Source organism: Enterobacter cloacae complex sp. P40C2 (assembly GCF_014930695.1).
GTDB lineage: Bacteria > Pseudomonadota > Gammaproteobacteria > Enterobacterales > Enterobacteriaceae > Enterobacter > Enterobacter pasteurii.
Window position 1 is genome coordinate 1 of the sequence record NZ_JADBRP010000012.1, and the last position, 57,671, is coordinate 57,671.

A 57,671-nucleotide genomic window follows, 5' to 3' on the forward strand; every position below is an offset into this window, starting at 1 on the left:
CCGAACTCAGAAGTGAAACGCCGTAGCGCCGATGGTAGTGTGGGGTCTCCCCATGTGAGAGTAGGGAACTGCCAGACATCAAACAAGTAGAAAGGCCATCCGAAAGGATGGCCTTTTTGCGTTATAGCTTCCGTTAATCAACCTCTTCTTCCTCTATTTACCCGCAATGTTAATACTGTGCGGGTGTATTAAAGCCTTTTAATCAGCCTGTATTGCAGAGATAAAATGCTGCACGTCAGCGCCCGGTGAACTGAATATCCAGGCGTGAGAATAAGGGAAGTGGCGGAAAATAATATAGGCTAAAGAATAGCGTTGATATCAGAAAAGCCCTGACGAAATACAGAAAACGAATACATCAGAAAAAATAAAAGCGCGGACGGTGCCGCGCTTTTAAAGGCTGATTTATTTGGTCAAAGCGACAATACCCAGCGTCAGACCTGCTATTGCAGCGGCGCCTCCGGCAATCGCACCTGCGGTTTCCCAGTTATCCTGGGTGGTGCCCTTCATACAGGTATTGGTGTGAACCAGTCGGCCCTGATCGTCGTATACCGGTACACATGGAGAGTCGTGCGCGCATCCAGCAAGTAGCGCAGCGAGAAGTGCAACGGAAATGAATCTTTTCATGATGTTACCTCAAAATAATCGCTTATTCGCTATAAAGCCGATGCGGCAATTAACGAACTGGTTGATATTTTACCACCGCAACAATCCCGTGCAGCACGGGGAATAATCTCAATTTGTGTGAATTGTAAAAATCATGGAGAAAAAAGAAGGATGGACATTATTAATGGAGGAAATGTGGAGAGGCGGTTTTTTTATTTCCAGAAAACAATGGAATAAAAAAGGCACCCGAGGTGCCTTTATCACTTCTTAATCCCTGTGCTTTGTAAACCGTCTTCGGACTACTACAAAGAAAACAGGAACGAAGAATATAGCCAGCAACGTTGCTGACAACATTCCTCCCATAACGCCCGTCCCGACGGCATTTTGTGCACCGCTACCTGCACCACTACTGATTACCAGCGGCATAACGCCAAGGATAAATGCGAGAGAAGTCATCAGGATAGGCCGCAGACGCATCCGCGAGGCTTCCAGAGTAGCTTCAATAATCCCTTTACCCTCTTTATCCATCAGATCTTTGGCGAACTCCACGATCAAAATGGCGTTCTTGGCGGATAAGCCAATTGTCGTGAGCAGCCCAACCTGGAAGTAAACGTCATTGTTAAGGCCGCGCATGGAGGCCGCCAGAAGCGCACCAATTACCCCCAGGGGCACAACCAGCATAACCGAGAATGGAATTGACCAGCTTTCATAGAGCGCTGCCAGACACAGGAACACCACAATCAGTGAAATGGCGTACAGTGCCGGAGCCTGATTACCGGAGAGACGTTCCTGGTATGACATCCCCGTCCAGTCGTAGCCGATGCCCGCAGGCAATTTCGACGCGAGGCTTTCCATCATTGCCATCGCCTCACCGGTACTTTTACCTGGCGCTGACTCACCGAGGATCTCCATAGATGGCATACCGTTGTAGCGCTCCAGACGCGGTGAACCGTAAATCCAGTGAGAGCTGCTGAAGGCGGAGAACGGCACCATTTCGCCGTTAGCGCTACGCACATACAGGCCGTTAATGTCTCCAGGCAACATGCGGAAGGGTGCATCAGCCTGAACGTAGACTTTTTTCACACGTCCGTGATCGATAAAGTCGTTTACATAGGTGCCACCCAGCGCGGTTGAAATCGTCTGATTGACGTCAGACACGCTCACCCCCAGCGCCTGTGCCTTCTCCTGGTCGACATCCAGCTTGAACTGTGGCGTATCTTCCAGGCCGTTAGGGCGAACGCGGACCAGTAATTCAGGATGTTCCCTCACCAGGCCAAGCAGCTGGTTACGCGCCTGCGTTAGCTGTGTATGCCCCAGGTTTGCCTGATCGATCAGTTCGAAATCGAAGCCAGTTGCGGTGCCCAGTTCAATAATAGCGGGCAGGTTAAACGGAAATACAAGGCCATCTTTAATCTGGCTAAACGCTTTCGTCGCGCGGCTGACGATGGCTCCAACGCCGTTTTCATGGCCCGGACGTTCTTCCCACGGCTTCAGACTGACAAACGCGATACCGGAGTTCTGGCCCTGACCGCTGAAGCTAAACCCGTTTACGGTAAAGACCGATTCGACGTTCGCTTTCTCTTTCGTCAGATAGTAGTCCTGAACCTGGTCGAGCACCTGCTGGGTACGCATCTGCGTCGCACCTGCCGGTAACTGAACCATCGTCATAAACACCCCCTGATCCTCTTCCGGCAGGAAGGAGGTAGGTAAGCGCAGGAACAGTACCGCCATGCCGCCGACTATGATGACGTACACCAGCAGATAGCGCCCGGTTTTACGTAATATGCCGCTCACGCTGTTGCTGTAGTGCTCCACGCTCTTATCAAAAAGCGCGTTAAACCAGCCGAAGAACCCACCTTTCTTTTCATGATGCTCGCTGGATATGGGTTTGAGCAGCGTTGCACAAAGGGCAGGGGTTAAAATCAATGCCACCAGTACCGACAAAGCCATTGCGGAGACGATAGTGAGTGAAAACTGGCGATAGATAGCCCCGGTTGAACCACCAAAAAACGCCATCGGTATAAACACCGCCGAAAGCACCATGGCTATGCCCACCAGAGCGCCCTGGATCTGCTCCATCGACTTCTGCGTCGCCTCTTTTGGCGGCAGCCCGTCTTCAACCATGACGCGCTCAACGTTCTCGACCACTACGATGGCATCATCGACCAGCAGGCCTATCGCCAGTACCATCCCGAACATCGTCAGCGTGTTAATGGAGAAGCCGAACGCAGCCAGTACCGCAAAAGTGCCAAGTAACACCACCGGCACGGCAATTGTCGGAATCAGGGTCGCCCGCAGATTTTGCAGGAACAGGTACATCACCAGGAACACGAGAACGATCGCTTCAAACAGCGTCTTCACCACTTCATGAATTGAAATCTTCACGAAGGGAGTAGTGTCGTATGGATAGACAACCTTCAGACCCTGAGGGAAGAAAGGCTGTAATTGCGCCAGTTTGCTCTTGATGGCGGCAGCGGTATCCAGCGCGTTTGCACCCGTTGCCAGCTTGATCCCCAGTCCCGTTGCGGCCTGACCGTTAATTTTGGTGACCATGTTGTAGTTTTCGCCACCCAGCTCGATGCGGGCCACATCTTTCAGGTGGACCATTGAGCCGTCCTGGTTCACCTTCAGCGTGACCCGGCCAAACTCTTCCGGCGATTTCAGGCGCGTTTGAGCAATAATTGAGGCGTTGAGTTGCTGTCCAGGTACAGACGGCGTTCCCCCCAGCTGGCCCGCAGCAATCTGATCGTTCTGCGTTTTCAGCTGGTTAATGATATCCAGCGGCGTCAGCTGGTATTTATTCATCGCGTTGCTGTCCAGCCAGATGCGCATTGCATACTGCGCACCGAAAAGCTGCACGTCGCCAACCCCGGAAGTACGGCTAATTGCATCTTTTACGTTAGAGGCAACATAGTCGGAGATATCGTCCTGAGTGAGGCTTTTATTATCCGAAACGAAACCAGCCACCAGCAGGAAGCTGCTGCTGGATTTTTCCACGCCGATCCCCTGTTGCTGCACTTCTTGCGGCAGAAGCGGCATGGCGAGCTGAAGCTTGTTCTGAACCTGCACCTGCGCAATATCAGGATCCGTACCCGATTCGAATGTCAGAGTAATGGTGACGTTACCGGCAGAGTCGCTGGTAGATGACATGTACATCAGATTATCGATGCCGTTCATGTTCTGTTCGATAACCTGCGTCACGGTGTCCTGAACCGTCTGGGCATCAGCGCCAGGATAGGTGGCCGTCACGGCAACTGCCGGGGGGGCAATAGTGGGATATTGCGCGACAGGCAGCTGTAAGATGGCCAGCCCGCCCGCAATCATCAGAATGATGGCGAGTACCCAGGCGAAAACAGGCCGTTGAATAAAGAAAGTAGCCATGTCGTTATCCCTTAACTGGCCGGTGTGGCGGCGGTATCAGGAATAGCCACAACGGTGACGCCCGGGCGAACTTTTTGCAGGCCGCTGGTAATGACGCGGTCGCCGTTTTTCAGCCCCTCCGTCACCAGCCAGCGATCGCCAATGGCCTGCGGTGCAACAACAGTGCGAGACTCCACCTGGTTTTTATCGTTTACCACAAGGACGGTTGCATCTCCGCGCGGTGTACGGGTTACGCCCTGCTGCGGAACAAGAATGGCGTTCGGCTGCGTACCTTCATCAATGCGCGCACGGACAAACATACCCGGTAACAGCATATGCTGCGGGTTCGGAAAGATGGCGCGAAGGGTAATGGAGCCGGTGCTTTCATCTACCGTGACATCCGAGAACTGTAGGGTTCCTTTCAGCGGATAAGGCTGGCCGTTTTCCATCAGCAACTCGACGCTGCTGGCGTCCCCCTTTTGCAGGCTTGTCTGCTTCAGACGCATAAAATCGCTGCTGGATTGCGTCACATCGACATAAATGGGATCGAGCTGCTGAACCGTTGCCAGCGCCGTTGACTGGCCGTTAGTAACCAGCGCCCCTTCGGTGACGCTGGATTTGCCAATACGTCCGTTGATTGGCGAGGAGACTTTCGTATAGGCAAGGTTGATCCGCGCGCTTTCAACGCCAGCCTTTGCGGCAACGACGCTCGCATCCGCCTGCCGGGCGGTTGCTACCGCCCGATCGTATTCCTGCTTGCTCACGTACTGCGTACCGACCAGCGGGACGTAGCGTTTTACCGTCAGATGGGCAATGTTTGCCGCCGCCTGCGCTTTTACCAGCTCACCTTTTGCGCTGTCATAGGCTGCCTGATAGGTAGCAGGATCGATTTGATAAAGGGATTCACCCGCTTTGACATCGCTGCCTTCGGTAAAATTACGGTGCAGAATGATACCACTAACCTGAGGACGAACCTCCGCAACGCGAAACGCGTCCGTTCTGCCCGGCAATTCGGTGGTTACCGCCAGTGGCGCGCTTTTAACAATATGAACACTGACCTGAGGAGCCTGGCGATGCTGCTGTGGATTTTCTTGTCCATCGCACCCGGCGAGCAGCGCGGCGCAGACAATTAAACCGGATAAGGGTAAGCGGCTGAAATAATTCGTCATTACTGTTCCTTAAACCACCCTTAAGCCGATACTGGCCGTGAATCGGTAAAAGGGCGTGAGGCAAAAATAAAATGTAGTGGCGTATAATAATGAGGGTAATTAATGTTTTTTAATTTATACGTGCTGAGAAAGGCATCGAAAAGTACGCGCGGCATCTGTTTGCGTGCATTCAACGCTATATTTCTGCCAGGATAGCCGTCAAAATTATTTTTGCTGGCTACATTTATATGCCTTATGAATTTAATGCGTTCAATTCATTTGCCAGAATTATAAATTAAAGAGACTGACCTTTTTTGTGCAAACTCGATACGGACGATGGTGAATACTTTAGCTTATACGGTCCATTTATTTTGGTTTGATGATGTATTAACCGCATGAGTAATGAGTAGCAGAGTATGGCGCGTAAAAAGAAAGAAGAGGCTCAAAAGACCCGTCAACAGCTGATTGAAGCCGCTATCGGGCTGTTTGCGGCGCGCGGCGTGGCTAACACTACGCTGACGGACATTGCCGATGCTGCGCGCCTGACTCGTGGGGCGGTTTACTGGCATTTTTCCAGTAAATCAGAAATATTTAACGCAATCTGGGAGCAACAGTTACCGCTGCGCGAGGTTATTCGCGACAGGCTGTTACTGTCGGAAGGGGACGATCCGCTGTTAAAGCTGCGTGAACAGTTCATCGTTACGCTACAATATATTGCGCGGGAGCCTCGACAGTGCGCTCTTTTACAAATCCTGTATCATAAGTGTGAATTTCATGGCGATATGATTTCAGAATATGAAATACGCAGGCGCATTGGGATAAACGACGATTTTCTTCGTACGAGGCTGGAGCAATGCATTGCGGGGAACGCAATCTCCTCAGAGATAAATATCGATCTCACGCTGATTGTTTTTCACGGCTTTTTTAGTGGGATAATCAAAAACTGGTTAATGAACAGCAACAGTTTTAATCTGTACAAACAGGCGCCGGCGCTGGTGGATCATATTCTGGCGACGCTGCATATTACGCGGGTGCCGCCGATGCGTTACGATACAGCCTCATGACGGCATCCGGGGTGGCGACATGTCGCCATGCCGGCACTGTTCCTCAATGGCTTGCGCGGTAATCGGTTTACCCAGCAGATAACCCTGAAGCGTATTACACCCCAGCTGTGTCAGAAATTGCTGCTGCGCCTCGGTTTCAACCCCTTCCGCTACAACCTTCAGGTTAAGCGTTTTTGCCAGGGCGACAATCGCCGAGACAATCGTCGCATCTTCGCTCTCTCCACTTAACTCTTTGACGAAAGCGCGGTCGATTTTCAGCTCACAGGCGGGGAGACGCTTAAGATAGAGAAGGCTTGAGTAGCCCGTTCCAAAATCATCTATCGACGCTTTGACGCCGGCATCCGTCAGCGCCGTCAGGAGGCGAACGCTTTCGTCCGGATTGCTCATCGCGGTGGTCTCGGTCACTTCCAGAATGAGCATGTCGGGCGGAACCTTATGGCGCGCCAGACAGTCGAGGACCGTTTTCACCAGCGACGGCTGTTCGAACTGCAGCGTTGAAAGATTCACCGCCATTGACCAGTCCGTATGACCCTGAAGATGCCATTCACGCAGCTGGCGGCAGGCCTCGTCGATAACCCAGTTGCCCATCGGAATAATTAGCCCGGTTTTTTCCGCCAACGGCAGAAACAGGTCGGGAGACAGTAAGCCCTGTTTTGGGTGCTGCCAGCGTAACAAGGCTTCAAATCCGAGAACCGGCCCGGCAGGAGCGTGGAATTTTGGCTGATAGAGCAGACGCAACTCGTTACGGGCGATGGCCTGCCACAGGTCATTCATCAGCTGAAGATGCGTCTGCGCCAGCGTATTCATCGACGGCTGGAAAAAGTGATAGCCGTTGCGGCCCATATGCTTCGTGTGATACATCGCAGCATCGGCGTTAAACATCAGTTCACGATCGGTTTTGCCATCGTGCGGATAAAGCACGATGCCAATGCTCAGCGTGACCATCAGTTCGTAAGGATCGAGATGGAACGGGCTGTCGATGACGCGCACCAGCGAATTGGCCAGCGAGGCCGCATCGTCCGGGCTGCTGGTTTCGGCCAGCAGAACGAATTCATCCCCGCCAATACGCGCCAGCGTGTACTGGCCCTTTAGCTGCAAAAGCAGACGCTGCGTCACCGCGACCAGAAGCTTGTCGCCGACGTCATGACCGTAGGCATCGTTAACGTTTTTAAAGCCATCCAGATCCATAAACATCAGCGCGAAATGGTTTCCCTCACGATCGGCCTTGCTGATGGCCTGATCGAGCCGATCCTCCAGCAGGACTCGATTGGGCAAGCGCGTCAGCGTGTCATGTAACGCCAGCTGCGCGAGTTCACGGTTAGCTTCTGCCAGTGAAGAGGCCAGCAGCGAAGTACGAGCCTGAAGGCGGGCATCGAACATCGACACCAGTAAAGCGATCCCCAGAATCGCGAGCGCGACCACGCTCACCAGTACCGCCAGCCAGCTACCGTTAATGCCGTGATGGTGAACCACCGTTGACATCGGAAATTGTGCGGCCTTCATGCCGGCATAATGCATACCGGCGATGGCGATCCCCATGGCGATTGCCGCCCCCAGCCGCATCAATGCCATTCGCGCGGCTTCATGCCGTAAACGGAACGTCAGCCACAGTGCGGCCAGTGACGCCGCCAGGGCAATAACCACGGATATGGCTACCCATGTTTTATCCCAGATAATATCCGGCGTAACGTTCAGTGCCGCCATGCCGGTGTAGTGCATAGCGACAATACCCGTTCCCATCACGGCTGCGCCGGGAAGCAGCCGACGTAAACGCAGCTGCTCGCAGCTGACGAGCCACAGGGCGAACATTGACGAGCAGATGGCGATAACCATTGAGAACACGGTCAGGGCGACGCTGTAGCTCATGCTCATGGACAGGTCCATCGCCAGCATGCCGATGAAGTGCATTGCCCACACGCCAATACCCATCGAAACACCGCCACCCGCCAGCCAGACGCGTGCAGCCATTCCCCGGCTTCCGGCGACGCGCGCCGCCATATTCAGGGCGGTATAGGCAGCAAGTATGGCGACCACAAAGGAGATGGCTACAAGGATTTGGTTGTATTGGCTAACCAGCATGGTCTGTTCACTCGCTGAGGGACGTTAAGCATGAGCGGTCGGAAAGGGCACAGACATTATCATCGTCAGGAAATGACGAAAAGTGATTTAAACCACTGTTTTTATTGGGTGTAAACAGGTTTCTATCCCGGTAGAGAAATTATTCCAGCTCTGAGCAGTTCACCAGTTTGAGCGGATTCACGGAGTTCATATTGCGACATTTATCGGTTTCGGTGCTCATCAACTCAATCCACTGCATGAGCAGCGCATCGAAAATGAAAACAGAGACAGCAAAAACGACCAGCCACCAGTATTTACGAATCATGCGTCATTCCGGGAAAAGAGAGCTTTCAGGTGGTGGAAATATACACGAAAAGCGGACGTTGAAAAGTGGGGAAAGAGAAGGTTTACAAAGCGTTGACGCTTACGGATCCGGGCGATAAAAAAGGCGCTTCCCCATGCCGAGTAGCGCCTTTTTAAACAAGCAGTTAGCTAATCGAAATTAGTTCATGCCGTATTTTTTCAGTTTCTTACGCAGGGTACCACGGTTGATGCCCATCATCAGGGCAGCGCGGGTTTGATTACCACGGGTGTATTGCATCACCATGTCCAACAGTGGCTGTTCAACTTCAGCCAGTACCAGCTCATACAGGTCATTAACATCCTGACCGTTCAGTTGAGCAAAATAGTTCTTCAGTGCCTGTTTAACCGAGTCACGCAGGGGCTTTTGAGTTACCTGATCCTGAGAGTTAACGGTAGAAACGGTCAGTACGTCAGAATTTACGCGTTGTTCGAACATAGTTCTGTCAGCTCTTTATTTCATTACGCAAGATTTTCGAAGTATGCCTCCAACGCCTCCAGCTGTTCGCTGGCATCCTCAATGGCGTTGAATGTGCGCCGAAACTGGTCATCTGGAGCGTGCTCCTGGAGATACCAGGATACGTGTTTACGCGCAATTCGGTACCCTTTTGCCTGACCGTAGTGGTCGTGCAGTTCCCGAACATGCGAACAAAGCAAGCGCTTTACCTCTGCCAGAGGCAGCGGGGCAAGCAGCTCCCCAGTGTCCAGATAATGCTGGATTTCCCGAAAGATCCAGGGTCTTCCCTGAGCGGCACGTCCTATCATCAGAGCATCAGCTCCCGTATAGTCGAGCACAGCTCTGGCTTTAAGCGGGTCAGTAATGTCGCCATTCGCGATAATCGGAATGGAAACTTTCTGCTTAACTGCCCGAATGCTGTCGTATTCAGCTTCTCCGTTGAACAAACAGGCGCGAGTGCGTCCATGAATGGTCAGGGCCTGAATGCCACAGTCTTCGGCCAGTTGGGCAATCTCTACACAGTTACGGTGTTCCGGCGACCAACCCGTGCGAATCTTCAACGTAACAGGAACGTCCACTGCGCTGACAACCGCCGTCAGGATTGACTTCACCTGATCGGGGTATTGCAGAAGGGCTGAACCTGCAAGCTTGCGATTCACCTTTTTGGCCGGGCAACCCATATTGATATCAATAATCTGGGCGCCACTTTCCACGTTAATACGCGCGGCATCTGCCATCTCTTCAGGCACGCTTCCGGCAATTTGCACGGTGCGGATACCTGGCTCATCAACGTGCACCATCCGAAGGCGGGACTTATCGCTTTCCCAAACCTGCGGGTTAGACGACATCATCTCGGAAACGGTCAGACCTGCTCCCATCTCGTAACACAGCGTCCTGAACGGCCGGTCGGTAATACCTGCCATTGGGGCTGCAATCAGGCGATTTCTGAGCTGGTGGTGTCCGATGCGCATGAGTTAAGAAATGACCATACTGTGACTGCAAGGCGGCGTATATTACGCATTTTTTGCACGAGATGAAAGGCCAAACTTTGAACAATCCTCTGTTGTAGATCAAGGAATCGCCAGTCAAACTTTTCGGATAGGATTATTCGCTATTTAAATCATTGTGTTATGAATAAATGAATATTTTATAGGCGCTTACAATTTCCCGTAACTTCTCATCATTTCTGAATAAATGAACCTCTTGTCCGGGATAATCTGCTGCTATATGCAGCAGATTATGGTGCTTCTTTGCGATCTACGTCGCATTTCAGCACAGGATATCAGGGCGAAAAATCGACTTATTCAACAACCACCCGGCCATGAAGCGGCTGCACCGGTCGGCTGTTTTCATGATGCAGGGTATGGGTGAATTTTTGCAGCTGTTCGGCTGAAACGGTCAGCGGGTGTTTGAGCACCAGCCACGTAACCCCTTCTGAGCAGGGTGGCGTGGTCAGAGAGCCGCTGAAGCGCCAGTAGGTTTTATCCGCAGGGAGTAATTTATTCATATCAAGGTGTGGCTTAATCGTGACATTCTGGTCAGCCTGTCCCGGCATCACGCCCCAGAGCTTATCCAGCTCGGGATTTGCGGCACCCCGATCGAACATAACGGCAACGACCGCCAGTTCGCCGTTGGCATTTTTGTGCACCAGATGCATTTCCATTGCGTATTTTTTTCCGTGCACCGTGTTTTCGGATGGCGCGTGGAAATGAAACTGCTGTAACGTCCAGGTCTGCTTATCAAGCGTGATGCTATCCCGCGTGTCCGCCTTTTCACTTGCCTGGATAGTATGGCCGTTGTTCGTCAGGGTGATTGGGCCGTCGATGTAGCGCGTTTCCAGCGGAGCAATGTGGCCTTTTGTGGTGGTATCGATGTTTATGGGCGACTGGTACATTCCGCTTTTACACGTTCTGTACGCCTCGTCCAGCTCGCCCCAGTGCTCCGGTGCGGCTTCCCCCTGATAGCTCCAGTGTGATGCGTAAGCCGAAGCCGGGATCATGCTCAGCGCCAGCAGCGCTGCCTTGCCTGCAATGTGTTTCATCGTATTCTTCCTGTGAATTTTATTATTCAAATCGATGGATTCCGCCATGATTTGTAGGGGTATTTTATCGGGGAAGAGACGAGGGCGGGAGAAAAATCGTAGGGGAAAGGCGTGGTCAGAGGACCACGCCAGACGCTTATTTTTTACGACCGGTAATGCGGCACCACTCTTCTTTCTCGACCACCGGGTCGAGGGTAAAGCGATCCGCGTAGGCTTCGCAGACGCTTTCTGCCTGGCTGGCAAGGATACCGGAAAGCCCCAGCAGGCCGCCCTCAACCGGCAGTACGCTGATTAACGGCGCCAGCTCGCGTAGCGGGCCAGCAAGGATGTTGGCGACCACCACATCGGCTTTCATGGCTTCTGGCTGCGCGTCGGGGAGGTACAGCTCAAGGCGATCGGAAACGCCGTTACGTTCGGCGTTATCGCGGCTGGCCTGAATGGCCTGCGGATCGATGTCGATCCCGATGGCTTTTGCGGCTCCCAGCTTCAGCGCCGCGATAGCGAGGATCCCGGATCCGCAACCGAAGTCGATCACGGTTTTGCCTTCCAGATCCAGGCCATCCAGCCATTGCAGGCACAGGGACGTGGTCGGGTGAGTACCGGTTCCGAACGCCAGACCCGGATCCAGCATCACGTTGACTGCGTTTTCATCGGGAACGTCGCGCCAGCTTGGGCAGATCCACAGGCGCTTGCCAAACTGCATCGGATGGAAGTTATCCATCCACTCGCGCTCCCAGTCTTTGTCTTCGAGCTGTTCGATTTTATGCGCGAAGCCTGCGCCCAGCAGCGGATGGTTTTCCAGTATCGCCACCACCTCTTTCATGTCGGTTTCTGCATCAAACAGGCCGATAACGTCGGTATCGCCCCACAGGCGTGTTTCACCCGGCAGCGGCTCAAAGACCGGCGTGTCATGCGTGTCCTGGAAGGTGATAGAGACCGAACCGGCCTCCATCAGCGCATCACTCAGTTCTTCGGCGTTGGCGCCGGTTGTGTTCAGTTTTAATTGGATCCACGGCATGGCAAAACTCTTTATTTATCAGTAGAAATCAGGACAGTTTGCGGAAGCGGGCGACCGAAACGGTTTCCCACCACAAACGCCAGTAAACTTAACAGTAACGAAGGCACAATGGGATGGAAGCCCAGGTACTGCACGTTAAGCGTGGCGAGAACGGCATACAGAACGCCCCCGACGATCATGCCGCTCAACGCGCCCGCGGCATTCGCTCGCTCCCAGTACAGGCCCAGCACCAGCGGCCACAGGAATACGGCTTCCAGCCCGCCAAAGGCGAGCAGGTTCAGCCAGATGATCATCTCCGGTGGACGCCACGCGGCGAGCAGCAGCAGCGCCCCGAGCGCCAGCGTAATGACGGCCGACATCCGCTTCAGACGTCGCTCATTCTCGACCTGCTCAGGGCGCAGGTTAAGATAGAGATCTTTAATGATCGTAGCGGAACTTTGCAGCAGCTGAGCGTTGATTGTCGACATAATAGCGGCCATCGGCGCGGCCAGGAAAATCCCGGCGGCAAACGGCGGAAGCACTTTCACCATCAGCGTCGGAATGACCAGATCCGGTACGGTAAGGTCAGGGATCACCGCTCGCCCCAGCGCGCCCGCCAGGTGCATGCCAAACATCAGGATCGCCACCACAATCGTTCCGATAATAATCCCCCGGTGCACGGCTTTGCTGTCTTTATAAGAGATGCAGCGCACGGCGGTGTGCGGCAGGCCAATAACCCCAAAGCACACCAGCACCCAGAACGAGGTCATAAAGGTTGGGGAGAGGATATCATCCGCCCCCTGCGGCGAGACCAGTTTCGGGTCGATCGCTTCCAGGGTTTCAACCGCATGGCTCAGGCCACCTGCGGCATGAACGATGCCCACCAGCAGAACGATGGTGCCAATGAGCATGACCATTCCCTGCATAGTGTCGTTCAGAACGCTGGCGCGGAACCCGCCAAACGCGGTATACAACGCGATGCTGACGCCGAAGATAATCAGGCCCGTCTCGTAGGGGATCCCGGCCGCCGTCTCCAGCAGACGCGCGCCGCCGATAAACTGCACCGTCATTGCCCCAATAAAAGCCACCAGCAGGCTCAGGCTTGCCAGCCATACCAGCAAGCGGCTCTGATAGCGGGCAAACAGCATATCGTTCAGCGTCACGGCATTGTAGCGGCGCGCCAGAATGGCAAACTTTTTACCCAGTATGCCAAGAGAGAGCCAGATGGCGGGAAGCTGGATCATTGCCAGCAGTACCCAGCCCAGACCGTACTTATAGGCGGCTCCGGGGCCACCGATAAACGAGCTGGCGCTGATGTAGGTGGCGGTTAGCGTCATGGCCAGCACCACGCCACCCATCGAGCGGCTGCCGAGAAAATACTCGTTCAGGAAGGTGCCGGTCGAGCGTTTACGCATCGCATAAACCGACAGGCCAAACACCAGGAACAGGTAAGTGATAAGGGGCAGAATGACTTCAAGCTGCATCATCGTCCTCCAGTGAAATATCGCGATAGATGAATTTCACCATCGCCCAGCACAGCACGATAAACACCAGCGGCAGCAGCAGGCAGGCCATTTCGAACCAGTGCGGGAGGCCGGTTATGCCGATAGCGGAATCAGGTAAGTAAGCAGTTACTAACCATGCAGCAAGATAGAGAAGGGTCAGCCACAGCGCCCAGCGCGCTTCTTTATGGGCCTGAACAAAACGTTTGTCCATTTTTTGTCCCTTGTGGATGAAGAAAGCGGGGATTGTACATGATGGGGCCTGGCGATCCCCAGAAATAAAAAAGGCCGGATTATCCGGCCTTTTAGCAACACAGGTCTCTTACTTCTCGTTCAGACCCAGTTTTTTCTCCAGGTAGTGGATGTTAGTCCCACCATTCTGGAAGTGCTCGTCGCTCATAATGCGCATCTGAAGATCGACGTTGGTTTTAATACCGTCGATGATCAGCTCCTGCAGGGCGTTTTTCATGCGGGCGATTGCCACGTCACGGTTTTCGCCGTAGCAGATAAGCTTACCGATCATTGAGTCATAGTACGGCGGTACGGTGTAACCGGCGTAGATATGGGACTCCCAGCGCACGCCAAAGCCACCCGGCGCGTGGAAACGCGTGATTTTACCCGGGCTTGGCAGGAAGGTATTCGGATCTTCGGCGTTGATACGGCATTCAACCGCATGGCCTTTCACCACAACTTCTTCCTGTTTGATGGACAGAGGCTGGCCGGCCGCGATACGCAGCTGTTCTTTGATCAGGTCAACGCCGGTGATCATTTCGGTAACCGGGTGTTCAACCTGAATACGGGTGTTCATCTCAATGAAGTAGAACTCACCGTTTTCGAACAGGAACTCAAAGGTACCCGCCCCGCGATAGCCGATATCAACACACGCTTTGGCGCAACGCTCGCCGATGTAGCGACGCAGTTCCGGGGTAATGCCCGGCGCTGGCGCTTCTTCGACGACTTTCTGGTGACGGCGCTGCATGGAGCAGTCACGTTCTGCCAGATAGATCGCGTTACCCTGACCGTCAGCCAGCACCTGAATTTCGATGTGGCGTGGGTTTTCCAGGTATTTTTCCATGTACACCATGTCATTGCTGAAAGCCGCTTTCGCTTCCGCTTTGGTCATGGAGATGGACTGCGCCAGTTCAGCATCGCTGCGCACTACGCGCATACCGCGACCGCCGCCGCCGCCGGACGCTTTGATGATCACCGGATAGCCAATGCGTTTAGCATGGGCACGGTTAGCATCCATATCGTCGGTCAGAGGGCCGTCAGAACCTGGTACGGTTGGAACACCGGCTTTTTTCATTGCGGTGATTGCAGACACTTTGTCACCCATCAGGCGAATAGTGTCGGCTTTCGGGCCGATGAAGATAAAGCCAGAACGTTCAACCTGCTCGGCAAAGTTAGCGTTCTCTGAGAGGAAACCATAACCCGGGTGAATCGCGACCGCGCCAGTAATTTCGGCGGCGCTGATGATCGCCGGGATGTTCAGATAGCTTTTTACGGACGGAGCCGGGCCAATACAGACCGTCTCATCCGCCAGCAATACGTGTTTTAAATCGCGATCCGCGCTTGAGTGCACGGCCACGGTCTTGATGCCCAGTTCTTTACAGGCACGAAGAATACGCAGTGCAATCTCGCCACGGTTGGCGATAACAATTTTATCCAGCATGTTCGCCTCGTTACTCGATGACGACCAGCGGCTCGTCAAATTCTACCGGCTGACCACTTTCGACCAGGATCGCTTTCACAGTACCTGATTTGTCTGCTTCGATCTGGTTCATCATTTTCATGGCTTCAACGATGCACAGGGTATCGCCTACGTTGACTTTCTGACCCACTTCGATGAACGCTTTCGCGTCCGGGCTCGGGGTGCGGTAGAAAGTACCAACCATTGGGGAACGTACGATGTGACCACTGATTTCTGCTGCAGCCGCAGGTGCCGCTTCTGCTGCTGGTGCGACGGCTGCGGAGAGCGCAGGCTGTTGCACTGGCGCAGCATAGGCTTGCTGCATTACCGGGAAGCTAGCGGCTGGGGCTGCACGACTGATGCGTACAGACTCTTCGCCTTCAGAAATTTCCAGTTCGGAGATGCCTGATTCTTCAACCAGCTCGATCAGTTTTTTAATCTTACGAATATCCATGAGTGGGTTCCGTACTCTTGTTTAGTGTGATTGTGACAAGCGTTTTACCGCTGTCTGTAAAGCGTATGAATAGCCGTCTGCACCCAGCCCACAGATAACGCCAGCGGCGATATCCGACAGGTAAGAATGGTGGCGGAACGGCTCTCGGGCGTGCACGTTACTCAGGTGGATCTCGATAAACGGGATACTCACCGCGAGCAGTGCGTCGCGAATAGCTACACTGGTGTGCGTAAACGCGGCCGGATTGATCAGGATATAGTCCACAGTGTCTTTAGCCTGATGAATACGGTCGATGATTGCGTACTCCGCATTTGACTGAAAATGGTCCAAATCCACATTCAGCGATCCTGCTTCCGTATCCAGACGGTTAACAATTTCGCCTAATGTTAGCGTGCCATACTTCTCTGGCTCACGGGTGCCGAGCATGTTCAGGTTCGGTCCGTTCAAAACTAAGATTCGGAATTTCTCCGCCATTGTGTCGCTATCTCCTGCGATTCTCGGGTAAAAACCAAAATATACCTTCGAAACGCGAAAGTCACCTGATGACTTTCCTAAAATTCATTCAGGAAAACCAAAGTCGCACATTATAACGATTTCGTAGCATTTGGCAGCTAAATACTGGTCTTATCAGGGAAGATTATCAACCGCTATCCGAAAAAGATTCGCGGTTGATAAATAATCTGCGGGAAAACGCACAGTTTCGCGAACTATCGCAGCCACTGGCGGAACTTCTTGTAACGCCACGCTAAAAGGGCCAGGGACAGCAGGGCGTAGATGACCGGTTGAGGTGATAAAATCTTCACCGACCACAGGTAATGAATGGGGGCGAGGATCGCGACAAGATAGACGAAATTATGCAAAAGCTGCCAGCGCCTGCCCAGCTTTCGCTGCGCATATTGCGTTGAGGTCAGCGCCAGCGCCAGTAAAACCAGCCAGCTGACAACGCCCAGCGTCAGATACGGGCGCGTAATCAGCTCGCTGCCTAACAGTGCCAGATTATTAATGCCCAGTTCCAGCAGCGCATAGCTGGTAAGGTGCAGCGTCGCCCAGGCAAAACACCATAGCCCCAGTAACCGGCGAGTGCGTATCAATAATGGCTGTTTAGCGTAACGCGCCAGCGGCGAGACGAGCAAGGATGCCAGCAAAAATTTCAGAGCCATCCGACCCGTAAAATGCTGGATATCTTTTGCCGGATCGGCACTGAACTGCCCCTGACTGGCTGCCCAAAAGAGCCAGAGAAAGGGCAGCAACCCCGCCAGGTGCAGGAGCACTTTCAGCCAGGTTATCTGTTTTGCAGTCAAACGCACCTAGAAGTTCTCCCGTAAATTCAGCCCACGGTAAAGCGACGCGACGTCATCCGCATAGCCGTTAAACAGCAGGGTTGGCTGGCGCTTAACGTCCAGCGCGCCGCCGGAACCGATAAAACGCTCCGTCGCCTGCGACCAGCGCGGATGGTCAACGTGCGGATTAACGTTGGCAAAAAAACCGTACTCGTTGGGCGCCGCCAGGTTCCACGTGGTTGGCGGGCGTTCGCGGGTGAGCTTGATGCTGACGATCGACTTAATGCCTTTGAAACCGTATTTCCACGGTACGGTTAAGCGAATGGGGGCCCCGTTTTGCGGCGGCAGGGCTTTACCGTAAACCCCTACGGTTAACAGCGTTAGCGGATGCATGGCTTCGTCGAGACGTAGCCCTTCCACATAGGGATATTCCAGCCCGCCGCCGATAAACCGATCCTTCTGGCCCGGCATCTCGTCCGGGGCGTAGCGCGTCTGGAAGGAGACATATTTCGCATTGCTGGTGGGCTCAACCAGCGCCAGCAGTTTATGCAAAGGGAAGCCGACCCAGGGCACCACCATTGACCAGGCCTCCACGCAGCGCATACGGTAAATGCGTTCTTCGAGGGGAAAGCGTGTGGTGAGGTCGTGATGGTCGAGGGTCAGCGGCTTTGCCACCTCGCCGTCAATTTTGAGGGTCCACGGATCGGTTTTCATGCTGCCCGCGTTGGCGGCCGGATCGGCCTTATCGAGGCCAAATTCATAAAAGTTGTTATAGCCGGTGACCTTATCTTCCGGCGTCAGCGTCAGCTTATTTTGCCACCGGGCGGGTTTGGTGAAGTCGAGCGGTGCGCCGGAGGGCGCTTTCGGACGATCGTTGCCCTTAAACCAGTCGAGCAGGTCGGCGTGGGCCGCAGGCGTAAGCGTCAGGGCGGTAGCGCTGATGCCAAGCATTTTCAGGATCTGGCGGCGCTGTAGCATAAAGACAGATTCAGACGTTACGTCGGCTTCCGTCAGTTTTCGGGTTTTCATGGCATCCTCCGTCAGGCGTTTTTCTAAGCATGACGGAGGAGGCGGTTTAGCGCGAATATGTCACGAAAATTTGAAGATTAGGCAATTTTGACCAGCGCGCGGCCGTGGAACTGGTTGTCCATGATTTTATTCGCGAACTCCGGCGCCTGGCTCAGGGTAATCTCGGTGGCGCTCCGATCGTAGAACGAGGCCGGCAGATCCTGCGCCAGACGCTCCCAGGCTTCCGCACGCCGCTCGGCTGGGGTCATAACCGAATCGACGCCCTGAAGACGCACGTTACGCAGGATAAATGGCATTACCGTTGTCGGCAGAGCAAAGCCGCCCGCCAGCCCACAGGCTGCCACGCAGCCGCCATAGTTCATCTGTGCCAGCACCTTCGCCAGGACTTTGTCACCGACGGTATCAACCGCTCCCGCCCAAACCTGCTTTTCCAGCGGGCGCGTTTCGGCAAACTCGTTGCGGCCGAGGATGCGGCTTGCGCCCAGCTGGCGCAGATAGTCGTGGGTGCTTTCGCGGCCAGAGACGGCGGCGACCTGATATCCCAGCTTGTGAAGAAGCGTGACGGCCGTGCTGCCCACGCCGCCGCTGGCGCCGGTCACAACAATTTCGCCGGATTCAGGGCGGATACCCGCCTCTTCCAGCGCCATCACGCAGAGCATGGCGGTAAAGCCAGCCGTGCCGACGATCATCGCTTTGCGGCCGTCCATACCTTTCGGCATGGGTACCAGCCAGTCGCCCTTCACGCGAGCCCGTGCCGCCAGCCCGCCCCAGTGGTTTTCGCCCACGCCCCAGCCGGTGAGCAATACCTCCTGCCCGGCATGAAAACGTGGATCTTCACTCGCGTGCACGCGGCCCGCAAAATCGATGCCCGGCACCATCGGGAAATTTCGGATGATTTTACCTTTTCCCGTGATGGCCAGCGCGTCCTTATAGTTCAGGCTGGACCAGTCGATATCAACGGTCACGTCGCCTTCCGGCAGGCGGCTCTCCTCGATAGCTTGTACCGAGGCAACGGTTTTGCCGTCCTGCTGTTCTAAGATCAAAGCCTGCATAGGGGGTCCTCACCAGGTTTAGTAATGGGAAAATATGTTCCGAAGACTATACTCGCTCAATGAAACTCAGTGCCGATTTAACGCAATAAATTGCCAGATACCTCAGGTTTGGTAGTATGCCGCATTTGAAATGCAAGTTAGCGCTCACTTGCTACCCCTTTCAACCCACGGAGTAATCTCAAGGATGCGATTAACGACGAAGTTCTCAGCTTTTATCACCTTGCTGACAGGGCTGACCATATTTGTCACGCTAATTGGCTGCTCTCTGAGTTTTTATAACGCCATTCAGGACAAGCTGGTAAACCGGGTTGAATCGGTAGCATCGGTTATTGATACCCGCCTCATTACGACGTCCTTCCCGGCGCTTTCGCGCGAGCTGGATGAGTTAATGGTGCCGGTAGATATCGTCAAAATCGACATTAAGCAGGGGAAGCAGACCGTATTTAGCCATACCCGGCAGGGCAGCTATCGGCCAGCCGGCACGGTAGATCAGTATCGGGACGTAACGGTGCACTCCCTCAAGCATCCTGGAATGTCGATTCATATGACCTATCAGGATCCGATGAGCAACTATCTGCGCTCGCTCATGACCACCGCACCGCTAACCATCGCCGTTGCCTTTATCGTACTGCTGATTTTCCTCGCCGTTCGCTGGCAGCGTCGCCAGCTTTCCGGTCAGGAACTGCTGGAGACACGCTCCGTTCGGATACTCAATGGTGAACGCGGTCCGCAGGTGCGGGGGTCGGTATATGAATGGCCGTCACGTACCAGCAGCGCGCTGGACGTGCTGCTCTCAGAAATCCAGTTTGCCAGCGATCAGCGTAGCCGTATGGACACGCTGATCCGCTCCTACGCCGCGCAGGATAACAAAACGGGCCTCAACAACCGTCTCTTCTTTGATAATCAGCTGGCTACGCTTCTTGATGACCCTGAAAAGGTGGGCACGCATGGCGTGGTGATGATGATTCGCCTGCCCGATTTCGACCTCCTGCGCGATACGTGGGGACAGCGCGTGGCGGAGGAGAATCTCTTCACGCTGATTAACCTGCTGTCGACCTTTATCATGCGCTACCCCGGGGCGTTACTGGCACGCTATCACCGCAGCGATTTCGCCGTCTTACTGCCTCACCGCACGTTAAAAGAGTCTGAAAGTATCGCCAGCCAGCTTCTGAAGGCCGTCGATGCGCTGCCGCAGAGCAAAATGCTCGACCGAGACGACATGGTGCATATGGGCATCTGCGCATGGCGCGGCGGCCAGTCGACGGAGCAGGTCATGGAGCATGCGGAAGCGGCCACGCGTAACGCCGTATTGCAGGGGGCGAACGGCTGGGCGGTCTATGACGATACGCTGCCGGAAAAAGGGCGCGGTAACGTGCGCTGGCGAACGCTGATCGAGCAAATGCTGAGCCGCGGTGGACCGCGCATTTACCAGAAACCGGCGGTCATGAGAAATGGTCACGTTCATCACCGCGAGCTGATGTGCCGTATTTTTGATGGGGCGGAGGAGGTTATTTCCGCTGAGTATCTGCCGATGGTGCTGCAATTTGGCTTATCTGAAGAGTATGACCGTCAGCAAATCTCCCGCCTCATCCCGTTTTTATCGTACTGGCCTGAGGAAAATCTGGCTTTACAGGTGACCGTCGAGTCGCTGATTCGCCCGCGTTTCCAGCGCTGGCTGCGCGATACGTTAATGCAGTGCGAAAAATCGCAGCGTAAACGCATTATTTTTGAACTTGCAGAGGCAGATGTTGGTCAACACATCAGCCGGTTGCGCCCGGTGGTGCGATTAATCAATGCGCTGGGGGCTCGCGTGGCGGTCACGCAGGCGGGTCTGACGCTGGTGAGCACCAGCTGGATCAAGGAGCTGGATGTTGAATTATTGAAGCTGCATCCTGGTCTGGTCAGAACGATTGAAAAACGCACGGAAAACCAGCTGCTGGTACAGAGCCTGGTGGAAGCGTGCAAAGGAACGCAAACGCAGGTATTTGCCACAGGCGTACGTTCACGCAGTGAATGGCAGATGTTGAAAGAGCGCGGCGTGGCGGGCGGTCAGGGGGATTTTTTTGCCGCCTCTCAGCCGCTTGACACCAACGTGAAAAAATATTTGCAAAGATACTCTGTTTGACCTGCCGTTTACTTTGTTTTCACGTAGAATATCGCGCCTGTAGCTTTGAGTACGACGAGCATAAAAGCCAGTGAACGACCTTTAGTGGGTTACAAGTGAAAGTGAGGGACGCTGCTGTTTACTCAGCCCTGAGGGATTCAGGGGATGAATTTGTAACAAAGGAAACGTGCTGCACTAATTTTCACCGTAGCAGACGATTTTTGCGCCTTGTCGCTGCTGCGTGTGGTTGGTAAAGTAAGCGGATTTTGTTTTCCGCCCCAGCTTTCAGGATTATCCCTTAGTATGTTGAAAAAATTTCGTGGCATGTTTTCCAATGACCTGTCCATTGACCTGGGTACCGCGAATACCCTTATTTATGTTAAAGGACAAGGCATCGTATTGAATGAGCCTTCCGTTGTGGCCATTCGTCAGGATCGTGCCGGCTCGCCAAAAAGCGTGGCCGCAGTCGGTCATGATGCGAAGCAGATGCTGGGCCGTACTCCGGGCAACATCGCCGCGATCCGCCCAATGAAAGACGGTGTTATTGCTGACTTCTTCGTGACTGAAAAAATGCTTCAGCACTTCATCAAGCAGGTTCACAGCAATAGCTTCATGCGCCCAAGCCCGCGAGTGCTGGTGTGTGTGCCCGTTGGCGCAACGCAGGTAGAACGCCGCGCAATCCGTGAATCCGCGCAGGGCGCTGGTGCACGTGAAGTGTTCCTGATTGAAGAACCGATGGCGGCGGCAATTGGCGCGGGCCTGCCGGTTTCTGAAGCAACCGGTTCTATGGTGGTGGATATCGGTGGCGGTACCACTGAGGTGGCCGTTATCTCCCTGAACGGCGTGGTGTACTCCTCTTCCGTGCGTATCGGCGGTGACCGTTTCGACGAAGCCATCATCAATTACGTTCGCCGTAACTACGGCTCTCTGATCGGTGAAGCAACCGCAGAGCGTATCAAGCATGAAATCGGTTCTGCTTACCCGGGTGACGAAGTGCGCGAGATCGAAGTTCGCGGCCGTAATCTGGCAGAAGGCGTTCCACGCGGCTTTACCCTGAATTCCAACGAAATCCTGGAAGCGCTGCAGGAGCCGCTGACCGGCATCGTGAGTGCGGTGATGGTTGCGCTGGAACAGTGCCCGCCAGAACTGGCCTCCGATATCTCCGAGCGCGGTATGGTTCTGACTGGTGGTGGTGCGCTGCTGCGTAACCTCGACCGCCTGTTAATGGAAGAGACAGGTATTCCTGTCGTAGTTGCAGAAGATCCACTGACTTGCGTCGCCCGTGGTGGTGGCAAGGCGCTGGAAATGATCGACATGCACGGCGGCGACTTGTTTAGCGAAGAGTAGTCGGGTGTGAGAGGGTAGCAATTTGCTACCCTTTCTCTCTGACGCGAGAATACGCATAGCCTATGAAGCCAATTTTTAGCCGTGGCCCGTCGCTACAGTTTCGCCTGATCCTGGCGGTTCTGGTGGCGCTCGGGGTCATTATTGCCGATAGCCGCCTCGGTACGTTCAGCCAGATCCGAACGTACATGGATACCGCCGTCAGTCCTTTCTACTTTATATCAAATGGTCCCCGTGAACTGCTCGACTCCGTGTCGCAAACGCTCTCATCGCGTGACCAGCTCGAACTCGAAAACCGTGCCTTACGCCAGGAACTGCTGCTGAAAAACAGCGAACTGCTGATGCTGGGGCAATATAAGCAGGAAAACGCGCGTCTGCGTGAACTGCTTGGCTCGCCGCTGCGCCAGGATGAACAGAAAATGGTCACCCAGGTGATCTCCACCGTTAACGATCCGTACAGCGATCAGGTGGTGATTGATAAAGGCAGCGTGAACGGCGTATACGAAGGTCAGCCCGTTATCAGCGATAAAGGCGTTGTGGGCCAGGTCGTGGCGGTAGCCAAACTGACCAGCCGCGTGCTGCTGATTTGTGATGCCACCCATGCGCTGCCGATTCAGGTGCTGCGTAACGACATCCGCGTGATTGCCGCCGGTAACGGCTGTACGGACGATCTGCAGCTGGAACATCTGCCCGCCAACACGGACATCCGCGTGGGCGACGTGCTGGTGACATCCGGGCTGGGCGGCCGTTTCCCTGAAGGTTACCCGGTTGCGGTTGTCTCTTCCGTGAAGCTCGATACTCAGCGTGCCTACACCGTTATTCAGGCGCGTCCAACGGCCGGACTGCAGCGACTGCGCTACCTGCTGCTGCTGTGGGGTGCCGATCGAAACGGCGCTAACCCGATGACGCCGGAAGACGTGCATCGCGTGGCGAACGAGCGCCTGATGCAGATGATGCCGCAGGTGCTGCCTGCGCCTGACGCGATGGGGCCACCTGCGCCCGTACCGGCTCCGGCGACAGGCTTAACGCAGCCGCTGCCGGATGCGCCGCCACCGCCGCAAGTCTCGGGTGGAGGGCAGTAGTGGCAAGTTATCGTAGCCAGGGGCGCTGGGTAATCTGGCTCTCATTTCTCGTTGCACTGCTGCTGCAAATCATGCCCTGGCCGGACGACATCCTCGTTTTCCGGCCAAACTGGGTATTGCTCATTTTGCTCTACTGGATCCTTGCCCTGCCGCATCGCGTAAATGTCGGCACAGGTTTTGTGATGGGTGCCATACTGGATCTGATCAGCGGCTCTACGCTTGGCGTGCGCGCCTTATCCATGAGCATTATCGCGTATCTTGTTGCACTCAAATTCCAGCTCTTTCGTAACCTTGCGCTCTGGCAACAGGCGCTGGTGGTGATGTTGTTGTCGCTCGCTGCGGATATCGTTGTTTTCTGGGCAGAGTTTTTAGTGATCAACGTCTCTTTCCGACCGGAAGTGTTCTGGAGTAGTGTAGTAAACGGTGTGCTCTGGCCGTGGCTGTTCCTGCTGATGCGTAAAATCCGCCAGCAGTTTGCCGTGCAATAAAAGGTTTCTATGACGTCTCTGTATCTTGCCTCCGGTTCTCCGCGTCGCCAGGAACTGCTCGCGCAGTTGGGCGTGTCCTTCGAACGCATCGTTACCGGTATTGAAGAAAAACGCGCTGAGGGCGAAAGCGCTCAGCAGTACGTTTCCCGTCTGGCGCGCGAGAAAGCGCAGGCGGGCGTTGCCTGTGTGCCGCGTGACCTGCCGGTGCTGGGTGCAGACACCATCGTTATTCTTAATGGTGAAGTGCTTGAGAAACCCCGCGACGCGGCCCACGCGGCGCGGATGCTGCGCAAAATGTCCGGACAAACGCATCAGGTGATGACGGCGGTGGCGCTGGCGGATAGCCAGCACGTGCTGGATTGCCTGGTGATTACGGAAGTGACGTTCAGAGTCCTCACCGACGAGGAGATCGCCGGCTATATCGCCAGCGGTGAACCTATGGATAAAGCAGGTGCATACGGTATTCAAGGGTTGGGTGGCTGTTTTGTCAGGAAGATAAATGGCAGCTATCACGCCGTAGTCGGCTTACCGCTGGTGGAAACGTATGAGTTGCTGAGCAATTTTAACTCACTGCGTGAGGGAAGGGATAATTATGACGGCTGAATTGTTGGTAAACGTAACGCCATCGGAAACCCGTGTGGCCTACATTGATGGTGGCATTCTTCAGGAAATCCATATTGAGCGTGAAGCGCGGCGCGGAATCGTAGGCAATATCTACAAAGGTCGTGTCAGTCGTGTACTACCGGGTATGCAGGCGGCTTTTGTAGATATTGGGCTCGATAAGGCGGCGTTTTTACATGCCTCCGATATCATGCCGCATACCGAATGCGTGGCAGGCGAAGAGCAAAAGCAGTTTGCCGTGCGCGACATCTCTGAGCTGGTGCGTCAGGGCCAGGATCTGATGGTGCAGGTAGTGAAAGATCCGCTGGGCACCAAAGGCGCGCGTCTGACCACCGACATCAGCCTGCCTTCACGCTACCTGGTGTTTATGCCGGGCGCGTCGCACGTTGGCGTCTCCCAGCGTATCGAAAGCGAAAGCGAGCGCGAGCGCCTGAAAAAGGTGGTTAGCGCCTACTGCGACGAGCAGGGCGGCTTTATTATCCGTACCGCGGCCGAAGGGATCAGCGAGGACGATCTGGCCTCTGACGCGGCCTACCTGAAGCGCGTCTGGACCAAGGTGATGGAGCGTAAAAAACGCAACCAGACCCGCTATCGGCTTTACGGTGAGCTGGCGCTCGCCCAGCGCGTATTGCGTGACTTTGCCGACGCCCAGCTTGACCGCATCCGCGTGGACTCCCGCCTGACGTACGAAGCCTTGCTGGAGTTCACCGCCGAATACATCCCGGAAATGCCGGGCCTGCTGGAGCATTACACGGGCCGCCAGCCGATATTTGACCTGTATGATGTTGAAAACGAAATTCAGCGCGCGCTGGAGCGTAAGGTGGAGCTGAAATCGGGCGGTTACCTGATCATCGACCAGACCGAAGCGATGACCACCGTTGATATCAATACCGGCGCGTTTGTCGGCCATCGCAACCTTGATGACACCATCTTCAACACCAACATCGAAGCGACGCAGGCCATTGCGCGCCAGCTTCGCCTGCGCAATCTGGGCGGCATTATCATCATCGACTTTATCGATATGAATAATGAAGATCACCGCCGTCGCGTGCTGCACTCGCTGGAGCAGGCGCTGAGTAAAGATCGCGTGAAAACCAGCATCAACGGCTTCTCGCAGCTGGGTCTGGTGGAAATGACCCGGAAACGGACCCGTGAAAGCGTGGAACATGTGCTCTGCAATGAGTGTCCAACCTGCCATGGACGCGGAACGGTAAAGACGGTGGAGACGGTCTGCTACGAAATCATGCGTGAGATTGTGCGGGTTCATCACGCCTACGACTCGGACCGTTTTCTGGTCTATGCTTCCCCTGCTGTGGCGGAGGCCCTGAAAGGGGAAGAGTCGCACGCGCTGGCGGAAGTGGAAATCTTTGTCGGCAAACAGGTAAAAGTGCAAATTGAGCCGCTCTATAACCAGGAGCAGTTTGACGTCGTAATGATGTAAGCGCAGTTTTCGCTGCGAGAATAAAGGCTGACAAGGAGAGACGCGTGAGGCGATTGCCGGGGATTTTACTGCTTACAGGGGCAACGCTGGTCGTGATTGTCGCGTTGCTCGTGAGCGGGCTGCGTCTCGCCTTACCGCACCTGGACAGCTGGCGTCCGCAGATCCTGGCCAAAATCGAATCCGCCACCGGGATGCCGGTGGACGTCAGCCACATCGAAGCAAGCTGGCAGAACTTCGGCCCGACGCTCGATGCGCGGGATATCAGTGCCGGCCTGAAAGATGGCGGCCATCTTAAAATCAAACGCGTCACCCTGGCGCTGGACGTCTGGCAAAGCCTGCTGCATATGCGCTGGCAGTTTCGCGATCTCACCTTCTGGCAGCTACAGCTAATAACCAACACGCCGCTGCGAAGCGGTGACGGCAATCAGGGGCTGGAAGCTAACCGTATCAGCGATCTCTTCCTGCGTCAGTTCGATCACTTCGATCTACGCGACAGCGAAGTGAGCTTTATTACCCTTTCCGGGCAGCGCGCTGAGCTGGCTATCCCGCAGCTGACATGGCTTAACGGGAAAGATCGCCACCGCGCCGAGGGACAGGTGAATCTCTCCAGCCTGAACGGGCAGCACGGCGTTATGCAGGTGCGGATGGATCTGCGCGACGACAACGGCCTGCTGAACAACGGCAGGGTCTGGCTACAGGCGGACGACGTGGATGTGAAGCCGTGGCTGGGGGAATGGCTGCAGCAAAACATGCAGCTCGAAACCGCGCGCTTCAGCCTCGAAGGCTGGATGACGCTGACAAACGGCGCGTTCGCCAGCGGAGATATCTGGCTGAAGCAGGGGGGCGCGAGCTGGAAAGGGGAACGCCGTCAGCATCAGCTTTCCGTCGATAACCTCACCGCGCACGTTACCCAGGAAAAAGGCGGCTGGCAGTTCGCTATTCCCGACACGCGCATATCCATGGATAACAAACCCTGGCCGCGCGGCGCGCTGACGCTGGCGTGGATGCCGGAGCAGGACGTGGGCGGGATAAGCAGTAAACGCAGCGACGAGCTGCGTATCCGCGCCAGTAACCTGGATCTGACGGCGATCGAAGGGCTGCGTTCAATGGCGGCAAAACTCTCTCCGGAGCTGGGCGAAATCTGGCTGGCGACGCAGCCGAGCGGGCAGATAAACCGGCTGGCGCTGGATATTCCGCTACAGGCTACGGAAAAGACACGCTTCCAGGCGTCATGGAAAAACCTCGCGTGGAACCAGTGGAAACTGCTGCCGGGTGCTGAACACTTCAGCGGCAAGCTGGAAGGTAGCGTGGAGAACGGCAGGCTGACGGCAGAAATGCATGACGCCAACATGCCGTACGAAACGGTCTTTCGAGCACCGCTGGAAATCGAAAAAGGCAACGCTACGCTCAACTGGCTGAAGAATGGCAACGGTTTTCAGCTGGATGGCCGCGACATCGATGTAAAAGCCAAAGCGGTACATGCGCGCGGAAACTTCCGTTATCTACAGCCTGAAGGCGATGAGCCGTGGCTGGGTATTCTGGCGGGCATCAGCACGGATGATGGTTCGCAGGCGTGGCGCTACTTCCCGGAAAACCTGATGGGCAAGGCGCTGGTGGACTACCTCAGCGGCGCCATTCAGGGCGGTCAGGCTGATAACGCCACGCTGGTCTACGGCGGTAATCCGCACCTGTTCCCGTACAAACATAACGAAGGGCAGTTCCAGGTGCTGGTGCCGCTGCGCAACGCCACCTATGCCTTCCAGCCGGGCTGGCCCGCGCTGAAAAATCTGGATATCGAACTCAACTTCCTGAATGACGGCCTGTGGATGAAGACCGACAGCGTTGCGCTGGGCGGCGTGACCGCCAGCAACCTGACGGCGAATATCCCGGATTACTCCAAAGAGAAATTGCTGATTGATGCGGATATTCAGGGGCCGGGTAAAGCGGTTGGTCCGTACTTTGAGGAAACGCCGCTGAATGACTCCCTGGCAGCTACCCTTCAGCAGCTACAGTTAGATGGCGATGTGAATGCTCGCTTACATCTGGATATTCCCCTCGACGGCGAGATGACTACCGCCAAAGGCGACGTACGCCTTAACAACAACAGCCTCTATATCAAGCCGCTGGACAGTACCCTGAAGAACCTCAGCGGACAGTTCAGCTTTGTTAACGGCAATCTGAAAAGCGAGCCGCTGAAAGCGACCTGGTTTAATCAACCCGTCAATATCGATTTCTCCACTACCGAGGGCGATAAAGCCTATCAGGTGGCGGTAAATATGGACGCGAACTGGCAGCCGTCACGCATGAATGTTCTGCCGAAGCCGATTGAGAACGCGGTGGACGGTGCGGTGTCATGGAATGGCAAGGTCGCCATCGACCTGCCTTATCACGCCGGGGCGCGCTACAGCGTCGATATCACTGGCGACCTGAAAAATCTCAGCAGCCAGCTTCCCGCGCCGCTGAATAAGAAAAGCGGTGAACCACTGCCTGTTAACGTTAACGTTGCGGGTAACCTCAACAGCTTTGATTTAACCGGTAACGCTGGCGGAACGAACCACTTTAACAGCCGCTGGCTGCTCAGCCGCAAGCTGACGCTGGACAGGGCGATCTGGACGACGGACAGCCGAACCCTGCCGCCGCTGCCGGAGCAGGCGGGGGTTGAACTGAACCTCCCGCCGCTGGACGGCGCGCAGTGGCTGGCGCTGTTCCAGAAAGGGGTAGGACAAAACGTCGATCAAACGGCGCAGTTCCCGCAGGCCATCACCTTGCGCACGCCGGCTTTGACGCTGGGGGGGCAGCAGTGGAATAACCTGAGCATTGTTTCCCGGCCTGTGGCTAACGGCTCGCGCGTGGAGGCGAAGGGGCGGGAAATTAACGGCACGTTGACGATGCGCGATAACGCCCCGTGGCAGGCGGCAATTCGCTATCTCTATTACAACCCGACCTTTGCGGCAGCTAACGCCCAGCCGACGACTGCCTCGCCGCTGAGTGGCTCCGCGCGCGTGGATTTCAGCGGCTGGCCCGATCTCCAGCTTCGCTGCGCGGAGTGCTGGCTGTGGGGGCAAAAATATGGCCGTATCGACGGTGATTTTGCTATTAAGGGCCATACGCTGAGCCTCTCCGGTGGGCTGGTGGATACTGGCTTTGGACGCCTTACCGCCGCAGGCGAATGGGTAAATAAACCGGGTGAACAGCGCACCTCGCTGAAAGGGGATATTAAAGGGAACAAGCTCGATGCCGCGGCTAACTTCTTCGGTATCAGCACGCCGCTTCGCGGATCGTCCTTCGATGTGAATTACGATCTGCACTGGCGCGCCGCGCCGTGGACGCCGGATGAGGCCTCGCTCAACGGTATTCTCAGAACCCGCTTTGGTAAGGGTGAAATAGCCGATGTCAGCACCGGTCATGCGGGGCAGATATTGCGCCTGCTGAGCTTTGACGCGCTGCTGCGCAAGCTGCGCTTCGATTTTAGCGACACCTTTAACGAGGGTTTCTATTATGACTCCATTCGCTCAACGGCCTGGATCAAGGATGGCGTTATGCATACCGACGATACGCTGGTGGACGGCCTGGAAGCGGATATCGCCATGAAAGGGTCGGTGAACCTCGTGCGTCGTGAGCTGGATATGGAAGCGGTCGTCGCCCCGGAAATTTCAGCCACCGTGGGCGTGGCGACGGCTTTCGTGGTCAACCCGATTATCGGTGCAGCGGTATTTGCCGCCAGCAAAGTGCTGGGGCCGCTATGGAGCAAAGTCTCGATTCTGCGCTACCGCATTACGGGCCCAATCGATAAACCGCAGATTAATGAAGTGCTGCGCCAGCCGCGCAAAGAAGCACAGCAATGATTTGACGTGGGCAGGTAATTGCCTCACTCTCAATAAATACGATCTTTATACCGCCACGGGCGGCAACGAACGAGTAGCAATACGATGAGTCTGAACCTGGTAAGTGAACATTTGCTCGCAGCGAACGGCCTGAGCCATCAGGACCTGTTCTCCATTCTTGGTCAACTGACCGAACGCCGTCTCGACTACGGCGATCTCTATTTCCAGTCGAGCTATCACGAATCCTGGGTTTTAGAAGACAGCATCATTAAAGATGGCTCTTACAACATTGACCAGGGCGTCGGCGTACGCGCCGTCAGCGGCGAGAAAACCGGTTTTGCCTATGCTGACCAGATTAGCCTGGCCGCACTTGAGCAGAGCGCGCAGGCCGCGCGAACCATTGTGCGCGATACCGGCGACGGTCGCGTAAAAACCCTGGGTGAAGTACAGCATTCTGCGCTCTATACCAGCATCGATCCGCTGCAAAGCATGAGCCGCGAAGAGAAGCTGGACATCCTGCGCCGCGTGGACAAAGTGGCCCGTGCAGCGGATAAACGGGTGCAGGAAGTGTCTGCCAGCCTGAGCGGTGTCTATGAGCTGATTCTGGTGGCGGCGACAGACGGTACGCTGGCCGCCGACGTGCGTCCGCTGGTCCGTCTCTCCATCAGCGTTCAGGTAGAAGACGACGGCAAGCGCGAGCGCGGCTCAAGCGGTGGCGGCGGACGTTTCGGCTATGACTGGTTCCTGGGCGATGTTGACGGCGAAGCGCGCGCGGATGCGTGGGCAAAAGAGGCCGTGCGCATGGCGCTGGTTAACCTGTCTGCCGTGGCAGCCCCCGCCGGTACGCTACCGGTGGTGCTGGGCGCTGGCTGGCCGGGCGTGCTGCTGCACGAAGCGGTTGGGCACGGTCTGGAAGGCGATTTCAACCGTCGCGGTACGTCGGTATTCAGCGGCCAGATGGGGCAGCTTGTCTCCTCCGAGCTGTGTACCGTGGTGGATGATGGCACCATGCTCGACCGTCGCGGCTCGATTTCTATCGACGACGAAGGTACGCCGGGCCAGTACAACGTGCTGATCGAGAACGGCGTGCTGAAGGGTTACATGCAGGACAAGCTCAACGCGCGTCTGATGGGCGTTGCGCCAACGGGCAACGGTCGTCGTGAATCTTACGCGCACCTGCCGATGCCGCGCATGACTAATACCTACATGCTGCCGGGCAAATCCACGCCGCAGGAGATTATCGAATCCGTTGATTACGGCATCTTCGCGCCAAACTTTGGCGGCGGGCAGGTGGATATCACCTCCGGCAAATTTGTCTTCTCGACTTCAGAAGCGTATCTGATTGAGAAAGGCAAAGTGACCAAAGCGGTAAAAGGGGCGACGCTGATCGGATCCGGGATTGAAGCAATGCAGCAGATCTCCATGGTCGGTAACGATCTGAAGCTGGATAACGGCGTGGGCGTCTGTGGCAAAGAAGGTCAGAGCCTGCCGGTAGGCGTGGGCCAGCCAACCCTGAAGGTCGATAACCTGACGGTGGGCGGCACGGCGTAATTTTTCATTTTCCCCTCACCCTGACCCTCTGCCCAACGGGGAAAGGGGACTGCTCCGTGCGGTCTTTTCGCCATCGCCCCTTTGGGAGAGGGCCGGGATGAGGGGGAAGGCCTACTCTTTCCTTCTTCCCCGCATGCCCTGAAACAGCTCCGCCACTTCCACAAAATAGTCCGTCAGATAGTTAATACAGACCTGCACCTTCAGCGGCAGCTTGTCCTTTTCGGTATAGAGCGCATAAACCGGACGCGGATCGGACTGGTACCGGGGGAACAGGATCTCCAGCTCGCCGGAGTTGATCTCGTTGATCACCCACATCAGCGGCACGTAGGCGATCCCGGCGCCGGCAACCAGCCAGCGCGAGATGGTCATCGGATCGTTAGTGACGAACCGGCCTTCCGGCAGCAGTTTGGTGGAAAGCCCTTCCGGTGCGATCAGTTCAAACTCATTGTCCGGGCGCACGCTGTATTCCAGCCATGAATGGTTGCCGAGATCGGCGGGTTTTTCCGGCACGCCATACTGCGCCAGATAGCTTTTCGAGGCGCAGACCACCATCGGCATGCTGCCCAGGCGACGCGAGAACAGGCTTGAGTCCTGCAGGGCGCCAACGCGGATCACCACGTCTAATCCATCGGCAATCAGGTCCGGTGCCGGAATGCCCGTCACCAGATTGACGCTTAAGCCGGGATACTCTTTCAGCATTTCCGCCGTCATGGCAGCGAGAACATTTTGTGCCATAGTTGAAGAACACCCAATGCGCAGCGTGCCGATCGGCGTGTTGTTAAAAGCATAGAGCTGTTCGTGTACATCCTGCACTTCATGCAGCATCCGGCGGCAGCCCTGGTAGTAAATCTTACCGGCCTCCGTCAGCCCGATGCTGCGGGTGCTGCGGTTAAGCAGCTTTACCTGGAGTTCATCTTCCAGTTTTGACACCGTCTGGCTAATGGATGAGACGCTCATTTGTAGCTGACGAGCTGCGGCGGTAAAAGAGCCTTGTTCAACCACTTTGGCAAACACCGACATGCGTTTTAGACGTTCCATTATTCACTCTTACTTAAAAGTGATTTAGATCACATATGATAGATAACAGCATAACAGTTACGTTAATATACTATTAATTACATAACGGCTGCGCCACTTTCGCCCGGCATTTCCTGCTCTCCTGCGGCGGCGCGTGCTTAACAATCCAGTAGCCTGCACTCTCTCTAATCAAGGTCAACATGAGTCTGTTTCCCGTTATCGTGGTGTTCGGTTTGTCGTTCCCACCGATATTTTTCGAGCTTCTTTTATCACTGGCGATCTTCTGGCTGGTGCGCAAGGTGCTGGTCCCCACCGGGATTTATGATTTCGTCTGGCACCCTGCATTGTTTAATACCGCGCTGTATTGCTGCCTGTTCTACTTAATATCGCGCATGTTTGTCTGAGGTTGATGTGAAAACGCTAACAAGAAAAATCTCCCGCACCGCCATCACTATGGCGCTGGTCATCCTGGCGTTCATCGCTATTTTTCGCGCCTGGGTCTATTACACCGAGTCACCGTGGACGCGCGATGCGCGTTTTAGCGCCGAAGTGGTCGCCATCGCGCCAGATGTCGCCGGGCTTATTACGGCCGTCAACGTCCACGATAACCAGCTGGTAAAAAAAGATCAGGTGCTGTTCACCATCGACCAGCCGCGCTATCAAAAAGCCCTCGAAGAAGCAGAAGCGGATGTGGCGTATTACAACGCGCTGGCCTCGGAAAAACGCCGTGAAGCAGGGCGCCGTAACAGGCTGGGCATCCAGGCCATGTCCCGAGAAGAGATTGACCAGTCCAACAACGTTCTGCAAACCGTGCTGCACCAGCTGGCAAAAGCCCAGGCGACGCGCGATCTGGCGAAGCTCGATCTGGAGCGTACCGTTATCCGCGCCCCGTCCGATGGCTGGGTGACCAACCTTAACGTCTATGCGGGCGAGTTTATCACGCGCGGCTCAACCGCCGTGGCGCTGGTGAAACAGAACTCCTTCTACGTCCTCGCCTATATGGAAGAGACCAAGCTGGAAGGCGTACGTCCGGGCTATCGCGCCGAAATCACGCCGCTCGGCAGCAACCGGGTTCTGAAAGGGATCGTGGACAGCATTGCAGCGGGGGTAACTAACGCCAGCAGCTCCAATGATGCGAAAGGGATGGCGACCGTAGACTCCAACCTTGAGTGGGTGCGCCTGGCGCAGCGCGTGCCGGTACGCATTCGTCTGGATGAGCAGCAGAGTAACCTCTGGCCCGCAGGCACCACCGCGACGGTGGTGATCACCGGTGAAAAAGACCGTGATGCCAGCCAGGATTCGCTCTTCCGTCAAATCGCCCATCGCCTGCGCGAGTTTGGTTAATCGGTATGGGCATTTTTTCCATCGCCAGCCAGCACATCCGCTTCGCCGTGAAGCTGGCATGCGCCATTGTGCTGGCGCTGTTTGTTGGCTTCCACTTCCAGCTTGAAACGCCGCGCTGGGCCGTTCTGACCGCCGCGATTGTCGCCGCCGGTCCCGCCTTTGCTGCCGGCGGTGAACCCTACTCCGGGGCAATCCGCTATCGCGGGATGCTGCGCATTATCGGGACCTTTATCGGCTGTATCGCCGCGCTGACCATAATCATACTGATGATCCGCACCCCGCTGCTGATGCTTATCGTGTGCTGTATCTGGGCCGGTTTCTGTACCTGGGTCTCTTCTCTGGTGAAGGTTGAGAACTCCTACGCCTGGGGTCTGGCCGGGTATACCGCGCTGATTATCATCATCACTATTCAGACCGAACCGCTGCTCGCCCCGCAGTTCGCCGTGGAGCGTTGCAGCGAAATTGTCATCGGCATCGTCTGCGCGATAGTTGCGGATCTGCTTTTCTCTCCGCGATCCATCAAGCAGGAAGTCGATCGGGAACTGGATGCGCTCATCGTTGCCCAGTACCAGCTCATGCAGCTGTGCATTAAGCATGGCGACAGCGAAGAGGTCGACAAAGCCTGGAGCGGCCTGGTGCGCCGTACGCAGGCGCTGGAAGGGATGCGCAGTAATCTCAATATGGAGTCTTCCCGCTGGGATCGGGCAAACCGTCGTCTGAAAGCGATCAATACCGTGTCGTTAACGCTGATCACCCAGGCGTGCGAAACCTACCTGATTCAGAACACTCGTCCTGAAGCGGTAACGGATACCTTCCGCGAGCTGTTTGACGAGCCGGTAGAGACGGTGCAGGACGTGCACCGACAGCTTAAGCGCATGCGTCGGGTTATCGCCTGGACAGGGGAGCGCGATACCCCGGTGACCATTTATACCTGGGTCGGCGCGGCGACGCGCTATCTGCTTCTGAAGCGCGGCGTGACGGGCAACACCAAAATCAGTGCGGCGGAAGAAGAAGTGTTACAGGGCGAAGTGGTGATCAAGCCGGAATCCGCCGAGCGCCATCATGCGATGGTCAACTTCTGGCGTACCACCCTGGCCTGCATACTCGGCACGTTGTTCTGGCTGTGGACCGGCTGGACGTCCGGTAGCGGTGCGATGGTGATGATTGCCGTCGTTACCGCCCTGGCGATGCGTCTGCCCAATCCGCGCATGGTCGCCATCGATTTTCTGTACGGCACCATTGCTGCGTTACCCATTGGCGCGCTCTACTTCCTGGTGATTATCCCCTCGACGCAGCAAAGCATGCTTTTACTCTGTATCAGCCTGGCGGTAATGGCGTTCTTTATTGGCATAGAGGTTCAGAAGCGCCGCCTGGGATCGCTGGGGGCGCTGGCGAGCACCATTAACATCATCGTGCTGGATAACCCGATGACCTTCCATTTCAGCCAGTTCCTGGACAGCGCATTGGGCCAGCTGGTGGGCTGTTTCCTGGCGATGATGGTGATCCTGCTGGTGCGGGATAACTCCCGGGCGCGGACAGGGCGCGTGCTGCTGAATCAGTTCGTGTCGGCGGCCGTCTCTTCCCTGACCACCAATACCGCTCGGCGCAAGGAGAACCACCTGCCAGCGCTCTATCAGCAGCTTTTCCTGCTGCTGAACAAATTCCCGGGCGATATTGCGAGGTTCCGCCTGGCGTTGACCATGATTATTGCGCACCAGCGTCTGCGAAACGCGCCGGTGCCGATCAACGACGATTTATCCGCCTTCCACCGCCAGCTTCGGCGCACGGCGGACCACGTGATTTCTGCATCCAGCGATGACAAGCGTCGCCGCTACTTTAGGCAGCTGCTGGAGGAGCTGGACGTTTACCAGGAGAAGCTGCGGATCTGGGAAGCCCCGCCGCAGGTCACCGAGCCGGTAGAGCGGCTGGTATTTATGCTCCACCGCTACCAGAATGCGCTGACGGACAGCTGATGAAGAGAAAACCGACGCCAAAAGCGTCGGTTTTTTTGTGGCTATACTTATTCCTGCAGGTTCAAACATTCAGGAAGGGAGGACACATGACAACCCAGGCTCTTCAGGACAGTATTCTTTTTCAGAACGGGTATCTGGTTAACGGTATCTGGAAAACCCTCGACACCACGTTTGACGTGCTGAACCCCGCCACGGGCGAGACAATCGCCAGGGTGGCGAAAGCGGGGAAAGCCGAAACCGAAGAGGCCATTGCGGCCGCGACCAAAGCCTTTCCCGCATGGCGCGCAAAAACGGCAAAAGAGCGCTCTGCGATCCTCTACCGCTGGTATGAACTGATTATTGAGAACAAAAGCTGGCTCGGACGGCTGATGACCACCGAGCAGGGTAAGCCGCTGAAAGAGGCTGAGGGCGAAGTAGAATATGCCGCCAGCTTCATTCAGTGGTTTGCCGAGCAGGCCAAGCGCGCCAACGGTGAAATCATCCCTCCGGTTAAGCCCGGCTCCCGTATTCTGGCAACCCGTGAACCCGTCGGCGTGGTAGCTGCCATCACGCCATGGAATTTCCCGATGGCTATGCTCACCCGCAAGCTCGGTCCGGCGCTAGCGGCAGGGTGTACCGGCGTCATTAAGCCAGCAAACAACACGCCGCTGAGCGCCTTTGCGCTGCTGACGCTGGCGAAGCAGGCCGGCGTGCCGGATGGTGTGCTCAACGCGGTCGCGGGAAGTACCTCAGAAATCAGCGACGCCATTATGGCCAGCCGCGACGTGCGCAAAATCTCCTTCACCGGCTCAACCGCCGTCGGGAAAACGCTGGTGCGCAACGCCGCGGAAACGATGAAAAAAGTGTCGATGGAGCTGGGCGGCAACGCGCCCTACATCGTTTTCGAGGATGCGGATATTGATGCCGCCGTTAAGGGCGCGATTGCCAATAAGTTCCGTAACGCCGGGCAGGTCTGCGTCAGCGTAAACCGCTTCTATATTCAGGAAACGGTCTACGACAGGTTTGTGAATCAGCTTGCCGACGCGGTGAAGGCGCTGAAGGTCGGTAACGGCCTGGAGGAGGGAGTCGTTGTCGGCCCGCTGATTGAACCTTCGGCTGTCGATAAGGTACGTGAGCACGTCGAGGATGCGGTAGCGAAGGGCGCCACCGTGCTGGCTGGCGGTAAGCCGCACGAGCTTGGCGGTAACTTCTGGATGCCAACCGTGCTCGGCGACTGTCATGAAGGGATGAAGCTGGCAGAAGAGGAGACCTTTGGTCCCGTAGCCGCCTGCTTCCGCTTCACCTCGGAAGATGAGGTGGTCATGCGCGCCAACAATACGCCATACGGGCTGGCGGCCTACTTCTATACCCAGAATCTGTCGCGCGTGTTCCGCGTGTCGCAGGCGATTGAGAGCGGCATGATCGGCATTAACGAATGCGCGGTATCGACCGAGCTGGGACCGTTTGGGGGAGTAAAAGAGTCCGGGCTGGGCCGTGAGGGTTCCGTGCTGGGGCTGGAGGAGTTTCTCGAAGTTAAAACCCTGCATATCGGGGGATTATAATAAACAGGGCGGCATCTGCCGCCCGCCTGTACCGGGTGGCTGGCAATGAAAATTTATACCTTTGATTTTGATGAAATCGACAGTCAGGAAGACTTCTATCGCGAGTTTATTCGGGCGTTCGACCTGGAGCGGGACAGCGTGAGCAATCTGGATATGCTGTGGGATGTGGTTACCGGCGATCGGCTGCCGCTACCGCTGGAAATCGAGTTCACCCATCTGCCTGAAAAACAGCGCAGACGCTTCGGTGCCTTGATTTTGTTATTTGATGAAGCGGAAGAGGAGCTGGAAGGGCAGCTACGCTTCAATGTGCGTCACCCATAAAAAAGCCCCTGACCGGGAGGCCAGGGGCAAGTCGTATGATGAGATACGACGAGGGTTTACTTGTACAGTTCTGCGGTAGCGTGCCAGTGGTCGCCGCTGCGCGCTTCGATGATGCGATAGGCTGACGCACCCTGTTCTTCCGCTTTTTTGTTCAGCATTTCGTGCATGTCCATCGGAGAAGTACCGATGGCACCGACAGAAACCGTCCCGATAGCCTGACGGGATTGTGCCTGCTCGGCGTTAATAGTGTCGGCTGCGAAGGCACCGAATGACAGGACAGAAAGTACGCTCAGGGCAGCAACAGTGGTTTTGATTTTCATGATTATTTACCTCGTCAATTATTTTACTGGGGTCTTTGTTCTGTGACCCTCATCACAAAATCAAGTATACACTAATCACACAAAAAATTAATACCAGCCTAATGGTTGCGCTTGTTATTACGCGTTAAAAAAGTTGGTTTTAATAACCGTATTGCATAAAAAAGGGGGCTATCGCGCAGTAAAAGCTGCGTTTTATAATGAAAATCAAGAGGATATGAGAATTTGATTTTTTGTGCGATTTAGCGGCAGATTATTCACTGGGTGAATGTTAACAAACGGTAAAAAGCACTAAATGCAAAAGTAATAGGTAGAGGAAAGCAGGGTGAAACGAGGCAGCGGCAGCATTATCCCCGCAGCCGAATGCTGCGGGGCGGGCAATTACAGTTCCTGTTCGAACAGAACCAGAATAGCCTCGTAGAGGTCTTTAACAGAGAAACCGTTAGCTGGTGTGGTGAAGATGGTGTCGTCACCGGCGATGGTGCCGAGGATCCCCTCAGCTTTACCCAGCGAGTCCAGCAGGCGGGCAATCAGCTGTGCGGCACCGGGGCTGGTATGGATTACCACCACCGCATCGTTATAGTCGATGTCGAGAACCAGGTTCTTCAGCGGGCTGGAGGTGGTCGGCACGCCAAGTTCAGCAGGCAGGCAATAGACCATTTCCATTTTAGCGTTACGCGTACGCACCGCACCAAACTTGGTTAACATGCGGGAGACTTTCGACTGGTTGATGTTGTCGAAGCCTTGTTCCTGCAACGCCTGAACAATTTCTCCCTGAGAACTGAATTTCTCTTCTTTAAGTAGCGCTTTAAACGCCCTTACTAATTCTTCTTGCTTAGACGAGCTTCGCATAAGTCACCCGGAATATGACGGTAGAAACAACATTATTATGCATGTGGATGAATTTTTATGCAAACAATCTGCCAGCGGGTAGGCTGAAATAATGTTATGAAAGGGAGTGATTTTATCAGATTTCGTTATCGGAAAACATGCCTGGGTCACGCCGCGCAAATAAGCTTAAAAGTAAATTAAATGTTATCAAAATGATGTTGTTTTGGTGGTGTGGCAGGGTGTATTGTAACCCCCTCTTAATTCGTTGCTGCCCGCAGCCCGATAGTATTCAGGTGAAGGCGAAAGACGCGCGACCTCAAATTCTTTAGCTACGAAAATTGTAATTAATGACTTGCTGAATTATGGTCGCCGCAACGGAGTTACAGATACTTAAAGTTAACCATAATAAGGAGTTTAGGATGAAAGTTGCAGTCCTCGGCGCTGCTGGTGGTATCGGCCAGGCGCTTGCCCTACTACTGAAAACCCAACTGCCTTCAGGCTCAGAACTCTCCCTGTACGATATTGCTCCGGTAACCCCTGGCGTGGCGGTTGACCTGAGCCACATCCCGACAGCTGTGAAAATCAAAGGCTTCTCCGGTGAAGATGCGCGTCCTGCGCTGCAGGGTGCCGACGTCGTGCTGATCTCCGCTGGCGTTGCGCGTAAACCAGGTATGGATCGTTCAGACCTGTTCAACGTCAACGCGGGCATCGTGAAAAACCTGGTTCAGCAGATCGCTGAAACCTGCCCGAAAGCGTGCATTGGTATCATCACCAACCCGGTGAACACCACCGTTGCCATCGCTGCGGAAGTGCTGAAGAAAGCGGGTGTTTACGATAAGAACAAACTGTTCGGCGTGACTACGCTGGATATCATCCGTTCCAACACCTTCGTGGCTGAGCTGAAAGGCAAGCAGCCAACGGAAGTGGAAGTGCCGGTTATCGGCGGACACTCTGGTGTGACCATCCTGCCTCTGCTGTCGCAGATCCCGGGCGTGAGCTTCACCGAGCAGGAAGTGGCCGATCTGACCAAACGTATTCAGAACGCGGGCACCGAAGTGGTGGAAGCGAAGGCGGGTGGCGGTTCTGCAACCCTGTCTATGGGCCAGGCGGCGGCGCGTTTCGGCCTGTCTCTGGTTCGCGCGCTGCAGGGCGAGAAAAACGTGGTTGAATGCGCTTACGTAGAAGGCGACGGCGAGCACGCGCGCTTCTTCTCTCAGCCGCTGCTGCTGGGTAAAAACGGCGTTGAAGAGCGTAAGTCTATCGGCACGCTGAGCGCGTTTGAGCAAAACGCGATGGAAGGCATGCTGGATACGCTGAAAAAAGATATCACCCTGGGCGAAGAATTCGTTAACAAGTGATTTTGTCCCGGTAAAAAAAACGGAGCGCTACGCTCCGTTTTTTTATGCCCGTCAGTTAGTGGCCGGGTATTCCTGAATGGTGACCTGAATCGTCAGCTTCTTGTCATTACGCATAACTTCGACGGGGATGATAGAGCCCGGTCGAATTTCAGCCACCTGGTCCATCGTTTCAAGCGCAGAGACCGCTGGCGTACCGTTGACGGAAAGGATGACGTCGTTCACCTGAATGCCCGCATTGGCCGCCGGGCCGCCAGGCGCGACTTCGTTAACCACAATCCCCTGGATCTGATCGATACCACCGCCCTGCGTATGCAACGGCGCGATTTCACGCCCGCCGATACCAATGTAGCCACGGATCACGCGGCCATCGCGGATCAGCTTGTCCATAATTTTGGTCGCCAGCTGGAACGGAATGGCAAAGCCAATCCCTTCCGGTGTTTCACCATCGTTGCTCTTGTCGAAGGAAAGGGTGTTAATGCCCATCAGTTCGCCCAGCGAGTTCACCAGCGCGCCGCCGGAGTTACCGTGGTTGATTGAGGCATCGGTTTGCAGGAAGTTCTGTCGCCCTGACGGGTTCAGGCCGATTCGGCCGGTTGCGCTGATAATCCCCTGAGTGATGGTCTGGCCCAGGTTATACGGGTTACCAATCGCCAGCACCACGTCACCAATGTGCGGGGTTCGTTTGCGGTTGATCGGGATAGTGGGCAGACCGCCCGTAGCGTTGATTTTCAGCACCGCCAGATCGGTCAGGCTGTCCGACCCCACCAGCAGGGCTTCAAACACGCGACCGTCCTGCAGGGCGACAATGATCTGGTCGGCATCGTTGATCACGTGCTTGTTGGTAATGATGTAACCCCGGTCATCCATGATCACCCCGGACCCGAGCGTGCGAATTTCCAGCTGGTTATGAGCGGAACTGTTAAGCCCGCGGTTATAGACGTTAACCACGGCGGGGGCGGCACGGCGTACCGCCTGATTGTAGGTTGCAGGCGTTTCATCCGCGCTGTCGAACTGGGGAGCCGACAGTTTGTTGAACTGGCGTAAAGACGGCATAGCCACTAACAGCAGACCGGCAACGATCAGACCAATGACAATTGAACGAAAGAGCTTTAAAAGCATGATGCGTGTGTCGTTAATAAAGGAACGGTTTGCAGCATAACATGAGTTATCCGGACATCACACGCGGCGGCGATGCCCGGAGTCGCAAATGGTTAACGCAGTAAAATGTAGAGGGTGTCGTTGCCGCGGATAATTTGCAGGGCAATGACCGCCGGCTTACTCTCCAGCACTTTGCGCATTTCGGCGATGGACTGCACGCGGGTGCGGTTCACGCCAACGATCACGTCGTCCTGGTGTAACCCCGCCTGCGCGGCCGGGCTACTCTTCTCAACGGCCGTGACGGAAATGCCTTTTGTCCCGTTCTTAAGCTGGCCGTCGCTCAGCGTTGCGCCCTGTAGCGCCGGGGATATCTGTTCCGCGCTGGCGGAAGAGGAGGTGCTCTTATCCAGCGTCACTTCCACGGTCAGCGGTTTGCCCTCGCGGATCAGGCCCAGCTTCACCTTAGCGCCAGGCTCCGTGGTGGCAATACGCGATCGCAGCTCCGCGAAGCTGCTCAGCGGCTTATCGTTCAGGCTGACAATGACGTCTCCGGATTTCACGCCCGCTTTCGCCGAACCGGAATTTGGCAGTACTTCGCTGACAAACGCCCCGCGCTGGACGTTAATGTTAAAGGCTTTGGCGATATCTGCGCTCATCTCCATGCCTTTGATGCCCAGCAGTCCGCGCTTAACCTCGCCAAACTGAATCAGCTGTTGCGACAGCGTTTTGGCCATGTTGCTCGGGATGGCAAAGCCAATCCCGACGCTGCCGCCGCCAGGGGCAAGGATGGCGGTATTAATGCCGATCAGTTCGCCGTTCAGGTTAAGCAGCGCGCCGCCGGAGTTGCCCCGGTTGATGGAGGCATCGGTCTGGATAAAGTTTTCCAGCCCTTCCAGATTCAGGCCGCTGCGCCCCAGCGCGGAGACAATCCCGGAGGTGGCGGTCTGGCCCAGGCCGAACGGGTTGCCGACCGCGACGGCAAAATCACCGACGCGCAGCTTATCGGAATCGGCGATAGCGATTTGGGTCAGGTTGCTGGGCTTTTGCACCTGCAACAGGGCGATATCGCTCTGATCGTCGCCGCCGATCAGTTTTGCGTCGAACTCCCGGCCGTCATTCAGCTGGACGCTGATTTTGTCGGCCTGGCTGATCACATGATTATTGGTGAGGATATAGCCCTTGGCCGCGTCGATAATCACCCCTGAACCCAGGCCTTCAAACGGCGTTGCCTGCTGATCGGGCGCGTCATCGCCAAAGTATTTCTTTAGCTCCTCGGGGATGCGCTGGCTTTGGCGTGCCGTCCCTTCCACCTGAACGCTGACCACCGCAGGCAGAACTTTTTCAAGCATTGGCGCGAGGCTTGGGATAGCGTTTTGTCCCGGCACCTGCGAAGGCAGTGCCGCACCGGCAGGGAAGGACGCCGAGAGAGATAACCCGACACTTAACGCTAAGGCGCTCAACAGCTGGTTTTTTTTCTTCATCGATGCTGACTCTCGTATCCTGGAATGAAAAAGAACGGCCCCAAAAACATCTTGATGTTATTGAATTTTCAACCGCTGAACAATGAGGTGTTTGACTAAATAATAGCTGGGGACGGGAAGAAAGGACGGGCGCATAAGGTGCGCCCGTTAAATTTATTCAGCTTGTGCGATTAATCGCGTTTTACGCCACCGCGCAGCAGGCCGGACGCGCCGTCAGAATAGTCGCGTGGCATCTGCACCGGTGCCTGATCGTTACCGGCTTCTGAATCCGCCAGGCGATTGCGGAAGGGGTTGCTTTCCGCGGTCATTTCCGGCAGCAGGCTGCTGGAGCTTTTTGCCATGTGCTGGTAGAGCTGGCGATAATCTGTCGCCATGTTGTCCAGCAGCTCGGCGCTACGGGCAAAGTGGCTGACCAGCTCTTCGCGGTATTCTTCCAGTTCGGCTTTGTTCTTTTCCAGTTCGTATTGCAGTGACTGCTGCTGACGCAATTTGCGGTTACCGAAACGCATGGCCACGGCACCGATAATGATGCCGACGACTAAACCGATTAGCGCATATTCCCAGGTCATGAACTTCTCCCGTTGTCTTGTTGTTCCGTAGGGTGTTGGCTCGGCTCCTGCCTGTGCCTGATTATGCCACTATAACCGCTATTTCCGCAGAAGTGGAATCCTGACGTATCATCGCGTAGTGTAGAACGGCCTTTTTTTCATCAGCCACGACCGCTGATGAGGTTTAACTAAAGGAATAACAATAACATCATGCAAAACCTGTCCCCGTCATCGCGTTACCAACTGGCCCTGAGTGAGGGCACGCATCAGCCGGATGATGTCCAGCGTGAGGCGGTTAACCGCCTGGACACTATTTACCATGAACTTCAGGCTAAACCCGGCGATGCGGTGCAGAGCAGCGGGCTGAAGGCGGCACTCGGCCGTTTGCTGGGCAAAAAAGAGCCGCAGGTAAACGCACCGGTTCGCGGCTTATATATGTGGGGCGGCGTAGGGCGCGGTAAAACCTGGCTGATGGATATGTTCTACCAGAGCCTGCCCGGCTCGCGTAAGCAGCGTCTGCACTTTCACCGTTTTATGCTGCGGGTCCATGAGGAGCTGACGGCGCTGCAGGGCGAAACCGATCCGCTGGAAATCGTAGCGGACCGCTTCAAGGCTGAAACGGACGTGCTCTGTTTTGACGAGTTTTTTGTTTCCGATATTACGGATGCCATGTTGCTGGGGGGACTCATGAAAGCGCTGTTTGCGCGCGGGATCACCCTGGTGGCGACCTCCAATATCCCGCCGGATGAACTGTACCGCAACGGCCTCCAGCGGGCGCGTTTTCTACCCGCCATTGATGCCATCAAGCAGCACTGCGACATTATGAATGTCGATGCCGGTGTCGATTATCGTCTGCGCACGCTGACGCAGGCGCACCTGTGGCTTTCGCCGTTGAACGACGACACGACCCGGGAGATGGAAAAACTGTGGCTGGCGCTGGCGGGCGAAAAGCGGGATAACGCGCCGGAGCTGGAAATTAACCATCGTCCGTTGCCGACGCTGGGCGTCGAGAACCAGACGCTGGCCGTCTCTTTTGCCACGCTGTGCGTGGATGCACGCAGCCAGCATGACTACATCGCGCTTTCGCGGCTGTTCCATACCGTCATGCTGCTGGATGTGCCGGTGATGACGCCGCTGATGGAGAGCGAAGCGCGCCGCTTCATCGCGCTGGTGGATGAATTTTACGAACGCCACGTCAAGCTGGTGGTCAGCGCCGAGGCGCCTTTATATGCGATCTACCGGGGCGAGCGCCTGAAGTTTGAGTTCCAGCGCTGCCTGTCGCGTTTGCAGGAGATGCAAAGCGAGGAATACCTGAAGCTTGAACATATGCCGTAAATGCCCTCTTCTCCCTGTGGGAGAGGGGCTGGGGGTGAGGGCTCCAGACCGCACAAACTTGCCCCCCGAAAAACCCATTCCAAATCACATTTAAGGGTCGATCTTTGACCTCAACTTCTCTATAATCTTGCGACCCCACGTTACGAGAAGGTTTTTTTCCCGAAACTTTCTATGTGTCGGCATGTGCTATTCGAAGGGGTAGGTTTGCCGGACTTTGTCGTGTGAACCTCAACTGACTAAACGTTTGGGTGTTCACCAACGTGTAACTTATTATTTGGGTAAGCTTTTAATGAAAACTTTTACAGCTAAACCAGAAACCGTACAGCGCGACTGGTATGTTGTTGACGCGACCGGTAAAACTCTGGGCCGTCTGGCTACTGAACTGGCTCGTCGCCTGCGCGGTAAGCATAAAGCGGAATACACTCCGCACGTTGATACCGGTGATTACATCATCGTTCTGAACGCTGACAAAGTTGCTGTTACCGGCAACAAGCGTACTGACAAAATGTACTACCACCACACCGGCCACATCGGTGGTATCAAAGAAGCGACCTTTGAAGAGATGATTGCTCGCCGTCCTGAGCGTGTGATTGAAATCGCGGTTAAAGGCATGCTGCCAAAAGGCCCGCTGGGTCGTGCTATGTTCCGTAAACTGAAAGTTTACGCAGGCAACGAGCACAACCACGCGGCACAGCAACCGCAAGTTCTTGACATCTAATCGGGATTATAGGCAATGGCTGAAAATCAATACTACGGCACTGGTCGCCGCAAAAGTTCCGCAGCTCGCGTTTTCATTAAACCGGGCAGTGGTAAAATCGTAATTAACCAGCGTTCTCTGGAACAGTACTTCGGTCGCGAAACTGCCCGCATGGTAGTTCGCCAGCCGCTGGAACTGGTTGATATGGTAGAAAAACTGGATCTGTACATCACCGTTAAAGGTGGTGGTATCTCCGGTCAGGCAGGTGCGATCCGTCACGGTATCACCCGCGCTCTGATGGAGTACGACGAATCCCTGCGTTCTGAACTGCGTAAAGCTGGCTTCGTTACTCGTGACGCTCGTCAGGTTGAACGTAAGAAAGTGGGTCTGCGTAAAGCACGTCGTCGTCCACAGTTCTCCAAACGTTAATCCCTTCTGCTCACGCAGAACGATTGGCGAAAAACCCGCTTCGGCGGGTTTTTTTATGGATAATGCTCAGGTTATCCACAGTAACATTTCATATATCTTCTCTTTTTCCACATTTCCGGCATCCCCTCACCACAAAGCCATCAAAATCTGGTAAACTATCATCCAATTTTCTGCCCAAATATCGGTGAATACTCGATTTTTGTTCGATTCTTGAACAATGTGTCTTCTCTGGGATGGGCGATACTTCATCTGGCTGGCCCGTTGGGCTGGTAGCAGTAAAAATTCTGAATATACCTGGAGGTTTTCATGGCTGTCGCTGCCAACAAACGTTCGGTAATGACGCTGTTTTCTGGTCCTACTGACATTTATAGCCATCAGGTTCGTATCGTGCTGGCCGAGAAGGGTGTCAGTTTTGAGATCGAGCATGTGGAAAAGGATAACCCGCCTCAGGATCTGATCGATCTCAACCCGAGCCAAAGCGTACCGACGCTGGTGGATCGCGAGCTGACCCTGTGGGAATCCCGTATCATTATGGAATACCTGGATGAGCGTTTCCCGCATCCGCCGCTGATGCCTGTTTATCCTGTTGCGCGTGGTGAAAGCCGCCTGTACATGCAGCGTATCGAGAAAGACTGGTACACGCTGATGAACGTTATCGTTAACGGTTCCTCTTCAGAAGCGGATGCTGCACGTAAACAGCTGCGTGAAGAGCTGCTGGCGATTGCGCCGGTATTTGGTCAAAAGCCGTTCTTCCTGAGCGATGAGTTCAGCCTGGTAGACTGCTACCTGGCACCGTTGCTGTGGCGTCTGCCAACCCTGGGCGTTGAGTTCAGCGGCCCTGGCGCGAAAGAGCTGAAAGGCTATATGACTCGCGTATTTGAACGCGACTCTTTCCTGGCATCCTTAACTGAACCGGAACGTGAAATGCGTCTCGGCCGAGGCTAATGACTGTGGAAATGTCACAACTTTCACCACGCCGTCCGTATCTGCTGCGCGCCTTCTATGAATGGCTGCTGGATAACCAGCTCACGCCGCACCTGGTTGTGGATGTGACGTTGCCGGGCGTGCTGGTTCCAATGGAATACGCACGCGACGGACAAATTGTACTGAATATTGCGCCACGCGCCGTCGGTAACCTCGAGCTGGCAAACGACGAAGTGCGCTTTAACGCGCGTTTCGGCGGCGTGCCGCGTCAGGTTTCCGTACCGCTGGCCGCGGTACTGGCTATCTACGCCCGTGAAAACGGTGCAGGCACCATGTTTGAGCCGGAAGCGGCGTACGATGAAGACGTTGCCAGCCTGAACGATGACGATGCAGCCGAGGCGCGCGAAAGCGACACGGTGATGTCCGTTATTGACGGTGACAAACCCGATACGCAGGATGATAACGATCCGGATGACGATCCGCCGCCACGCGGGGGGCGTCCTGCTCTCAGAGTGGTAAAATAACGACTCATCCCTTATAAAATCCAGCCCTCGTTAGTCGGCTGGATTTTTTTATGGATAAAGACCGTTCGTTACCCGTTGGGAGAATATTTTTATCATGTATAGGTTTGTTGAAAATTAAGACAATGCAATGCATTATTCCATATAAGAGAGGTGATGGAATAAAAATGTAATCTTTATAAGCTCGCTTAATCAATAAATATTATGAATAAAAATGGGCTATAAAGAGCTTGAGTGTGCTTTTTTATATATCCTACCTATTGTTTGAGTAAATCTAAAAAGAATAATTAATAAACCTAAATTGCATGTATTTAAGATTTCTATATTATCGCGGCATGCTTTCTGCATAGGGGATGATAACGACAGGCAGGGATGGTTTACGTCGATATTGTATTGGCTATATCTCATAAGTTAAGGATTAACTCATGAAAAAGATTCTATTGGCAGCAACATTCTTCCTTTGCGTAAATTCGACGTTTGCCTCTGAAACCGCGATACTGAAAATCAAAGGTACGCTGACGAGCCCGGCCTGTACCCCCGAATTTAGCAATGGCGGTGTGGTGGACTACGGCAACATCCGCTTAGGTGAATTGTCATCTACAACCGTAAACCAGCTTGGCCAAAGGAATATCGATCTCACTATTACCTGCACGGCAGCAACAAAAGTTGCCTGGAATATGATAGACGATCGAGCCGATTCTAACGCGGGTTTAACCGTGTCTGCCGGGACATTCACGGGAGGCGCGCAGAGTGCAACTAACCAGACATACGGTGTCGGAAAAGCGGGCACGGTAAACATTGGCTCTTATGCCATGTTCATGAAGGTGAACAGCATTACTGCAGACGGCAAATCGGTGGATCCCATATATCAGCAGAATGGTTCATCAACCTGGGCTAAAAGTACTGACGGCTCCAGCCAGGGCGAAAATAATCGCAATATTACCGTCGCATTATCAGGAACTGTTGACCCGCTCGCTTTTCAGACAGCAACATTTCCGCTGGTAACGTCTCTGGCTATTCAAAATACCGCAATGCTTGCCATTACCGATGATACCCGACTGGATGGCCAGCTAACGATTAGCCTTAAATATCTCTAATCCTTTCGAATTTAAAGTGAGTTAAATTTAATGCAGAGGGAAAGCTTTTTCTCTCATAAAGAAGCGCCATAAACACGGAGTGTTAAGTAGTGCTTTCAAGGAATATACCTATGACATGCTCTAAAAATGTTTTATTTAAAACGCTCGCCGTAGCCGCCTTATTCACTGCACAGTTTGCTGCACACGCCGCAGGCATGGTTCCAGAAACCAGTCTGCTGGTTATTGATGAAGCGACCCACAGCGGCACCATCAACGTTAAAAATACCGACAGCCATCCTTCGCTGCTGTACACCGACGTGGTGGATCTGCCAGATGACAAGGGCCTCAAACTCGTCACCACTCAGCCCGTGGTGCGACTCGAGCCCGGTCAGACTCAGCAATTGCGCTTCATCCTGCAAACCAGCAAACCGCTAGACGTTGAGCACTACAAGCGTGTGACCTTTGAAGGTATCCCGCCGAAGAGCGATGACAACAAAGTGAAAATTGGCATCAATATTCGTCAGGACCTTCCCGTGCTGATTCGCCCGGCGAAGCTGGCAGTGGTGACCGATGCCTGGAAGTTCCTCGACTGGACCGCCTCCGGTACCTCCGTCACGGTAAAAAACCCGAGTAAGTATGTTGTACGCCTGGCCCAGAACGTGGTGCTGCAACCATCGGGTATCAGCGGCGTGCTGGCTAAAACCTACATTTTACCTGGCGAAACCATGACGGTTTCGATGGGTAAATCCGTTAGCGGCAATAACAAAGTGAAATTTTTCCCTGCCAGCCGCTATGGCGTTGAAGTCCCCAGTTTTATTGCGGATCTGAATAAATAAAGGATTATGGCAGTGCGTAAAAAAAGCCAACTTGCACTTTTTGTGCGCGCTGTGATTTATAGCGCAATACCTCTGATGCTTCTTGATGCCCCCTCCCTCCACGCGAGGGAGGTAACGTTTGATACCGATATCCTCAAATCCCGTGGGCTGGGTATCGATCTGAACCGCTACTTTGCTGAAGCCCCACGCTTTTTACCGGGGACGCACTCCGTTTCGGTCAAAGTGAACGGCAACAATCGCGGAACGGCAGCCGTACGCTTCAGTGAAGACGGTACGATGTGCGTTGATAACGACTTCCTGGAATTCGCTGGCCTCATGCCGGTTCCCATAAAGGCAAACGAAACCTGCCACGATCTTCGCAGCGATTATGCTCAGGCGGTGATTAACCCTTTGCCAAACCAGGAGACGGTCGAGCTTTATCTGCCACCGGAAGCGCTTAACAGCCTGAGCGCTGATGTGAAAAACTTCCAGCATGGCGGCACGGCAGGCATGCTTAACTACTCGTTATTCAGCACCAAAAGCGACTACAGCGGCAGCGATGGCAGCAGTAACCGTTACTCACAGGCAAGCCTGGAGGCGGGATTCAACGCGATGGACTGGTCTCTGCGCAGCCGCTATATCCTGACGGACGATGACGGCAACCGAAACGCAGAGAGTATTTACACTTACGCCGAACACGTATTTGTTCCCCAGCGCCTGACCATGCAGGTGGGGGAAGTTAACGCCATGTCCGATGTGCTAAGCGGCATTCCCATCACGGGTGTGCAGTTAATGCCGACCAGCGGTTTACAGAAAGACAGTACCGGGGTGAGCGTATCCGGTATTGCCCGTACCTCCCAGGCGCGCGTAGAGGTTCGCCAGAATGGGCGGCTTATCTTTAACACCCTGGTGCCAGCGGGACCGTTTACCCTTGATGATGTGCCCATGGTGCGCAATAACGTCGATCTGGACGTCACCGTCGTCGAGTCTGACGGTTCGAGCAACCACTACATTGTTCCAGCCGCATCCGTAAAAGCGCGAAACCTGTCAAGACCAAACGGGCTGACCGTTTCGGCAGGCCAGGTACGCGGCATTGATAGCGACTACAGCGATCCGCTGGTGTTCAACGTATCCGATGGCTGGCGAATTTTCCCATGGATGAACCTCCTTGCCTCCGGCGTGGTGGCGGAGGATTACCAGGCGGCAGGGGCGCGCACGGAGTTTATGGTCACCGATGGCTGGAACGTCTCCACCAGCATGGCCGCCAGCAAGGCGCACTTTGGCGACAGCGATAACGGTATCAAAAACGAATTACAGAGCGATTACTCGCTGACCGAGAACGTCGGCCTGTCTGCCAGCGTGGCGCACTACAGCGGTGATTACCGCGAACTGGCGGATGCGATGGACGATGATTACGAGGGTTACGACAACAGTTATTCGGGCAACGTGCGTTGGTCTACTCAGCTTGCCGGGGCTTTTAGTGCTGGTTTGAGCTACAACCAGGCGGCAGGAGAGGGAGAGGATTCTCGCTATTTACTGCTTACATGGGGGAAAACCTTCAAATACGCTTCGATCAACGTGAACTGGCAAAGCGCAGTGGGCAGCACCGATGATGACCAGGACGACGATCTGCTCTACATCAACCTCAGCATTCCGTTAGGCGGTTCGCAGAGCCTGAGCTCCTACATGCGCAAGCAGGGCGACAGCACCAGCTACGGCCTGGCAAACAGCGGCTCGCTGGGTAGTGACACCAACTACTATATTTCTGCCGATCGTGACCAGGAAACAAAGGAAAACAGTTTTAACGGTAACATCAATACCAACCTGCATTACACCCAGCTGAGCGTAGGTGGGGGAACCAGCGGTGATAACCAGCGTAACTACAATGCTACCCTGTCCGGCGGCATTGCGATGCATAAAAACGGCGTCACCTTCTCACCGTATTCCATCAAGGATACCTTCGCGATTGCCAGACTGAGCGAGCCGAAAGCGGGTGTAGAAATTACCACGCCGCAGGGTACCGTCTGGACCGACCGCTGGGGCCAGGCTGTTATTCCTGGTTTGACGGAGTGGCGTAACTCGCGCATCGAAGTGGATGCGAACAAGTTACCGCAAAGCATGACCCTGGCAAACGGTACCAAATATATTGCTGCTGCACATGGTTCGGTAAGCGAAGTGAGCTTCAGGGTACTGAACAGCCGCCGCGTGATGTTACGCATCAAACAGGCGGACGGTAAGCCGCTGACGAAGGGGCTGTCCGTAGTGGATGACAAAGATAACTACATAGTGACGGTCGTTGATGACGGGCATGTCTTCCTGAACGATGCCGACCGGGTCGCTGCACTGTATGCCATTAATGATGACAACCAACGTCTGTGCAGGCTTGAGTTCGCACTTCCTGAAAAGCATGACGAAGACGCGTTTTATGAGGAAGTGAACGGAGTATGTCGATGAACCTTCAACGTCTGGCTGCGCTATTGCTGCTTGCTTTACCAGGGCTTTCTTATGCTGAAGAGTGCCAGTTAACGCTCTCTCAGCAGATTGTGGATTACCATCAGATGCGGCGTAACAACATCATTTCCAGTCAGCAAAGCTGGAACAAAATGCCGGAAAAAGACATTAACGTCAGCGTTTATTGCCCGGAAAAGCAGCAGATGGCGACCCTGTTGCAGGGGGCTTCTGGCCAGAAAGGGCGTTTTCAGTTCGGTCAGAACGGCGGTGTGGCGATTAAAGTCAGCAACCTGACGCTTGATGGTAAAAGCTACAGCGTAGGGAAAACAACGGATCAGGTGAACTTTACGCCGGATAATGATAGTGGATCATCACTGTTTATCCGCAATAACGAGGCCGTCGTGGCGGTTGAAAACGGTCAGGTTCCCGTTGGTCAGCAAATGAATTTTACCGTAACCATTTTCCCGGTGCTGAATGACAGCGCGTTTAGCCATATTGCGGATCAAACCGCGCTTGAGACTGACCTGGCGTGGCAGCTTCTTAAGAAATAATCCAAAAAAAGCCCGGTTTATCACCGGGCTTTTTTATTACACTTCCAGGTAGTTCAGTATACCGTCAGCCGCTTTACGACCTTCGGCAATCGCCGTTACCACAAGGTCAGATCCGCGAACGATATCACCACCGGCGAAGATTTTTGGATTGCTGGTCTGGAACGCATTGTCGCTGCCTTCTGGCGCAATAATGCGGCCCTGTGAATCCAGCTCAACGCTGTGCTTCGCCAGCCACTCCATGCTGTGAGGACGGAAACCGAACGCCATTACCACCGCATCGGCCGGGATCACATGTTCGGAGCCTGCGACGATCTCCGCGCGACGACGGCCTTTTGCATCCGGCGCGCCCATCTCGGTACGCGCCATCTTCACGCCGCTTACTTTGCCGTTAGCATTCACTTCAATACCAAGAGGCTGGATGTTGAACTGGAACTCGACGCCCTCTTCACGCGCGTTCTTCACTTCGCGTTTAGAGCCCGGCATATTCTCTTCGTCACGACGATAGGCGCAGATCACGTGTGCCGCATTCTGACGAATGGAGGTACGCACGCAGTCCATTGCGGTATCACCGCCGCCCAGCACCACCACGCGTTTGCCTTCCATGCTGACGAACGGCTCGTCGGCAGTTTCGCCGTAGCCCATGATTTGCTTAGTGTTGGCGATAAGGAACGGCAGGGCATCATACACGCCTGGTGCCTCTTCGTTTTCCAGACCACCGCGCATCGACTGATAGGTGCCCACGCCGAGGAACACGGCGTCGTAATCCTTCAGCAGATCGTCGAGCTGCACGTCGCGGCCCACTTCCACGTTCAGCTTGAACTCGATGCCCATGCCGGTAAAGATTTCACGGCGGCGGGTCATCACCTCTTTCTCCAGCTTGAAGGCCGGGATACCGAAGGTCAGCAGACCGCCGATCTCCGGATGACGGTCAAAGACCACCGCCTTCACGCCGTTACGGGTCAGGACGTCCGCGCAGGCCAGGCCAGCAGGGCCTGCACCGATAATCGCCACACGCTTGTCGGTTTGACGCACGCCGGTCATATCCGGGCGCCAGCCCATCTCAAACGCTTTATCGTTGATATAGCGCTCAATATTACCGATGGTCACCGCGCCAAACTCGTCGTTCAGCGTACAGGAACCCTCGCACAGACGGTCCTGCGGACACACGCGGCCGCACACTTCCGGCAGGGTATTAGTCTGGTGAGAGAGCTCGGCGGCTTCAAAAATACGTCCTTCGTTAGCCAGCTTCAGCCAGTTCGGGATGTAGTTATGTACCGGACATTTCCATTCACAGTAAGGGTTACCGCAGGACAGGCAGCGGTCTGCCTGCGCTTTGGCCTGGCCTTCTGAAAACGGCTCGTAGATTTCTACAAATTCAATTTTACGGATCTTCAGCGGTTTCTTTGGCGGATCAACACGCTGCAGGTCGATAAACTGGTATACGTTCTGGCTCATCTGAATTCCTTACTGCGCCTGCACGCGCAGCTCTGCTGCGCTACGACTACGGTGACCCAACAGGGCTTTAACATCGCTGGACTTCGGCTTAACCAGCGCGAATTTCGCAGAGAACGCCGGCCAGTTAGCCAGGATCTCTTCGCCGCGCGAAGAACCGGTATGCTGCACGTGTTCGGTAATTAAGCCGCGCAGGTGTTCTTCGTGGATGGCCAGCGTATCAACGTCCAGCACTTCCACCAGCTCCGGGTTCACGCGTTTGCGGAACTCGCCGTCTTCATCCAGGACGTAAGCAAAACCGCCCGTCATGCCAGCGCCGAAGTTCACGCCGGTTTTACCCAGGACGCACACAATTCCGCCCGTCATGTATTCACAGCCGTTATCGCCAATGCCTTCCACCACGGTGATAGCACCGGAGTTACGCACCGCAAAACGCTCACCCGCACGGCCCGCGGCAAACAGACGACCGCCGGTCGCGCCGTAAAGGCAGGTGTTACCGATGATGCTGGCCTCATGACTGCGGAATGCCGAACCGACCGGAGGACGCACCGCCAGCAGACCACCCGCCATGCCTTTCCCGACGTAGTCGTTGGCATCGCCGGTAAGGATAAGCTCAACGCCGCCGGCGTTCCACACGCCGAAGCTCTGACCCGCCGTACCGCTGAAGTGCGCGGTGATCGGATCCGCTGCCAGCCCCTGATCGCCGTGCGTTTGCGCGATGTAGCCGGAGAGCGATGCGCCCACGGAGCGGTCGGTATTGCGGATATCAAACCAGAACGTTTTGCTCTGCTTCTCATCAACATACGGCTTCGCCTGCTGCAGCAGCTGCGCGTTCAGCACGCCGTTGTCGAACGGCGGGTTTTTCTCGGTGCAGTAGACCGCTTTGCCTGGGTGCGGCTGCGCGGTTTCCAGCAGCTTGCTCAGCTCAAGCTTCTGCTGCTTCGCCGTGAAGCCTTCCAGCTCTTTTAGCAGGTCGGTACGGCCAATCAGATCCACCAGACGCTTCACGCCCAGCTGCGCCATCAGCTCGCGGGTTTCACGGGCGATGAAGTCAAAGTAGTTGGTCACCTTGAACGGCAGGCCGTGATAGTGGTTCTTACGCAGCTTCTCGTCCTGGGTTGCAACACCGGTTGCGCAGTTGTTCAGGTGGCAAATACGCAGGTATTTACAGCCGAGCGCGACCATCGGGCCGGTACCGAAGCCGAAGCTTTCCGCGCCCAGAATCGCTGCCTTGATGATGTCGAGGCCGGTTTTCAGGCCGCCGTCCACCTGCAGACGGATCTTGTGACGCAGGCCGTTAGCGACCAGCGCCTGCTGGGTTTCCACCAGACCAAGCTCCCACGGGCAACCCGCGTATTTCACGGAAGAGAGCGGGCTTGCGCCGGTACCACCGTCGTAGCCAGCAATGGTGATCAGATCCGCATAGGCTTTTGCTACGCCGGTCGCAATGGTGCCGACGCCCGGCTCGGAAACCAGCTTCACGGAGATCATCGCTTTCGGGTTGACCTGCTTCAGGTCGAAAATCAGCTGCGCCAGATCCTCGATAGAGTAAATATCGTGGTGCGGCGGCGGGGAGATCAGCGTCACTCCCGGTACCGAGTAGCGCAGTTTGGCGATGTACGGGGTGACTTTATCACCCGGCAGCTGGCCGCCTTCGCCCGGTTTAGCACCCTGAGCGACTTTAATCTGAATGACGTCGGCGTTAACCAGGTACGCAGGCGTTACGCCAAAGCGACCGGATGCCACCTGCTTGATACGCGACACTTTGTTGGTGCCGTAGCGCGCCGGATCTTCGCCACCTTCGCCGGAGTTCGAGTTGCCGCCGATGCTGTTCATGGCTTCCGCCAGCGCTTCGTGGGCTTCCGGGCTCAGGGCGCCGATTGACATCGCCGCGGTATCGAAGCGTTTAAACAGCTCAGAGGCAGGCTCAACGTCGTCGATGCTGACAGCCTCGTCACCCGGGTTCAGGGCAATGAGATCGCGCAGCGTCGCCGCCGGACGGTTGTTTACCAGCTCAGCGTACTGCTGATAATCGCTGTATTCGCCGCTCTGCACCGCCTGCTGCAGCGTGCGCACCACGTCCGGGTTGTAGGCGTGATACTCGCCGCCGTGAACGTATTTCAGCAGACCGCCCTGATCCAGCGGCTTACGTGCCAGCCAGGCGCGTTTAGACAGGTTCACCAGATCCTGCTGGAAGTCAGCAAAACCGGCGCCGCCGATACGGCTGATCACGCCCTGGAAGCAGAGGTTGGCCACATCGTCATGCAGACCCACCGCTTCAAAAAGCTTCGAGCAGCGGTAGGAGGCGATGGTCGAGATGCCCATTTTGGACATGATCTTGTACAGGCCTTTGTTGATGCCGTTACGGTAGTTCAGCATCACCGCGCGGTAATCTTTGTCGATGGCGCGGGTATCCACCAGGCGGGCCAGCGTTTCGTAGGCCAGGTACGGGTAGATCGCCGTGGCGCCAAAGCCTAACAGCACGGCAAAGTGGTGCGGATCTCGGGCGCTCGCGGTTTCCACGATAATGTTGGCGTCGCAGCGCAGGCTCTTATCCACCAGACGCGTCTGGATAGCGCCTACCGCCATTGGCGCAGGCACCGGCAGACGATTTTTTGCGATATTGCGATCGGACAGCACCAGCAGAACGGTACCGTTACGTACCATCTGTTCGGCTTTGTCGCACAGCGCGTTTACCGTCTCTTCGAGGCTGGTTTCGGTCACGTCGAACGTAATGTCGAGCGTATCGGCACGGTAGTGCTCCTCGGTCATGGTGGTGAGCTGTTTGAAGTCAGAGTAAAGCAGGATCGGCGACTTAAAGGTCAGACGGTGCGCCTGGCCTTCGGCTTCGCAGAAGACGTTCATTTCGCGGCCGATGCTGGTGGCCAGCGACATGACGTGGGCTTCACGCAGCGGATCGATCGGCGGGTTGGTTACCTGCGCAAACTGCTGGCGGAAGTAGTCGTAAATAATACGCGGCTGGCTTGAAAGCACGGCAAACGGGGTATCGTCACCCATGGAGCCGACCGCTTCCTGGCCGTTTTCACCCAGAACGCGGATAACCGAGTCCAGCTCTTCCGCGCTGTAGTTGAACTGCTTCTGGAAGCTCGCAAGCGTATCGTCGTCCATTTCACGGCTGCCCACCTCTTCGTCCGGCAGATCTTCAAACGGCACCAGGCGACGCACGTTCTTCGCCATCCACTCTTTGTATGGATGACGGCTTTTCAGATCGTTATCGGTTTCCGCAGAGTGCAGAATACGGCCGCCGCGGGTATCGATAACCATCAGCTCGCCCGGACCGACGCGGCCTTTCTCAACTACTTCGTCAGGCTGATAATCCCAGATCCCCACTTCAGAGGCGCAGGTAATGAGCTTATCTTTGGTGATCACGTAGCGCGCCGGGCGCAGGCCGTTACGGTCCAGGTTACAGGCCGCGAAGCGACCGTCGGACATGACGATGCCCGCCGGACCGTCCCACGGCTCCATGTGCATGGAGTTAAAGTCGAAGAACGCGCGCAGCTCCGGATCCATGTCCGGGTTATTCTGCCAGGCCGGTGGCACCAGCAGACGCATCGCGCGCACGATGTCCATCCCGCCTGCCAGCAGCAGCTCCAGCATGTTATCCATGGAGCTGGAGTCAGAGCCGGTTTCGTTCACGAACGGCGCGGCATCGTGCAGGTCCGGGATCAGCGGGGTCTGGAACTTATAGGTACGGGCACGGGCCCACTGGCGGTTACCGGTGATGGTGTTGATTTCGCCGTTGTGCGCCAGATAGCGGAACGGCTGAGCCAGCGGCCAGCGAGGTACGGTGTTGGTGGAGAAGCGCTGGTGGAACAGGCAAATGGCCGATTCCAGACGCAGGTCCGCCAGGTCCAGGTAGAAGCGCGGCAGATCGGCCGGCATACACAGACCTTTATAGATGTTCACCAGGTTCGAGAGGCTACAGACGTAGAACTCTTTATCGTCCTGAAGACGTTTTTCAATGCGGCGGCGGGCGATGAACAGACGGCGTTCCATATCACGCGGACGCCAGCCCGCAGG

At 55.3% G+C, this 57,671-nt stretch carries 49 protein-coding genes (1 of these 49 running past the window's edge); 24 read left to right on the plus strand and 25 right to left on the minus strand.

All coding sequences use genetic code 11. The features are described 5' to 3' along the window. Positions 1-402: 402 nt before the first annotated feature. The 3 genes from IM304_RS18410 to IM304_RS18420 all read right to left on the minus strand — a co-directional run bounded on the left by IM304_RS18410 (position 403) and on the right by IM304_RS18420 (position 5,132). On the minus strand, positions 403-624 hold the full coding sequence (locus IM304_RS18410; RefSeq protein WP_006178893.1) for a lipoprotein: 222 nt from the start codon (positions 622-624) through the stop codon (positions 403-405). A 246-nt stretch (positions 625-870) separates the two neighbouring features. Further along, entirely contained in the window at positions 871-3,984 is a 3,114-nt protein-coding gene (locus IM304_RS18415) for an efflux RND transporter permease subunit (protein WP_176609352.1), read from the minus strand. A gap of 11 nt (positions 3,985-3,995) precedes the next feature. Continuing rightward, complete coding sequence (locus IM304_RS18420) at positions 3,996-5,132, minus strand: efflux RND transporter periplasmic adaptor subunit (RefSeq protein WP_176609353.1); 1,137 nt, start codon at positions 5,130-5,132, stop codon at positions 3,996-3,998. Between the two features lie 395 nt (positions 5,133-5,527). On the opposite strand from IM304_RS18420, the gene envR reads away from it, so the two are divergent. Next, entirely contained in the window at positions 5,528-6,175 is a 648-nt protein-coding gene (gene envR / locus IM304_RS18425) for an acrEF/envCD operon transcriptional regulator (RefSeq protein WP_193355856.1), read from the plus strand. Here the strand turns inward: envR and IM304_RS18430 are convergent. From IM304_RS18430 to IM304_RS18495, 14 genes are all read right to left on the minus strand, one after another. Continuing rightward, positions 6,170-8,254 (minus strand): bifunctional diguanylate cyclase/phosphodiesterase, encoded by a 2,085-nt coding sequence (locus IM304_RS18430; RefSeq protein ID WP_193355857.1) that lies wholly within the window; start codon positions 8,252-8,254, stop codon positions 6,170-6,172. The genes envR and IM304_RS18430 overlap by 6 nt on opposite strands. Positions 8,255-8,393: 139 nt before the next feature. Next, complete coding sequence (locus IM304_RS18435) at positions 8,394-8,558, minus strand: DUF2556 family protein (protein ID WP_176609355.1); 165 nt, start codon at positions 8,556-8,558, stop codon at positions 8,394-8,396. Between the two features lie 177 nt (positions 8,559-8,735). Then, on the minus strand, positions 8,736-9,032 hold the full coding sequence (gene fis, locus IM304_RS18440) for a DNA-binding transcriptional regulator Fis (protein ID WP_000462905.1): 297 nt from the start codon (positions 9,030-9,032) through the stop codon (positions 8,736-8,738). A 23-nt stretch (positions 9,033-9,055) separates the two neighbouring features. Next, complete coding sequence (gene dusB / locus IM304_RS18445; RefSeq protein WP_148422314.1) at positions 9,056-10,021, minus strand: tRNA dihydrouridine synthase DusB; 966 nt, start codon at positions 10,019-10,021, stop codon at positions 9,056-9,058. 329 nt (positions 10,022-10,350) lie between these two features. Further along, positions 10,351-11,091 (minus strand): carbonic anhydrase, encoded by a 741-nt coding sequence (locus IM304_RS18450; protein WP_193355858.1) that lies wholly within the window; start codon positions 11,089-11,091, stop codon positions 10,351-10,353. A gap of 136 nt (positions 11,092-11,227) precedes the next feature. After that, the gene (gene prmA / locus IM304_RS18455) at positions 11,228-12,109 is read right to left on the minus strand and encodes a 50S ribosomal protein L11 methyltransferase (RefSeq protein WP_148422318.1); all 882 of its coding nucleotides are present in this window, start codon (positions 12,107-12,109) and stop codon (positions 11,228-11,230) included. An 11-nt stretch (positions 12,110-12,120) separates the two neighbouring features. Next, positions 12,121-13,572 carry a sodium/pantothenate symporter gene (gene panF, locus IM304_RS18460; RefSeq protein WP_193355886.1) on the minus strand — a complete coding sequence of 484 codons (1,452 nt, stop codon included), beginning with the start codon at positions 13,570-13,572 and terminating at the stop codon, positions 12,121-12,123. Beyond that, on the minus strand, positions 13,562-13,804 hold the full coding sequence (locus IM304_RS18465) for a YhdT family protein (RefSeq protein WP_022649569.1): 243 nt from the start codon (positions 13,802-13,804) through the stop codon (positions 13,562-13,564). Before IM304_RS18465 ends, panF begins: the two co-directional genes overlap by 11 nt. Before the next feature lie 108 nt (positions 13,805-13,912). Next, positions 13,913-15,262, minus strand: a complete 1,350-nt coding sequence (accC, locus tag IM304_RS18470) for an acetyl-CoA carboxylase biotin carboxylase subunit (protein ID WP_003860388.1) — start codon at positions 15,260-15,262, stop codon at positions 13,913-13,915. A gap of 10 nt (positions 15,263-15,272) precedes the next feature. Further along, positions 15,273-15,734: an acetyl-CoA carboxylase biotin carboxyl carrier protein gene (gene accB, locus IM304_RS18475; RefSeq protein WP_010436174.1), complete on the minus strand. Its 462-nt coding sequence runs from the start codon at positions 15,732-15,734 to the stop codon at positions 15,273-15,275. 21 nt (positions 15,735-15,755) lie between these two features. Next, entirely contained in the window at positions 15,756-16,208 is a 453-nt protein-coding gene (gene aroQ, locus IM304_RS18480) for a type II 3-dehydroquinate dehydratase (protein WP_148422320.1), read from the minus strand. Positions 16,209-16,441: 233 nt separating this feature from the next. Further along, complete coding sequence (gene msrQ, locus IM304_RS18485; protein WP_193355859.1) at positions 16,442-17,041, minus strand: protein-methionine-sulfoxide reductase heme-binding subunit MsrQ; 600 nt, start codon at positions 17,039-17,041, stop codon at positions 16,442-16,444. After that, positions 17,042-18,043: a protein-methionine-sulfoxide reductase catalytic subunit MsrP gene (gene msrP / locus IM304_RS18490; RefSeq protein ID WP_148422323.1), complete on the minus strand. Its 1,002-nt coding sequence runs from the start codon at positions 18,041-18,043 to the stop codon at positions 17,042-17,044. Between the two features lie 77 nt (positions 18,044-18,120). Continuing rightward, positions 18,121-19,095, minus strand: a complete 975-nt coding sequence (locus IM304_RS18495; protein WP_193355860.1) for an MDR family oxidoreductase — start codon at positions 19,093-19,095, stop codon at positions 18,121-18,123. A gap of 184 nt (positions 19,096-19,279) precedes the next feature. Between IM304_RS18495 and csrD the strand changes: the two genes are divergently transcribed. The 8 genes from csrD (at position 19,280) to tldD (ending at position 31,550) form a co-directional block, all read left to right on the plus strand. Further along, positions 19,280-21,220: an RNase E specificity factor CsrD gene (gene csrD, locus IM304_RS18500; protein ID WP_148422325.1), complete on the plus strand. Its 1,941-nt coding sequence runs from the start codon at positions 19,280-19,282 to the stop codon at positions 21,218-21,220. 282 nt (positions 21,221-21,502) lie between these two features. Further along, positions 21,503-22,546: a rod shape-determining protein MreB gene (mreB, locus tag IM304_RS18505; RefSeq protein ID WP_000913396.1), complete on the plus strand. Its 1,044-nt coding sequence runs from the start codon at positions 21,503-21,505 to the stop codon at positions 22,544-22,546. Between the two features lie 62 nt (positions 22,547-22,608). After that, on the plus strand, positions 22,609-23,625 hold the full coding sequence (mreC, locus tag IM304_RS18510; RefSeq protein WP_003860400.1) for a rod shape-determining protein MreC: 1,017 nt from the start codon (positions 22,609-22,611) through the stop codon (positions 23,623-23,625). Continuing rightward, positions 23,625-24,113, plus strand: coding sequence for a rod shape-determining protein MreD (gene mreD / locus IM304_RS18515; protein ID WP_003860402.1), 489 nt, complete (start codon positions 23,625-23,627; stop codon positions 24,111-24,113). Before mreC ends, mreD begins: the two co-directional genes overlap by 1 nt. A 9-nt stretch (positions 24,114-24,122) precedes the next feature. Next, on the plus strand, positions 24,123-24,716 hold the full coding sequence (locus IM304_RS18520) for a nucleoside triphosphate pyrophosphatase (protein WP_193355861.1): 594 nt from the start codon (positions 24,123-24,125) through the stop codon (positions 24,714-24,716). Beyond that, positions 24,706-26,175, plus strand: a complete 1,470-nt coding sequence (rng, locus tag IM304_RS18525) for a ribonuclease G (RefSeq protein WP_193355862.1) — start codon at positions 24,706-24,708, stop codon at positions 26,173-26,175. The genes IM304_RS18520 and rng overlap by 11 nt, the downstream gene beginning before the upstream one ends. 44 nt (positions 26,176-26,219) lie before the next feature. Next, a complete protein-coding gene (gene yhdP, locus IM304_RS18530; protein ID WP_193355863.1) occupies positions 26,220-30,020 on the plus strand; it encodes an AsmA2 domain-containing protein YhdP in 3,801 nt (1,266 codons plus the stop codon). An 84-nt stretch (positions 30,021-30,104) separates the two neighbouring features. Then, positions 30,105-31,550 (plus strand): metalloprotease TldD, encoded by a 1,446-nt coding sequence (gene tldD, locus IM304_RS18535; protein ID WP_148422328.1) that lies wholly within the window; start codon positions 30,105-30,107, stop codon positions 31,548-31,550. A 111-nt stretch (positions 31,551-31,661) separates the two neighbouring features. On the opposite strand, the gene aaeR is transcribed toward tldD, so the two are convergent. After that, positions 31,662-32,588, minus strand: a complete 927-nt coding sequence (gene aaeR / locus IM304_RS18540) for an HTH-type transcriptional activator AaeR (RefSeq protein WP_148422329.1) — start codon at positions 32,586-32,588, stop codon at positions 31,662-31,664. 179 nt (positions 32,589-32,767) lie between these two features. Here aaeR and aaeX point away from each other — a divergent pair, with 179 nt between their 5' ends. The 5 genes from aaeX to IM304_RS18565 all read left to right on the plus strand — a co-directional run bounded on the left by aaeX (position 32,768) and on the right by IM304_RS18565 (position 37,746). Beyond that, positions 32,768-32,971 carry a p-hydroxybenzoic acid efflux pump operon protein AaeX gene (aaeX, locus tag IM304_RS18545; protein ID WP_003860416.1) on the plus strand — a complete coding sequence of 68 codons (204 nt, stop codon included), beginning with the start codon at positions 32,768-32,770 and terminating at the stop codon, positions 32,969-32,971. Between the two features lie 7 nt (positions 32,972-32,978). After that, a complete protein-coding gene (gene aaeA / locus IM304_RS18550) occupies positions 32,979-33,911 on the plus strand; it encodes a p-hydroxybenzoic acid efflux pump subunit AaeA (protein ID WP_193355864.1) in 933 nt (310 codons plus the stop codon). 5 nt (positions 33,912-33,916) lie between these two features. Then, positions 33,917-35,884 (plus strand): p-hydroxybenzoic acid efflux pump subunit AaeB, encoded by a 1,968-nt coding sequence (gene aaeB / locus IM304_RS18555; RefSeq protein ID WP_176609364.1) that lies wholly within the window; start codon positions 33,917-33,919, stop codon positions 35,882-35,884. An 86-nt stretch (positions 35,885-35,970) separates the two neighbouring features. Further along, complete coding sequence (locus tag IM304_RS18560) at positions 35,971-37,425, plus strand: NAD-dependent succinate-semialdehyde dehydrogenase (protein ID WP_193355865.1); 1,455 nt, start codon at positions 35,971-35,973, stop codon at positions 37,423-37,425. A 45-nt stretch (positions 37,426-37,470) separates the two neighbouring features. Then, positions 37,471-37,746, plus strand: a complete 276-nt coding sequence (locus IM304_RS18565) for a barstar family protein (protein ID WP_148422333.1) — start codon at positions 37,471-37,473, stop codon at positions 37,744-37,746. Positions 37,747-37,802: 56 nt separating this feature from the next. Here IM304_RS18565 and yhcN read toward each other — a convergent pair whose 3' ends face one another. Together yhcN and argR are read right to left on the minus strand one after the other, a co-directional pair. After that, on the minus strand, positions 37,803-38,066 hold the full coding sequence (gene yhcN / locus IM304_RS18570) for a peroxide/acid stress response protein YhcN (RefSeq protein ID WP_148422334.1): 264 nt from the start codon (positions 38,064-38,066) through the stop codon (positions 37,803-37,805). A gap of 378 nt (positions 38,067-38,444) precedes the next feature. Further along, positions 38,445-38,915: a transcriptional regulator ArgR gene (gene argR, locus IM304_RS18575; RefSeq protein ID WP_148422335.1), complete on the minus strand. Its 471-nt coding sequence runs from the start codon at positions 38,913-38,915 to the stop codon at positions 38,445-38,447. A gap of 398 nt (positions 38,916-39,313) precedes the next feature. Between argR and mdh the strand changes: the two genes are divergently transcribed. Beyond that, positions 39,314-40,252 (plus strand): malate dehydrogenase, encoded by a 939-nt coding sequence (mdh, locus tag IM304_RS18580; protein WP_023298737.1) that lies wholly within the window; start codon positions 39,314-39,316, stop codon positions 40,250-40,252. 51 nt (positions 40,253-40,303) lie between these two features. Here mdh and degS read toward each other — a convergent pair whose 3' ends face one another. From degS to zapG, 3 genes are all read right to left on the minus strand, one after another. Then, positions 40,304-41,371, minus strand: coding sequence for an outer membrane-stress sensor serine endopeptidase DegS (gene degS / locus IM304_RS18585; protein WP_148422336.1), 1,068 nt, complete (start codon positions 41,369-41,371; stop codon positions 40,304-40,306). 92 nt (positions 41,372-41,463) lie between these two features. After that, on the minus strand, positions 41,464-42,831 hold the full coding sequence (gene degQ / locus IM304_RS18590) for a serine endoprotease DegQ (protein WP_148422337.1): 1,368 nt from the start codon (positions 42,829-42,831) through the stop codon (positions 41,464-41,466). A gap of 170 nt (positions 42,832-43,001) precedes the next feature. Then, the gene (gene zapG, locus IM304_RS18595; RefSeq protein WP_022649554.1) at positions 43,002-43,400 is read right to left on the minus strand and encodes a Z-ring associated protein ZapG; all 399 of its coding nucleotides are present in this window, start codon (positions 43,398-43,400) and stop codon (positions 43,002-43,004) included. A gap of 189 nt (positions 43,401-43,589) precedes the next feature. On the opposite strand from zapG, the gene zapE reads away from it, so the two are divergent. The 9 genes from zapE to IM304_RS18640 all read left to right on the plus strand — a co-directional run bounded on the left by zapE (position 43,590) and on the right by IM304_RS18640 (position 52,178). Then, positions 43,590-44,714 (plus strand): cell division protein ZapE, encoded by a 1,125-nt coding sequence (zapE, locus tag IM304_RS18600; protein WP_193355866.1) that lies wholly within the window; start codon positions 43,590-43,592, stop codon positions 44,712-44,714. A 289-nt stretch (positions 44,715-45,003) separates the two neighbouring features. Beyond that, a complete protein-coding gene (gene rplM, locus IM304_RS18605) occupies positions 45,004-45,432 on the plus strand; it encodes a 50S ribosomal protein L13 (RefSeq protein ID WP_003860434.1) in 429 nt (142 codons plus the stop codon). A 15-nt stretch (positions 45,433-45,447) separates the two neighbouring features. Further along, entirely contained in the window at positions 45,448-45,840 is a 393-nt protein-coding gene (rpsI, locus tag IM304_RS18610; protein WP_003860436.1) for a 30S ribosomal protein S9, read from the plus strand. A gap of 306 nt (positions 45,841-46,146) precedes the next feature. After that, complete coding sequence (gene sspA / locus IM304_RS18615) at positions 46,147-46,785, plus strand: stringent starvation protein SspA (RefSeq protein ID WP_014071978.1); 639 nt, start codon at positions 46,147-46,149, stop codon at positions 46,783-46,785. 5 nt (positions 46,786-46,790) lie between these two features. After that, positions 46,791-47,288, plus strand: coding sequence for a ClpXP protease specificity-enhancing factor (gene sspB, locus IM304_RS18620; protein WP_148422340.1), 498 nt, complete (start codon positions 46,791-46,793; stop codon positions 47,286-47,288). A gap of 422 nt (positions 47,289-47,710) precedes the next feature. Beyond that, complete coding sequence (locus IM304_RS18625) at positions 47,711-48,382, plus strand: DUF1120 domain-containing protein (RefSeq protein WP_193355867.1); 672 nt, start codon at positions 47,711-47,713, stop codon at positions 48,380-48,382. A gap of 110 nt (positions 48,383-48,492) precedes the next feature. After that, a complete protein-coding gene (locus IM304_RS18630; RefSeq protein ID WP_176609370.1) occupies positions 48,493-49,197 on the plus strand; it encodes a fimbria/pilus chaperone family protein in 705 nt (234 codons plus the stop codon). 6 nt (positions 49,198-49,203) lie between these two features. Next, positions 49,204-51,630: a fimbrial biogenesis outer membrane usher protein gene (locus IM304_RS18635; protein ID WP_193355868.1), complete on the plus strand. Its 2,427-nt coding sequence runs from the start codon at positions 49,204-49,206 to the stop codon at positions 51,628-51,630. Further along, positions 51,627-52,178 carry a hypothetical protein gene (locus IM304_RS18640; protein ID WP_193355869.1) on the plus strand — a complete coding sequence of 184 codons (552 nt, stop codon included), beginning with the start codon at positions 51,627-51,629 and terminating at the stop codon, positions 52,176-52,178. Before IM304_RS18635 ends, IM304_RS18640 begins: the two co-directional genes overlap by 4 nt. A 36-nt stretch (positions 52,179-52,214) precedes the next feature. Here IM304_RS18640 and gltD read toward each other — a convergent pair whose 3' ends face one another. Continuing rightward, positions 52,215-53,633, minus strand: a complete 1,419-nt coding sequence (gene gltD / locus IM304_RS18645; RefSeq protein WP_176609372.1) for a glutamate synthase subunit GltD — start codon at positions 53,631-53,633, stop codon at positions 52,215-52,217. A 9-nt stretch (positions 53,634-53,642) separates the two neighbouring features. Further along, a protein-coding gene (gene gltB / locus IM304_RS18650; protein ID WP_148422346.1) for a glutamate synthase large subunit crosses the window boundary here: on the minus strand, positions 53,643-57,671 show its 3' portion. 432 nt of this gene lie beyond the right edge of the window; 4,029 of the gene's 4,461 nt are visible here — the last part of the coding sequence; its start codon lies beyond the right edge, outside the window; the stop codon is at positions 53,643-53,645.

Coding starts and splice junctions, on each gene's coding strand:
- degQ (WP_148422337.1), bottom strand. CDS start 42,831: ATGAAGAAAAAAAACCAGCTGTTGAGCGCCTTAGCGTTAAGTGTCGGG.
- IM304_RS18565 (WP_148422333.1), top strand. CDS start 37,471: ATGAAAATTTATACCTTTGATTTTGATGAAATCGACAGTCAGGAAGAC.
- dusB (WP_148422314.1), bottom strand. CDS start 10,021: ATGCGCATCGGACACCACCAGCTCAGAAATCGCCTGATTGCAGCCCCA.
- panF (WP_193355886.1), bottom strand. CDS start 13,572: ATGCAGCTTGAAGTCATTCTGCCCCTTATCACTTACCTGTTCCTGGTG.
- msrP (WP_148422323.1), bottom strand. CDS start 18,043: ATGAAAACCCGAAAACTGACGGAAGCCGACGTAACGTCTGAATCTGTC.
- IM304_RS18410 (WP_006178893.1), bottom strand. CDS start 624: ATGAAAAGATTCATTTCCGTTGCACTTCTCGCTGCGCTACTTGCTGGA.
- IM304_RS18430 (WP_193355857.1), bottom strand. CDS start 8,254: ATGCTGGTTAGCCAATACAACCAAATCCTTGTAGCCATCTCCTTTGTG.
- aaeB (WP_176609364.1), top strand. CDS start 33,917: ATGGGCATTTTTTCCATCGCCAGCCAGCACATCCGCTTCGCCGTGAAG.
- zapG (WP_022649554.1), bottom strand. CDS start 43,400: ATGACCTGGGAATATGCGCTAATCGGTTTAGTCGTCGGCATCATTATC.
- IM304_RS18560 (WP_193355865.1), top strand. CDS start 35,971: ATGACAACCCAGGCTCTTCAGGACAGTATTCTTTTTCAGAACGGGTAT.
- fis (WP_000462905.1), bottom strand. CDS start 9,032: ATGTTCGAACAACGCGTAAATTCTGACGTACTGACCGTTTCTACCGTT.
- yhcN (WP_148422334.1), bottom strand. CDS start 38,066: ATGAAAATCAAAACCACTGTTGCTGCCCTGAGCGTACTTTCTGTCCTG.
- aaeX (WP_003860416.1), top strand. CDS start 32,768: ATGAGTCTGTTTCCCGTTATCGTGGTGTTCGGTTTGTCGTTCCCACCG.
- accC (WP_003860388.1), bottom strand. CDS start 15,262: ATGCTGGATAAAATTGTTATCGCCAACCGTGGCGAGATTGCACTGCGT.
- sspA (WP_014071978.1), top strand. CDS start 46,147: ATGGCTGTCGCTGCCAACAAACGTTCGGTAATGACGCTGTTTTCTGGT.
- zapE (WP_193355866.1), top strand. CDS start 43,590: ATGCAAAACCTGTCCCCGTCATCGCGTTACCAACTGGCCCTGAGTGAG.
- prmA (WP_148422318.1), bottom strand. CDS start 12,109: ATGCCGTGGATCCAATTAAAACTGAACACAACCGGCGCCAACGCCGAA.
- mdh (WP_023298737.1), top strand. CDS start 39,314: ATGAAAGTTGCAGTCCTCGGCGCTGCTGGTGGTATCGGCCAGGCGCTT.
- argR (WP_148422335.1), bottom strand. CDS start 38,915: ATGCGAAGCTCGTCTAAGCAAGAAGAATTAGTAAGGGCGTTTAAAGCG.
- IM304_RS18450 (WP_193355858.1), bottom strand. CDS start 11,091: ATGAAACACATTGCAGGCAAGGCAGCGCTGCTGGCGCTGAGCATGATC.
- tldD (WP_148422328.1), top strand. CDS start 30,105: ATGAGTCTGAACCTGGTAAGTGAACATTTGCTCGCAGCGAACGGCCTG.
- aroQ (WP_148422320.1), bottom strand. CDS start 16,208: ATGGCGGAGAAATTCCGAATCTTAGTTTTGAACGGACCGAACCTGAAC.
- rplM (WP_003860434.1), top strand. CDS start 45,004: ATGAAAACTTTTACAGCTAAACCAGAAACCGTACAGCGCGACTGGTAT.
- IM304_RS18420 (WP_176609353.1), bottom strand. CDS start 5,132: ATGACGAATTATTTCAGCCGCTTACCCTTATCCGGTTTAATTGTCTGC.
- rng (WP_193355862.1), top strand. CDS start 24,706: ATGACGGCTGAATTGTTGGTAAACGTAACGCCATCGGAAACCCGTGTG.
- csrD (WP_148422325.1), top strand. CDS start 19,280: ATGCGATTAACGACGAAGTTCTCAGCTTTTATCACCTTGCTGACAGGG.
- IM304_RS18435 (WP_176609355.1), bottom strand. CDS start 8,558: ATGATTCGTAAATACTGGTGGCTGGTCGTTTTTGCTGTCTCTGTTTTC.
- IM304_RS18625 (WP_193355867.1), top strand. CDS start 47,711: ATGAAAAAGATTCTATTGGCAGCAACATTCTTCCTTTGCGTAAATTCG.
- aaeR (WP_148422329.1), bottom strand. CDS start 32,588: ATGGAACGTCTAAAACGCATGTCGGTGTTTGCCAAAGTGGTTGAACAA.
- IM304_RS18635 (WP_193355868.1), top strand. CDS start 49,204: ATGGCAGTGCGTAAAAAAAGCCAACTTGCACTTTTTGTGCGCGCTGTG.
- IM304_RS18630 (WP_176609370.1), top strand. CDS start 48,493: ATGACATGCTCTAAAAATGTTTTATTTAAAACGCTCGCCGTAGCCGCC.
- IM304_RS18520 (WP_193355861.1), top strand. CDS start 24,123: ATGACGTCTCTGTATCTTGCCTCCGGTTCTCCGCGTCGCCAGGAACTG.
- mreC (WP_003860400.1), top strand. CDS start 22,609: ATGAAGCCAATTTTTAGCCGTGGCCCGTCGCTACAGTTTCGCCTGATC.
- IM304_RS18415 (WP_176609352.1), bottom strand. CDS start 3,984: ATGGCTACTTTCTTTATTCAACGGCCTGTTTTCGCCTGGGTACTCGCC.
- envR (WP_193355856.1), top strand. CDS start 5,528: ATGGCGCGTAAAAAGAAAGAAGAGGCTCAAAAGACCCGTCAACAGCTG.
- IM304_RS18640 (WP_193355869.1), top strand. CDS start 51,627: ATGAACCTTCAACGTCTGGCTGCGCTATTGCTGCTTGCTTTACCAGGG.
- accB (WP_010436174.1), bottom strand. CDS start 15,734: ATGGATATTCGTAAGATTAAAAAACTGATCGAGCTGGTTGAAGAATCA.
- gltD (WP_176609372.1), bottom strand. CDS start 53,633: ATGAGCCAGAACGTATACCAGTTTATCGACCTGCAGCGTGTTGATCCG.
- IM304_RS18465 (WP_022649569.1), bottom strand. CDS start 13,804: ATGGACAAACGTTTTGTTCAGGCCCATAAAGAAGCGCGCTGGGCGCTG.
- rpsI (WP_003860436.1), top strand. CDS start 45,448: ATGGCTGAAAATCAATACTACGGCACTGGTCGCCGCAAAAGTTCCGCA.
- IM304_RS18495 (WP_193355860.1), bottom strand. CDS start 19,095: ATGCAGGCTTTGATCTTAGAACAGCAGGACGGCAAAACCGTTGCCTCG.
- degS (WP_148422336.1), bottom strand. CDS start 41,371: ATGCTTTTAAAGCTCTTTCGTTCAATTGTCATTGGTCTGATCGTTGCC.
- mreB (WP_000913396.1), top strand. CDS start 21,503: ATGTTGAAAAAATTTCGTGGCATGTTTTCCAATGACCTGTCCATTGAC.